Origin of the sequence: Acinetobacter sp. Root1280 (genome assembly GCF_001425285.1) — a bacterium.
GTDB lineage: Bacteria > Pseudomonadota > Gammaproteobacteria > Pseudomonadales > Moraxellaceae > Acinetobacter > Acinetobacter guillouiae.
The window spans coordinates 402,756-460,426 of sequence record NZ_LMED01000001.1; the positions used below are offsets into that span (position 1 = coordinate 402,756).

The 57,671-nt window shown below is 38.5% G+C and carries 50 protein-coding genes and 1 pseudogene (1 of these 51 only partly in view); 14 read left to right on the plus strand and 37 right to left on the minus strand.

What is annotated here, in order from left to right; translation table 11 throughout:
• Positions 1–98: 98 nt before the first annotated feature.
• From adeE to ASC84_RS23110, 3 genes and pseudogenes are all read right to left on the minus strand, one after another.
• Positions 99–3,212, minus strand: coding sequence for a multidrug efflux RND transporter permease subunit AdeE (gene adeE / locus ASC84_RS01970; RefSeq protein WP_056511156.1), 3,114 nt, complete (start codon positions 3,210–3,212; stop codon positions 99–101).
• An 11-nt stretch (positions 3,213–3,223) separates the two neighbouring features.
• Positions 3,224–4,348, minus strand: a complete 1,125-nt coding sequence (locus tag ASC84_RS01975; protein ID WP_056511159.1) for an efflux RND transporter periplasmic adaptor subunit — start codon at positions 4,346–4,348, stop codon at positions 3,224–3,226.
• A gap of 154 nt (positions 4,349–4,502) precedes the next feature.
• Positions 4,503–4,627, minus strand: a pseudogene (locus ASC84_RS23110) (IS982 family transposase); the annotation flags it as partial.
• Positions 4,628–4,717: 90 nt separating this feature from the next.
• Here ASC84_RS23110 and ASC84_RS01980 point away from each other — a divergent pair.
• Positions 4,718–5,356, plus strand: a complete 639-nt coding sequence (locus ASC84_RS01980) for a TetR/AcrR family transcriptional regulator (protein ID WP_056511161.1) — start codon at positions 4,718–4,720, stop codon at positions 5,354–5,356.
• A gap of 113 nt (positions 5,357–5,469) precedes the next feature.
• Here ASC84_RS01980 and ASC84_RS01985 read toward each other — a convergent pair whose 3' ends face one another.
• Positions 5,470–6,174 (minus strand): SDR family oxidoreductase, encoded by a 705-nt coding sequence (locus ASC84_RS01985; RefSeq protein ID WP_056511164.1) that lies wholly within the window; start codon positions 6,172–6,174, stop codon positions 5,470–5,472.
• A 120-nt stretch (positions 6,175–6,294) separates the two neighbouring features.
• Between ASC84_RS01985 and ASC84_RS01990 the strand changes: the two genes are divergently transcribed.
• Complete coding sequence (locus ASC84_RS01990) at positions 6,295–7,209, plus strand: LysR substrate-binding domain-containing protein (protein ID WP_056511166.1); 915 nt, start codon at positions 6,295–6,297, stop codon at positions 7,207–7,209.
• A gap of 248 nt (positions 7,210–7,457) precedes the next feature.
• Here the strand turns inward: ASC84_RS01990 and metC are convergent, their stop codons facing one another.
• The 10 genes from metC to ASC84_RS02040 form a co-directional block, all read right to left on the minus strand.
• A complete protein-coding gene (gene metC, locus ASC84_RS01995) occupies positions 7,458–8,627 on the minus strand; it encodes a cystathionine beta-lyase (RefSeq protein WP_056511883.1) in 1,170 nt (389 codons plus the stop codon).
• A 400-nt stretch (positions 8,628–9,027) separates the two neighbouring features.
• The gene (locus tag ASC84_RS02000; RefSeq protein WP_004720411.1) at positions 9,028–9,498 is read right to left on the minus strand and encodes an Lrp/AsnC family transcriptional regulator; all 471 of its coding nucleotides are present in this window, start codon (positions 9,496–9,498) and stop codon (positions 9,028–9,030) included.
• Between the two features lie 202 nt (positions 9,499–9,700).
• Positions 9,701–10,594 carry a LysR family transcriptional regulator gene (locus ASC84_RS02005; RefSeq protein WP_081409302.1) on the minus strand — a complete coding sequence of 298 codons (894 nt, stop codon included), beginning with the start codon at positions 10,592–10,594 and terminating at the stop codon, positions 9,701–9,703.
• A gap of 48 nt (positions 10,595–10,642) precedes the next feature.
• On the minus strand, positions 10,643–11,995 hold the full coding sequence (locus tag ASC84_RS02010; RefSeq protein ID WP_056511169.1) for an MFS transporter: 1,353 nt from the start codon (positions 11,993–11,995) through the stop codon (positions 10,643–10,645).
• A 45-nt stretch (positions 11,996–12,040) separates the two neighbouring features.
• The gene (salA, locus tag ASC84_RS02015; RefSeq protein ID WP_056511172.1) at positions 12,041–13,327 is read right to left on the minus strand and encodes a salicylate 1-monooxygenase; all 1,287 of its coding nucleotides are present in this window, start codon (positions 13,325–13,327) and stop codon (positions 12,041–12,043) included.
• 485 nt (positions 13,328–13,812) lie between these two features.
• On the minus strand, positions 13,813–14,067 hold the full coding sequence (locus ASC84_RS02020; RefSeq protein WP_056511175.1) for a hypothetical protein: 255 nt from the start codon (positions 14,065–14,067) through the stop codon (positions 13,813–13,815).
• 168 nt (positions 14,068–14,235) lie between these two features.
• Positions 14,236–16,443: a TonB-dependent siderophore receptor gene (locus tag ASC84_RS02025; RefSeq protein WP_056511178.1), complete on the minus strand. Its 2,208-nt coding sequence runs from the start codon at positions 16,441–16,443 to the stop codon at positions 14,236–14,238.
• A gap of 159 nt (positions 16,444–16,602) precedes the next feature.
• Positions 16,603–16,941: a DUF6616 family protein gene (locus tag ASC84_RS02030; protein ID WP_056511181.1), complete on the minus strand. Its 339-nt coding sequence runs from the start codon at positions 16,939–16,941 to the stop codon at positions 16,603–16,605.
• Positions 16,942–17,009: 68 nt separating this feature from the next.
• Positions 17,010–17,501 carry a MarR family winged helix-turn-helix transcriptional regulator gene (locus tag ASC84_RS02035; RefSeq protein WP_056511184.1) on the minus strand — a complete coding sequence of 164 codons (492 nt, stop codon included), beginning with the start codon at positions 17,499–17,501 and terminating at the stop codon, positions 17,010–17,012.
• A gap of 436 nt (positions 17,502–17,937) precedes the next feature.
• Positions 17,938–18,537, minus strand: coding sequence for a TetR/AcrR family transcriptional regulator (locus ASC84_RS02040; RefSeq protein ID WP_056511186.1), 600 nt, complete (start codon positions 18,535–18,537; stop codon positions 17,938–17,940).
• 179 nt (positions 18,538–18,716) lie between these two features.
• Between ASC84_RS02040 and ASC84_RS02045 the strand changes: the two genes are divergently transcribed.
• The 3 genes from ASC84_RS02045 to ASC84_RS02055 are packed head-to-tail and all read left to right on the plus strand — an operon-like array spanning position 18,717 to position 21,576.
• Positions 18,717–19,769, plus strand: a complete 1,053-nt coding sequence (locus ASC84_RS02045; protein WP_056511189.1) for a sugar phosphate isomerase/epimerase — start codon at positions 18,717–18,719, stop codon at positions 19,767–19,769.
• A 21-nt stretch (positions 19,770–19,790) separates the two neighbouring features.
• Entirely contained in the window at positions 19,791–20,663 is an 873-nt protein-coding gene (locus ASC84_RS02050) for an alpha/beta fold hydrolase (RefSeq protein WP_056511193.1), read from the plus strand.
• 1 nt (position 20,664) lies between these two features.
• Positions 20,665–21,576: an alpha/beta hydrolase gene (locus tag ASC84_RS02055; RefSeq protein WP_056511194.1), complete on the plus strand. Its 912-nt coding sequence runs from the start codon at positions 20,665–20,667 to the stop codon at positions 21,574–21,576.
• A gap of 107 nt (positions 21,577–21,683) precedes the next feature.
• Here the strand turns inward: ASC84_RS02055 and ASC84_RS02060 are convergent, their stop codons facing one another.
• From ASC84_RS02060 to ASC84_RS02085, 6 genes are all read right to left on the minus strand, one after another.
• A complete protein-coding gene (locus tag ASC84_RS02060; RefSeq protein WP_056511198.1) occupies positions 21,684–22,709 on the minus strand; it encodes an enoyl-CoA hydratase/isomerase family protein in 1,026 nt (341 codons plus the stop codon).
• A gap of 15 nt (positions 22,710–22,724) precedes the next feature.
• Complete coding sequence (locus ASC84_RS02065) at positions 22,725–23,498, minus strand: enoyl-CoA hydratase (RefSeq protein ID WP_056511200.1); 774 nt, start codon at positions 23,496–23,498, stop codon at positions 22,725–22,727.
• A 55-nt stretch (positions 23,499–23,553) separates the two neighbouring features.
• Entirely contained in the window at positions 23,554–24,681 is a 1,128-nt protein-coding gene (locus ASC84_RS02070; protein ID WP_056511889.1) for an acyl-CoA dehydrogenase family protein, read from the minus strand.
• 73 nt (positions 24,682–24,754) lie between these two features.
• Entirely contained in the window at positions 24,755–26,407 is a 1,653-nt protein-coding gene (locus ASC84_RS02075) for an AMP-binding protein (RefSeq protein ID WP_056511203.1), read from the minus strand.
• A gap of 103 nt (positions 26,408–26,510) precedes the next feature.
• Complete coding sequence (gene mmsB, locus ASC84_RS02080; RefSeq protein WP_056511205.1) at positions 26,511–27,401, minus strand: 3-hydroxyisobutyrate dehydrogenase; 891 nt, start codon at positions 27,399–27,401, stop codon at positions 26,511–26,513.
• 15 nt (positions 27,402–27,416) lie between these two features.
• Complete coding sequence (locus ASC84_RS02085; RefSeq protein ID WP_056511207.1) at positions 27,417–28,934, minus strand: CoA-acylating methylmalonate-semialdehyde dehydrogenase; 1,518 nt, start codon at positions 28,932–28,934, stop codon at positions 27,417–27,419.
• Between the two features lie 165 nt (positions 28,935–29,099).
• On the opposite strand from ASC84_RS02085, the gene ASC84_RS02090 reads away from it, so the two are divergent.
• On the plus strand, positions 29,100–29,981 hold the full coding sequence (locus ASC84_RS02090) for a LysR family transcriptional regulator (protein ID WP_004720374.1): 882 nt from the start codon (positions 29,100–29,102) through the stop codon (positions 29,979–29,981).
• Positions 29,982–30,143: 162 nt separating this feature from the next.
• Here the strand turns inward: ASC84_RS02090 and ASC84_RS02095 are convergent, their stop codons facing one another.
• The 8 genes from ASC84_RS02095 to ASC84_RS02130 all read right to left on the minus strand — a co-directional run bounded on the left by ASC84_RS02095 (position 30,144) and on the right by ASC84_RS02130 (position 38,911).
• Positions 30,144–32,348 (minus strand): OsmC domain/YcaO domain-containing protein, encoded by a 2,205-nt coding sequence (locus ASC84_RS02095; protein WP_056511211.1) that lies wholly within the window; start codon positions 32,346–32,348, stop codon positions 30,144–30,146.
• Positions 32,349–32,596: 248 nt separating this feature from the next.
• Positions 32,597–33,187 carry a TerD family protein gene (locus tag ASC84_RS02100; protein WP_004720371.1) on the minus strand — a complete coding sequence of 197 codons (591 nt, stop codon included), beginning with the start codon at positions 33,185–33,187 and terminating at the stop codon, positions 32,597–32,599.
• Between the two features lie 17 nt (positions 33,188–33,204).
• On the minus strand, positions 33,205–33,921 hold the full coding sequence (locus ASC84_RS02105; protein ID WP_004720370.1) for a TIGR00266 family protein: 717 nt from the start codon (positions 33,919–33,921) through the stop codon (positions 33,205–33,207).
• A gap of 14 nt (positions 33,922–33,935) precedes the next feature.
• On the minus strand, positions 33,936–35,243 hold the full coding sequence (locus ASC84_RS02110) for a VWA domain-containing protein (RefSeq protein ID WP_004720369.1): 1,308 nt from the start codon (positions 35,241–35,243) through the stop codon (positions 33,936–33,938).
• A gap of 116 nt (positions 35,244–35,359) precedes the next feature.
• Complete coding sequence (locus ASC84_RS02115; RefSeq protein WP_004720368.1) at positions 35,360–35,938, minus strand: TerD family protein; 579 nt, start codon at positions 35,936–35,938, stop codon at positions 35,360–35,362.
• A 2-nt stretch (positions 35,939–35,940) separates the two neighbouring features.
• Positions 35,941–37,047, minus strand: coding sequence for a DUF475 domain-containing protein (locus ASC84_RS02120; RefSeq protein WP_004720367.1), 1,107 nt, complete (start codon positions 37,045–37,047; stop codon positions 35,941–35,943).
• Between the two features lie 16 nt (positions 37,048–37,063).
• Positions 37,064–37,639, minus strand: a complete 576-nt coding sequence (locus ASC84_RS02125; protein ID WP_056511216.1) for a TerD family protein — start codon at positions 37,637–37,639, stop codon at positions 37,064–37,066.
• Between the two features lie 57 nt (positions 37,640–37,696).
• Positions 37,697–38,911 carry a TerD family protein gene (locus ASC84_RS02130; protein WP_056511218.1) on the minus strand — a complete coding sequence of 405 codons (1,215 nt, stop codon included), beginning with the start codon at positions 38,909–38,911 and terminating at the stop codon, positions 37,697–37,699.
• A gap of 362 nt (positions 38,912–39,273) precedes the next feature.
• Here ASC84_RS02130 and ASC84_RS02135 point away from each other — a divergent pair, with 362 nt between their 5' ends.
• From ASC84_RS02135 to ASC84_RS02155, 5 genes are read left to right on the plus strand one after another with little or no spacing between them, the layout of a single operon-like run.
• Positions 39,274–40,230, plus strand: coding sequence for an ATP-grasp domain-containing protein (locus ASC84_RS02135; protein ID WP_227515076.1), 957 nt, complete (start codon positions 39,274–39,276; stop codon positions 40,228–40,230).
• Between the two features lie 5 nt (positions 40,231–40,235).
• The gene (locus ASC84_RS02140) at positions 40,236–41,357 is read left to right on the plus strand and encodes a phosphoribosyltransferase domain-containing protein (RefSeq protein WP_056511222.1); all 1,122 of its coding nucleotides are present in this window, start codon (positions 40,236–40,238) and stop codon (positions 41,355–41,357) included.
• Entirely contained in the window at positions 41,347–42,126 is a 780-nt protein-coding gene (locus tag ASC84_RS02145) for an HAD family hydrolase (protein WP_056511226.1), read from the plus strand. Before ASC84_RS02140 ends, ASC84_RS02145 begins: the two co-directional genes overlap by 11 nt.
• The gene (locus ASC84_RS02150; protein WP_056511229.1) at positions 42,119–43,285 is read left to right on the plus strand and encodes a cysteine protease StiP family protein; all 1,167 of its coding nucleotides are present in this window, start codon (positions 42,119–42,121) and stop codon (positions 43,283–43,285) included. Before ASC84_RS02145 ends, ASC84_RS02150 begins: the two co-directional genes overlap by 8 nt.
• Entirely contained in the window at positions 43,282–44,208 is a 927-nt protein-coding gene (locus tag ASC84_RS02155; RefSeq protein WP_056511232.1) for an HpcH/HpaI aldolase/citrate lyase family protein, read from the plus strand. The genes ASC84_RS02150 and ASC84_RS02155 overlap by 4 nt, the downstream gene beginning before the upstream one ends.
• Before the next feature lie 27 nt (positions 44,209–44,235).
• Here ASC84_RS02155 and ASC84_RS02160 read toward each other — a convergent pair whose 3' ends face one another.
• The 6 genes from ASC84_RS02160 to ASC84_RS02185 all read right to left on the minus strand — a co-directional run bounded on the left by ASC84_RS02160 (position 44,236) and on the right by ASC84_RS02185 (position 50,935).
• Positions 44,236–45,765, minus strand: coding sequence for a helix-hairpin-helix domain-containing protein (locus ASC84_RS02160; RefSeq protein ID WP_004720359.1), 1,530 nt, complete (start codon positions 45,763–45,765; stop codon positions 44,236–44,238).
• A 43-nt stretch (positions 45,766–45,808) separates the two neighbouring features.
• A complete protein-coding gene (locus ASC84_RS02165) occupies positions 45,809–47,686 on the minus strand; it encodes a PP2C family serine/threonine-protein phosphatase (RefSeq protein WP_056511233.1) in 1,878 nt (625 codons plus the stop codon).
• 142 nt (positions 47,687–47,828) lie between these two features.
• Positions 47,829–48,881 carry a TerY-C metal binding domain-containing protein gene (locus tag ASC84_RS02170; protein WP_056511236.1) on the minus strand — a complete coding sequence of 351 codons (1,053 nt, stop codon included), beginning with the start codon at positions 48,879–48,881 and terminating at the stop codon, positions 47,829–47,831.
• 103 nt (positions 48,882–48,984) lie between these two features.
• Positions 48,985–49,620 (minus strand): VWA domain-containing protein, encoded by a 636-nt coding sequence (locus ASC84_RS02175; RefSeq protein WP_004821620.1) that lies wholly within the window; start codon positions 49,618–49,620, stop codon positions 48,985–48,987.
• A gap of 14 nt (positions 49,621–49,634) precedes the next feature.
• Positions 49,635–50,279, minus strand: a complete 645-nt coding sequence (locus ASC84_RS02180) for a TerD family protein (RefSeq protein ID WP_004720351.1) — start codon at positions 50,277–50,279, stop codon at positions 49,635–49,637.
• A gap of 17 nt (positions 50,280–50,296) precedes the next feature.
• Positions 50,297–50,935, minus strand: coding sequence for a VWA domain-containing protein (locus ASC84_RS02185; protein ID WP_034613146.1), 639 nt, complete (start codon positions 50,933–50,935; stop codon positions 50,297–50,299).
• A gap of 276 nt (positions 50,936–51,211) precedes the next feature.
• Between ASC84_RS02185 and yddG the strand changes: the two genes are divergently transcribed.
• The gene (gene yddG / locus ASC84_RS02190; protein WP_056511239.1) at positions 51,212–52,138 is read left to right on the plus strand and encodes an aromatic amino acid DMT transporter YddG; all 927 of its coding nucleotides are present in this window, start codon (positions 51,212–51,214) and stop codon (positions 52,136–52,138) included.
• Positions 52,139–52,313: 175 nt separating this feature from the next.
• Here yddG and ASC84_RS02195 read toward each other — a convergent pair whose 3' ends face one another.
• From ASC84_RS02195 to ASC84_RS02205, 3 genes are read right to left on the minus strand one after another with little or no spacing between them, the layout of a single operon-like run.
• The gene (locus tag ASC84_RS02195; RefSeq protein ID WP_034613153.1) at positions 52,314–53,714 is read right to left on the minus strand and encodes an aminotransferase; all 1,401 of its coding nucleotides are present in this window, start codon (positions 53,712–53,714) and stop codon (positions 52,314–52,316) included.
• Positions 53,715–53,742: 28 nt separating this feature from the next.
• Positions 53,743–55,170, minus strand: a complete 1,428-nt coding sequence (locus ASC84_RS02200; RefSeq protein ID WP_056511243.1) for an APC family permease — start codon at positions 55,168–55,170, stop codon at positions 53,743–53,745.
• 51 nt (positions 55,171–55,221) lie between these two features.
• Complete coding sequence (locus tag ASC84_RS02205; protein ID WP_056511246.1) at positions 55,222–56,511, minus strand: NAD(P)/FAD-dependent oxidoreductase; 1,290 nt, start codon at positions 56,509–56,511, stop codon at positions 55,222–55,224.
• Between the two features lie 405 nt (positions 56,512–56,916).
• On the opposite strand from ASC84_RS02205, the gene ASC84_RS02210 reads away from it, so the two are divergent.
• Positions 56,917–57,330 carry a RidA family protein gene (locus tag ASC84_RS02210; protein WP_056511249.1) on the plus strand — a complete coding sequence of 138 codons (414 nt, stop codon included), beginning with the start codon at positions 56,917–56,919 and terminating at the stop codon, positions 57,328–57,330.
• Between the two features lie 24 nt (positions 57,331–57,354).
• A protein-coding gene (locus ASC84_RS02215) for a DUF1028 domain-containing protein (protein ID WP_056511252.1) crosses the window boundary here: on the plus strand, positions 57,355–57,671 show its 5' portion. The gene runs 355 nt beyond the window's last position; only the first 317 of its 672 coding nucleotides appear in the window; its start codon is at positions 57,355–57,357; the stop codon falls past the right edge of the window.

A 57,671-nucleotide genomic window follows, 5' to 3' on the forward strand; every position in this document is an offset into this window, starting at 1 on the left:
AACACTATTGTTGCCACAGCTCAGTAACGTGATGATCCAAGATTATACATCACGTTACTGAGTATCCTAATGCACATAATATAAGTAAGGACCTTACATCATTTATTAGGAGAAACTTTCAATCTTATAGATACCTTACGTACCAAAAAGAAAAATAATGGAACAAAGAAAATTGAAAGCAATGTGCCGGATATCATCCCTCCTGTCACAGCTATACCAATTTCTCTTCTACTGGCTGCACCAGCTCCTGTTGAAACTGCCAGTGGTAAAACACCAGCAACAAATGCCAATGAGGTCATGATAATGGGTCTTAATCTTTGACCTGCACCCTCAATAACAGCCTCTATTAATGACTGACCCTCTGCTAGTTTCGCTGCTGCGAACTCTACAATAAGAATCGCATTTTTAGCTGAAAGACCAATGGTTGTCAGCATCGCGACCTGAAAATAAATGTCATTAACATATCCTGCAATACTAGCTGCAATAACAGCACCAATTAATCCAAGAGGGATAACAAGCAAAACGGAGAATGGAATTGACCAACTCTCATATAATGCAGCTAAGCATAAAAAAATAAATATGATAGATGCCAAATATAACCAAATCGTCTGACCACTCGCTAACTTTTCTTGATAAGACAAGCCACTCCATTGAAGACTAAAGCCTTGTTGTTGATCAATTAACTGTTGCATTTTATTCATTGCAGCCCCTGAACTTTCACCAGTTGCGGCAGAACCTTGAAGCTGAACAGATGAAAGACCATTAAAACGTTGCAACATCTGCGGTCCCATTTGCCAATTAACAGATGAGAAACTAGCAAATGGTGTCATCTCTCCTGTCGTTCCTCTTACATACCACTGACCAATGTCTTGTGGTAATGACCTATATGCCGCATCACCTTGTAAATAAACGCGTTTGACACGACCTCTATCAATGAAGTCATTAATATATGAACCACCCCATGCAGTTGATAAAGTACTACTAATATCAGTCTGTGCTAAACCGAATGCACTTGCCTTACGTTGATCAATATTGACTTGTAATTGAGATTTATCTTCGAGTCCATTTAATCGAACCGCGGCAAGTCCAGAATCTGCACTTGCCTCTTTTAGAACCGTACTTTGCGCAGCTAACAAAGCATCTCGCCCTTTACCCTCCGCATCTTGCATCCATAATTCAAAACCACTGGATTGACCTAATCCACGTACCGCTGATGGAGAAAGTACTTGAACCCGCGCTTGTTTCATTGAGCTAAAATGTGCATTTGCACGAGAAATAATTGCCTCGGCAGTATTATCTTCTCCCTTACGATCATCCCAATGTTTTAGACTGGCAAATGCCATACCTACATTCTGACCGCTACCAGCATTATTTCGTCCCATAACCATAAAAATAACGTTCAAGTTATCTTTCTCATTCGTCATGAAATACTCTGAAATTTGGTTACCTATTTCTTGGGTTTCAGCTAAGGTCGAGCCCACAGGCGTACTAAATTGGACCATGACAGAACCCTGATCTTCTTGTGGGAGGAAGCCCGTATTCATTCGTGTGTATTGCCACCCTAATAAAGCAGTGATCACAACAAATAAAACCATAAATATTTTAGGTTTACTGATGATCTTAACGAGTAAATTACGGTATTTGGACTGACTTAGCTCTACTTTTTGATTGAACCAAGTAAAGAAACGTCTCTTTTTACGCTGATGATTGTTAGGTCTAAGTAAAGTAGCACATAAGGCTGGAGATAAAGTTAGGGCAACCACAGCAGAAAGCACCATCGCTGAGACTAATGTCACAGAAAACTGCCGATAAATCATCCCTACGGAGCCACCAAAAAAAGCCATCGGTAGAAATACAGCAGACAAGACCATTGCGATACCAACTAACGCACCTGAAATTTCTTTCATAGAAATAAGCGTAGCTTCTCTTGGATCAAGACCTTGCTCATGCATTACACGCTCAACATTTTCTACAACAACAATGGCATCATCAACCAAGAGTCCAATCGCCAATACCATCGCGAACAATGTCAATGTGTTAATGGTATAACCCAATACACTCAGAATTCCAAAGGTACCTAACAAAACCACTGGAACAGCAATTGCAGGAATTAATGTGGCGCGCCAACTTTGCAAAAACACGAACATCACAATAATGACAAGGAAGATTGCCTCAGCTAGGGTCTTAATCACGCCTTGAACAGATGCTTCTACAAATGGAGTACTATCACGTGGATAAGCCACCTTTAAACCTGCTGGCATGGATGCTGTTAATCTTGAAACCTCTGCTTTAACACGTTCAGCTGTTTCAAGGGCATTTGCACCTGACGCTAACTGAATTGACATACCTGAAGCATATTTACCATTCAATCTCGTGGTAGTCTGATAACTTTCTGCGCCTCGTTCGACACGAGCAACATCTTTTAGCAATACTACACTGCCATTTGGCTCAGTCCGCAAAATAATATTTTCAAATTGACTTACCGTTTGTAAACGAGACAATGCAGTAACAGTTGCATTTAAAGCTTGGTTTTCTTTAGTCGGTAAAGCTCCAAGCTCACCTGCTGTGATTTGAGTATTTTGAGCTTCAATAGCAACTCTAACATCGGATGGCATCAAGCTATAACTATTTAGCTTATGCGGATCAAGCCATATTCGCATCGCATATTGCGCACCAAATACTGTGATCTCACCAACCCCATCTACCCGACTTAGGGGGTCTTGAAGTGTACTTACCATGTAATCAGATATATCAACATCTGATCTTGCACCACTTTCATCATAAAGAGCAAAAACTAACAGACTGTCTCCTTGAGACTTTGTAACGGTTATGCCCTGTTGTTGAACTTCTTGTGGTAAACGACTCAATGCCTGATTTACTGCGTTCTGTACCTGAACTTGAGCTGTATCTGGATTCGTATTTTGATCAAAACTCAAACTAATACGAGTCTGACCAGCTGAACTACTTGTAGATGAAAAATAAAGTAAACCATCAATTCCCTTAATTTGTTGCTCTAATATTTGAGTAACACTATCTTCAACTGTACTGGCTGATGCACCAGGATAGTTTGCTGTTACATTTACACCAGGAGGTGCAATATCAGGATATTGCTCAACAGATAAAGTGAAAATGGAAATTGCACCCATCGCCATAATGCATATGGACAGTACCCAAGCGAATATCGGACGAGCGATAAAGAAACTAGACAGCATACGAAAATTCCTCAGCGAATGGGTGTAGGTTCAACGGCCATACCTGCACTTAATCCTTGCAGACCTTCGACAACAACTTTATCTCCAGAACGCAAACCAGATAATACTAACCATCGATTGTCTATGGCTTCGCCTAAAGTAAGCGCTCTTTGTTCAATTTTATTCCCTTGTCCAATAACCCATACAAATACCTCACCATCAGCATTTCTAATTTCAATCCCTTGGGGAATTAATAAACTTTTTGGACGTGGTCCTGTACCAAGTTGTGCCCGCACATACATTCCTGGCAATAAAGATTGATTCGGATTTGCAAATGAAGCTCTTAATGTGACACTCCCGGTTGCTTCATCTACGGTGATATCGCTAAACTTAAAAATTCCCTTTTCTTGATAGTTCATTCCATTATTCAACTCCAAACTTACAGTTAACTCCTCGGGCTCTATCCCATCTTCTGTAAGTTGTTTCCGAAGCGCCATATATTCATCACTGGATTGAGTTAAATCTACATACATTGGATCTAAATTCTGAATAGTTACTAGAGCATCTACTTGACTAGATGTTACAAGGGCTCCACGTGTAATCGCAGATCGACCGATTCTTCCCGAAATTGGAGCTGTGATTTGAGTATAGTTAAGATTGGTTTGTGCAGTTTTTAACAATGCTTTATTAACGTTCACTGCAGCCTTTGCTTGCGCATAAGCTGCTCTCGCATCATCAAGCTCCTGACGACTAACACCATTGACACTAATTAATTGCTCATAACGTTCAGCTTGAAGGCGAGTTGAATTTACAGTTGCCTGAGCCAATTCAAAATTACCTAATGCCTCTGCAAGACTATCTCGATAAAGCGTTGAATCAATTTTATAAAGCGGCTGCCCCTTTTTAACATATGAACCCTCTTGGAAAAGCTGTGCAACAACTACACCATTTACTTGAGGTCTAACTTGTGAGACTTCAGATGCAACTGTCCGGCCAGCTAATACCCGGTCAGTTTCTATAGTTTCAGGAGTTATGGTTATCACACTCACCTGCTGTGTTGCTTTTTTTACAGGTTGGTCTGAATCACACCCATTTATAAAAGGGAGTAAAACAACGGAAAAAAAAATTTTATAACAAGTAAATCTCAAATCAGGCATATCTAGAACCATAGACTTATAGATAATTTATTTACTTTACTGTAAAGTAAATAATATTGATAGGTTGAAAATTGTAATTAACCAGAATCTTGCTTTTGATCAGATGAATCATATGTTGATAACAAGGTAGGCTTCTAAACAAATGGGACGAGTTAATACTGAGCATTGAGTGAGGAATCCTTAAGCATCTATGGTTTTGCTTTAAGAATTCCAATAAATTGCTTCAAATTCTAGAAAGAAATCATCAATTAGACAGAATAATTGGGTACTATCTAACATAAGGACTGGGTTGTGAGTTTTGTGTGGTAACTCAACTGATGGCTCTATCCTCTTTTTTAGTCAATTTCTTATCCGCGATTCAGGTTAATTATGTTAAAGAAAAGTCGAGGACGTCCTTCTAAAGCTCGTCCAAATATTATTTTGGCAGCACGTGAGCAATTTCTTGAACATGGTTTAGATGTAAGTTTAGATAAAATTGCGATAAAAGCAGGAACTACGAGACAGACACTTTATAATCACTTCCCAACAAAAACAGCTCTACTCATTGAAATTTTCGAGAACTTCAAAGCAGAAATGGAAACACCATTTGATGAGAAGAATAATTTAAATGAAATAATGATGTTAGAGCAGCTATTAATACAAATTGGCCAAACTGTTCAAAATCATTTCTACAATACCAACGTAATTCGTCTTCAAAGGTTAATCATTATAGCATTAGTAGAAATGCCAGAAATACTTGAGCAGGTTCAACAACGTACGTATGGAAGTATCAAAAAATCGATGATCAATATTCTCGAAACAGCTAACAATGCGGGAATTATCAAAATTTCAAATTCTGAAGCAGCAGCTAAAGCGTTCCTTGGCGCTGTTATGGGCTATGCGTATCCTGCAACTTTATTAGGTGGTGCAGTTCCCACTTCTGAAGAGTTACAACAGTTGAATGAAGAAGCCTGCCGTACTTTTCTAAGCGCGTGGCAATTTAAAGTTGAAATGGATAGCTCGAAATAATTAGATTAAGCAAACATAAATTCAATAAAATTAATCGTGTATCTAATCATTAGATTATTCTATTCAGCCTTATAAACTCATTGATAAGGCTGAACTAAGGTCATCATCATGAATTAAACTGAACGAGTGATACCGCCATCTACACGAATATTTTGCCCTGTGATATAACCTGCGCCTTGTGAAGCAAGAAAACTGATAGTTGCAGCAATTTCTTCACTGGTACCATAGCGTTGCAACGGCACAGATTGGCGACGTTGTTCGGTTTCAGGCAAACTATCAATCCATCCTGGTAAGATATTATTCACACGAATATTTTTTGCCGCATATTGATCCGCTAAAATCTTAGTAAACGAAGCCAGTCCTGCACGAAAAATAGCTGAGGTCGGAAACAGGTCACTGGGTTCAAATGTCCACGCACTCGAAATATTGATAATCACCCCTGCATTCTGCTTTTCCATGATCGGAATGACTAAGCGAGTAGCACGAATAATATTCATTAAATAAGTATCTAAACCTAAATGCCATTGTTCATCAGTGATTTCCAAAATAGGTGCACGTGGACCGTGTCCTGAACTATTGACTAAAACATCAATCCTCCCCCATTTTTGATATGTTTGCTCAATCAGCTTGTTGATATCAGCTGTAGATTGATTGGTACCTGTCACGGCAATGCCATCGAGTTGTTTAGCAAGCTCTTCTCCTCTACCTGAAGAAGAAAGAATACCCACATGGTAGCCATCTTGATGTAATTTTCGCGCGGCGGCTGCCCCCATACCACTTCCACCAGCCATGATTAATGCTACTTTTTCTACAGTCATTTGTGCTATCCTCTAAATGTTTTATGATCGAATATATATGAATACTGTAACTAGAATAGCATTAAGCTCCGTTGATCTGGTTTGACCTTTTCTCTTAATTGAATGTAGAAAAACTATAGTATGACGCTACTCAATCGCTTACCACCTTTGAACGCATTAAAGGCCTTTGAGGCCGCCAGTCGGCATTTAAATTTTAAATTCGCTGCCGAAGAGTTACATGTCACTCAAAGTGCAATTGCACAGCATGTCCGTCATTTAGAAGAAGAATTGGGAATAAAGTTATTTGAGAGACATTCGAAAGGCGTAAACTTAACAGCGAATGGTCGAAAATATGCCGCGAGCATTACTCAGGCTTTTAGTTTAATTTTTGAGGCAACTCAATCGTTTCACCATTCAAATCAGCAGATTACATTGAGTGTTACACCAACTTTTGCAGCGAAATGGTTAATTCCTCGATTAAATCAATTTAGACAATCTCATCCTGATATTGACTTGCAGATTTTGGCTACAGAACGAGTTTCCCATTTTCAAAATGATGCTGTTGATTTGGCAATTCGTTATGGTAAACCACCATTTGGTACAGGTTTAAATACTGAATTACTGTTGCAAGACACCTTTATTGCGGTGGCAAGTCCTGAGTTAATCAAGTCACTTAAGCTATCAAATCAGGAATCTTTAGAGATCAGCACCTTAGACCAGTTCACCTTATTACATGATGCACATAATCTTTGGCCGCATTTTATTGAGAAATTAAAATTCAAGAATACGCAAAATCTATTTAAAAATATCCGCTTTAATCAGACTGCACTTGCGATTGATGCTGCTATTGCTGCTCAAGGAGTTACTTTAACCCATCCAATATTTGTACATTCAGAGTTAGCGTCTGGAATACTGGTTAAAGTTTTTCCACAGGAGTTAGCCATGGAAACAGGATTTTATGTCGTTTATCCACGTCATACCGTTGGTGCTGAAGCCTTATCGAAAGTTCATCATTGGCTATTTACTCAATTTGATCAGCCAAAAGCATCTGATTAAACTCGTGTTGAAGATGAGGCTTAGTATTAAGCTTCAGCTGAACGTTGACAATATTTTTGACAAGAAATACTACGAATGTATTGGTGCAAACTTTATGAATTGGGGTACACCAAGAGATGCCACATTAAGTGTCCGTTATAATTTTTAATCCATTTTAAATTAAACCCTCTATTTTATTAGAGGGTTTCTTCTATAGTCTTGCTATATTGGATATTTAAGGTCTCATTTTACGATAAAGTATAATGAAATTAAGCTATCGCACGCTGCGCAATAGCCAAAGCCTCATCCAAATCCGCTTTTAAATCGTCTACATGTTCAAGTCCTGCATGTAGGCGCACCAAATATCCACGACTAGGCAAATGACTTTGAGTGCGATAAGGTGTTCCAACTGGCAAAATCAGACTTTCAAATCCACCCCATGACAAGCCGATGTGGAAAAGCTTTAAAGAATCAAAGAAAGCCTCTACAAAGCGCGGATTGTTTTGTTTTAAATAAAAAGAAAATAAGCCTGTAGAACCAGAGAAGCTCTGTTGCCATAGTTTATGATATGGATTCATTGCTAAAGCTGGATGATTTACCACATCAATTGCAGGATGTTCATTTAGATAATGAGCGAGTATTACGCCATTCTCTTCATGCTGTTTTAAGCGAACGGCTAAACTACGCAACCCACGTGATGCTAGATAAATATCATCTGGACTTGTCGTTTCACCAAAAAAATGTACAACTTTATTTAATTGCTCTATGGATGCTGCATTTGCTGTTGCAGTTCCCATGAGAATGTCAGAATGCCCACCAATATATTTTGTGACAGCCTGAATTGAGACATCTGCTCCATGTTTTAAAGGTTGAAAAAACAATGGCGTTGCCCAAGAGTTATCTACTAAAACCTTGGCATTCATTCGATGGCTTATTTCTGAGATTGCGGCAATATCGCTAATTTCAAAAGTAATTGAACCTGGTGACTCTACAAAGACCACACTGGTTTTTTGATTAATTTTGTTGTTTAACTCATCTAAATTACATGAGTTAAAGTATTCAACATGGATTCCCAGTTTGGGCAACATACTGTCTGCAAAACTTCGTGTTGGCCCGTAAATATTATCAGCAATCAGAACATGATCACCTGCTGCAACAAATGCCATTAATGCATGAGTACAAGCCGATAGTCCAGATGGGAAAACCATGCATCCTGCACCACCTTCTAATGCATTAATTGCACTTTCAAAAGACTTTGCTGTAGCAGCACCAAAACGGCCATAATGTTTATAAACACCACCATTTTGCTTATGATCTTCCCATTCTTTAAAACTATCGACGACGATAGTTGAGCCTCGATAAACAGGTGTGTTCACCAAACCATCAAAACGCTGAGGGGTTCTTCCCAAATTTATGACTTGTGTACAAAAGTGATTCATAGCAGCACCAGCATGATTTCTAACAAATATTTCTACAACCAATGATAGATAAAATGCATAGAATTTTTATTTTAAATAAATCACTATTTTTTTAAAAATATAGAATATAAATCCGTATTTGAATATTTAATAGGAATTTTATTCCCATAATGACATGATAAGGTAAATATTCATAATGTGGCTGATTGATATGTTCAATGCGTTATTGAGTAGTTTTTTAAAGTCATTTACTTAGAAAATATGCCTAGCAAATTTACTTTGTTAAATGTTGATTTAATTTTATATTGTCATAAAGGGAGATAGTACGATTCTTTCTTAGTAAAATGCGGAACAAATCAACCCTAAAATAAATACATCTTATTGAGACCTAGCTTTGATTTTTATGAAAAAACATCAATGATCAAAGAAAATTTAAAGGTAATTCAGTTGTATACTTAATTTGCTCCATCGCAAAACTGGAGCTCACGTCAGTAAGGCCAGAAATTTGAATTATTTTTTTATACACTTTGTCATACTCAAGCACATCGGGTACAGCGACTTTTAACAAATAATCAGTCTCTCCAGCCATCCGATACACTTCTATAACTTCATCGATTGTGTGGATATGATTGTGAAATTTTTCAATCCATTCTGCATTATGTTGTGCTGTTTTAATAAAAACCATGACAATCACATTGATATTTAGTTTTTTACGATCTAATAAAGCAACTTTGGCGCGAATGATGCCTTCTTCTTCCATTTTATGAATGCGTCGCCAACATGCCGTATTACTTAACCCAATACGATCTGCGATATCGCCAATCGCCCAGGTACAATCTTTTTGTAATAATTCTAAAATTCCACGATCATATTTATCTAGCTGTAATTTCATGCAGTTCACTTTATATAAGAAATTAAAAAAATGAGTCACTTATTTATCTATAATAAGAATAATATTCTATTTTAGATAAGAAAAATAGATTATTAATTCTTAATGCTGATTACTTGAAATTCTCATTCAAATAAAGAGCAGTTTAGATAAGTTATGGCTCTATTCACTGTTTTTTTAATACAATGCAAATAAGAATACGGCGTTATAGCGATTGGAAAAGTTCTTGTAGCGTTTGGATAAACCATGTTCGGGCTTCTATGTCATCTCGATGGTTATACCAATTGGCACTCACATTAAAGGGTTTAACTGAAAATGGTAATTCAAAAATATTGACATCACCATTACGCGCATATACTTTTGCTGCCCGTGAAGGCAAAGTCACTAATAATTCAGAACTGGTCACAACATCTTGTAAAACACTAAAATGAGGAAGCTCAAGCATGATTTTTCTTTTTAAGCCCAATTCTTTCAGCCTTTGATCAATTTCAATATGACCCGTTGAAGATTTAATAGCCGCATGATTTTCTTGAAAATATTGTTCTAAACTCAGTGTATCTCTTATACGTGGATGGTACTTATGCGCAATGCACATATAGCGTTCTTCAAATAAATTACGTGATTCAATTTTAGGCATAACGGTATAACTACTATTGAACACAGCAACATCTAAAAAACCTTCAGTCAGCCATTCTTCTACTTTATGCGATTGAATTTCTTCGATTTCCACCTTAATAAATGGTGCTTCTTTAGAAAGATATTGAATTAACGAAGGTAACAGACATATTTCACCTAAATCAGATAAGCCTAAACGAAATATCCGAGTTGAGGTTTTTGGGTCAAAGTATTTAGACGCTGTAATTGCCATTTCAATATCGGTAATTGCTTGCCTAAAGCTTGGGTATAAACTTTGTGCCAACTTGGTCGGTTTGACTCCAAATTTGTCTCGTTCAAATAAAGGATCATTTAAAAATTTACGTAGGCGATTTAGATTATAGGTGACAGAAGGTTGGCTTAAATTGAGGCGTTCGGCCGCGTGACTAATATTTTTAGTTTCAAAAACGATAATAAAAACTTTAATAAGACTTAGATCAATCAATTGTCATATCTCTATTGAATGAGGGAGGTAGACCTCCCTACTCTACTTTTAGATTTGTAGCGCTTTCACCGCCAATTTTGTTTTTTTCAAGCGTAAGTGAATCATTGAAACACTCATTACTGCAATAATACAGGGGATTGATAATGCAATAAAATTATAATTAATTGGCAAACTTAAGCTTAATAGCCAACCACATAAGATTGGCCCTAAAATTGCGCCTAAGCGCCCCACACCTAAAGCCATTCCTAAGCCTGTTGCACGAATATTGGACGAATAAAATTGGGACATATACGCCAATAATAAGATTTGCCCACCAATTGATGCAGCACCTGCAACAGCAATACAAAAATAAAGAATGATCGTTGGTAAATTATAACTCAGTAAAATTAATGCGATCGCACCACTTAAAAACAGTGAGCATAATACCTTTGCAAGATTAAAACGATCCGCTAAGTAGCCACCACAAATTGCGCCAAGCATTCCCCCAATATTTAAGGCCAATAGAAAAACCAGACTGGTCGATAAATCATAGCCTGCTTCTACCATTAATTTAGGTAACCAATTGCCTAAAGCATAGACCAGTACAAGCGCCATAAATACGCTGCCCCAAAATAAGAGTGTCACCATCCCACGATTTTCTGCAAATAAATCCTTTATTGGGGTTTTAGAGGTGGCTTGATTGTCTTGATGAAGACCAATTTGAGTCTGAGGCGTATAGGTAATATTGCCATCAATTTGTTTAAGGATCTCAATGGCTTTGTCGGTTTTATCACGGCGCACCAAATAATCAATCGATTCGGGTAACAGCTTCCAGATTATGGGAATGAGTAAAAGTGGTGTGCCTCCTAGAATAAACATGATTTTCCAACCAAATTGCGGGACTAACCACATTCCTAATAAAGCTGAACACATCCCACCGACTGCATAGCCACTAAACATTAAGGAAACCAAGGTTGAACGTAGTTTTTTAGGTGCATATTCAGTCATCAAGGCGATTACATTTGGCATGACCCCGCCTAAACCCAATCCAGCTAAAAACCGAAAGATTGCAAAACTTTGTGGATTATTGGCATAACCACAAAGTAAAGTAAAACCACTGAATAAACAGATACATAAAATAATTAATTTTTTGCGGCTAAATCCATAACTTTCTAATTTATCACTCAGGCTACCGAAAATAATCGCACCAAACATCATCCCAAATAAGGCGATACTGCCCAGAAATCCAGCCGTAATACTGTCAATTTTCCATTCTGCCATCAACTTGGGTAAAGCAACACCGTAAATCACTAGATCATAACCATCAAAGATAATAATCAATGCACTGAGTAGAATCACTCGCCAATGAATGGCTTTTAATTTAGCATGATCAATAATTTCATTTGCATTTATGATTTGCATAATAGACCTCCCTGGTCATATTGTCCTGTTTGTAATCTTTGTTGTTTAAGTCGTCATTTCAGTGTGCTGTAGTTGTTTTGCTAATGCTGCTTTAGCTGTCTGAATATCATCTTCAAGCGAATGCTGCCACAACCAGTCAAAACGCTGTGCCAAATGTTGGCCTATTGATTCAAAATCAGGATATTTCGATGAATATAGCTCATAGATTTCACCTGATTCACGCGAGGTATTTTGAACTTTTACGGCGCGCGCTAATCGAACTTGCTCATAGATTTCTGATACAGCTTTGATAGATTCAGATGTCAGCTCAGGGTTTTCTAATAATTTAGCTAAAATCAAAGCATCCTCTAGACCTTGTCCGGCACCAGCACCTTGATGCGGTAACATGGCATGAGCAGCATCGCCAATCAAAATCACATTATTGCTTTTGTTTTTATAAGTTTCTAAAGGTTGAATTTCATGTAAAGCCCAAATTGTTGGTGAGTCGATCAGATCCAATAATGCCTTGCAACTCTCGCTCCAGTCTGCAAAATCAGCCAGCATCGTTTGTTTTGAAACAGGCGATGTCCATGGTGTATTCTCTGCTAATACGGTTTGAGTGCGATCTGACTTAAATGCGACAATGTTAATTTCTTCACCCTGACGGATTGGGAAAGTTAAGATATGTTTATCTTTCCCTAAAAGCATTTGCGGTACATCGGCAATTTCGGCATCATTTCCCAGTTTTGCAATGGCTTGCTTAAAATCTTGAAATTTAATAATTCCACGATATGCCCACGTCCCTGAAAACTGAGGTTCAACACGCGCTAATTGATTAGAGTCAAGCACATGATTTCGAACAACTGACCGAATTCCATCACAACCAATCACATAATCAAATGTAATATGATGACCATCTATAAAGTGAATTGTCGCTTGTTCTTCATCTGCCTCAATTTCTTGTACACGTTTATTAAAATGTACATTTGTTAAAGGCACCAACGGAATTAAACGATCGAGAAAATCTGCACGATGTACCGAAGACTGCCCGACTTGTGGCGCAATAGATGCAGATAGATACTCATCGGTATAACCATTACGCCATTGAAACCAAATATCGGTGTATGGTGTCTTTACCAGATCTGCAATAGATTCATACTCTTGGCTTAGACCTAATAATTGAATGGCTTTAACTGCATTGGCACCAAACGAAATCCCTGCACCAATTTCAGAAAACTGTGATGCAGACTCAAAGAGATGTACATCTAAATGTTTATTTTTGATCAATTGAGTGGTGAGTGCTAATCCTGCAATACCGCCACCAATCACAGCAACTCTAATTTTTTTGTCCATTTTTAGCATTCCTTACTAAATTGCTTAGAATTCTATGATTGGTTATTTTTTAGAATAAATCCAATTTATATTTTTAAGTTTATACTATCTATTTTTTTGATATTTATTTAAATAAATCTCTTTCATAAATGAAAAAGTGATCATGTAGCGTGAATCATATTTCGATTGAAAATCCCTTCTCCCTTTGGGAGAAGGCTAGGATGAGGGGAATTTTATGTTGATTTATAGTTTTAAAAAAGGACTTTTTGAAAAATTCTAAGGTGTTGATATAACTAAATTATTGTTCTATTTTTTGAAGAGTGTTTTAAATATCACGCTTAGTTTCATAAATTTATTTGAGACTTAAATAAAATATTTAAGAACCTTGTCTATACAACACTATTTTTCTTATTGAAATCACTTTTTAGGTTTTGGTTTTTAAAATACAATTTTTATCTTTTCTGAAATTGCGTAAATAACCATTTGTCTCAAAATCATTAAAGGGATCAAACATGTTGAGTTTCATCAAAATAACGGCCAAGCAAAATCAACATTTGTGAACCATCGATCACATTTGCTCGACGTAAAGCAATTACTAATTTTTCAGTTTCGTCTGGTTTAACATCATCATCAGCTAAACGTGTAATCGTTTGAGCCAATAGACTACTTCCAGTATTGATATAACTTATATGGTTTTGACGTGGGAGTTTCGCTATATATCTTTTCAACCCTTTATGTGGAATTTCATTCACATTCAGCATCACAAAGTTCCTTAATAAAACTGCCCCTCTATTATAACAACATGGGTAACTTCTACGCTAATAAAAAATGAGATGCTATTGACGGTTCGTTAATTAAATTATCTAACCGTCAAATATTAACTTAGTCTACATCTCAATTTAAATTACCAATAGGCTCAGCAAGTTACTTTAAAAACCCAAAGTCCACGAGAGTTGTGCAGTACGTGGTGCGCCAAGAAATAAATAGTCATCGCCTAAGAAACTCCCCGCATCTCGCCAGTATTTTTTATTAAACACGTTATCAACATTAAATCGAAGTGTATTGTCATAACCATAAGCACGGAAGTTATAAGCTGTACCTACATCAAACACGCTATAGCCTGATACTTTTACTGTACCCGTTTTATTGGCATATTTACTGCTACTGTATTGTATGCCAGCCAATAAACGTAAGCCATCTACTTGTGGTACTCGATAAGACAGATGACTGGCAAAACGGACACTCGGTACATTTTGAGTTTGATGACCTTGATAATCAGCCACTTTTATTTCTTTTAAACGTGAACGAGTTAAAGCTAAAGAAGAAGTCATATCTAGATTTTGCCCTAAGCGTCCCTGTAAGCCCAATTCTAAGCCAAGGTTATGTTGCTTACCATCCGTGACAAAGTAATTGTCTGCGTTGGTGTATTGATTGTCTTGGGTTAAATCGAATAATGCCGCGGTAAACAGTAATGTTTGCCATTGCTGCTTAAGACCCAACTCATACTGAGTTGAATTTATCGGTGCTAAAGTTTTAAAAGCATTACCTTCAATACCTTGATCAGGAATACCAGTAGCAAACCAAGGGGCTTGTCCGCCATCACTTAAGCCTTTGGCATAAGAAGCATAGAGGTGGGTATGTTCCCAAGGTTGATACATCAACGCAAACTGCGGCAAGAAACGATTAAAATTGGTCTCTCGGATGTTGTTTGCATCCACATCATAGGCATTTTCATTTAAATGCATCAGTTTACCGCCCAACAAAACTGACCATTCAGTGTTGAAGTCAATCTGGTCCAGTAAGTTCAGTGCAGTTTGTTGACTGTCTAATGATTTATAATGTGTACCTAAAGTTTTATCAGTAGGCGCATACGTTATAGGATCATTATAAATATTTCCTGTACCGACCAATTCATTGATTGCATTATATTGTGTATGCCGTTTCCCTGTATGTGACAGTTCTAAACTTAGCGTATGTTGCCAAGCCCCTGTGCTAAACTTGCCGTTTAAGCCTGCTTTAAATTGATTGGTTAAGAAGCTGTCGTCTGGATTACGGAAATCATAAATATCATAATTACCATTTTGATCAAAAGTATTACCTAAACCTGTCGTTTGGCAAGTACTGCTATAACAACCCCACGGAAATGCTGAATAATCATCAATCACGACACGGCTTTGTGCAGCAGACAGATTTGTTGTCCAGTTGTCATTGACTTGGTAAATATATTTTAAGCTGGCATTTAGGCTTTCATTGGTCACTGGTTTACTCCAGCTTTGATAGCCAAGTAAACGATCCCATTTAACCCCAGTCGGTACAGTTGTACCATCCAGTAATTGATAACCTGCGACTGAGCGCTGACGTTGACGCTGCGATTCAATATCAAATTCTAATTTTGAGCGATCTGAAATCTTCCAATCTAAAGCCAAAGCGCCAAACAAACGCTGCCCATCTGCATGCTCAACATAAGGATGAATTTCTTCTTTGGCCAGATTCAGTCGATAACCAAACTGCTGCTCTTCTCCCAACCAGCCACCCAAGTCAGTTGCAACACGATTGCCACCATGACTATCTACTTCAACGGTAATAGCACGAATGTCTTCTGGACGTTTAGTGACATAATTGATGACACCACCCGGTGTTGACATCCCACTTTGGATTGCACTTATACCCTTTAGAATTTCAACTTGTGCTTTGTTCTCAAGCGCCACATTTTGCTCGCCACGCAGCAAATGACCATTGAGCAAATAACTTGATCCTAAATTTAAGTTAAAGCCACGCATAATAAAGTTTGGATAATAACCAATGGGTGCATAGCCATCACCGATTGCTGCATCATTTTTAACAACATCCGTCAGGGTTTTTGCATGTTGGTCAGCAATACGTTCCGCGGTGACTGTACTGATAGATGCAGGGATCTCAGCAAGATTTTGCTGAGTAAATCCTAATAAATTTACCTTGGGTTGATAATAAGCAGTTGGTGTTGTTTCTTCTGTTTGAACGCTTACTTTAATCGTTTTAAGTTGCTGTGTATCTTTTTCAGTATTAGCATGTGCCAATGCTGAACTTAGCCCTAGACATGAAAATGAACCAACTGCCAGTAGTGCTTTTTGTAAACGAGAAAATGGATACGTTTTCACAGTAATTGCCTAACCCCAAAAGATAATCTTACAGCCTCAATTTATGCGCATGAGTATTCACAATTTTTTCTCATTGAACAAGCATTTCTATAAGATATTTAAGCTTTAAAGAACACTTTGATATGACCTTGAAAATAAATAAGCATTTTTGAAGAGAAATTAAAACTTCGCCAAAGCATCAAGATGTTGCTGGAAATCACCTTCCGTCCCTGCAGCATTTACATGATCGAAGTAGTCATACCAACCACTTGCTTGAATACCTGTTAACAATGCATCCCGTGCCTGTTGATTTGGAAAGCGCCAAATCCCCATAAAGCGATGATGACTACTTTGATCAACGGCAGTATCAATCTCGGTGAGTGTTAAAAGCTCAACACCTAGACTAGACAAGCCTCCCATAGCTTCGCCAACATCAGCCAAATATTGTTGACGCTCTTGTATAGGTAAAGCTTGCCAAACTGCATTGGGTGTATAGAGTTCAATTAGATAGTGATTCATGATTTTTCCTTGATTTAATTCAACGTTTTATATCGATAATTTAAAAAGATTTTTATGTAGATATTTTATCAGCGTTTATCAACAAGATTTTTCGCTACTTTCTCAAGTAAACCTGTTAATTGCTCACGCTCAGCTTGGGTTAAACCAGCAAACAGGCTGGCAATCCAGCGACTATGCTGATCAAACACAGTTTTTGCGACTTGTTTGCCCTTTACCGTCAGTCGAATACATAACGCGCGACGATCTTCTGGATCTGCATGACGTTCTACCAATTGTTCACGTTCTAAGCCATCCAGTAGTCCAGTGACTGTGGCACGGGTAATTCCCGCTTGTTCAGCTAAAGTTTTAGGCGCTACAGCATCATTAGCTGCATCAAGGAGAAATAAAAGCACAAATCTCCCTTCAGATAAGCCATAAGGCGCAAGCTGTGCGGCACAGTCTCGATCGATACTTGAAGCGAGTGAAAGCGTTTGAAAACAGAGGCGTAAATTTTCAATATCTACCATTTTACGGCGTTGCGCTTCATGCAAAAGCGCGGTGTATTTCTGTTCTAGATTCATTTAGTATTTAACCATATAGTATGGTGGCTAACTATATATTGAATATTTTAGCTGTGTCAAGATTGATTCTTTACCAAAAAAAACAGTGCTTAAATTGATCGATTTTAATTGGACTAAAACAGATTTTTTCAGATTAAATTTTTATGTTTACTTTATCTCGTGTTAAATCGATAAAATAATCCTTAACATTATTTTGAATAGGATAGAAGCTAGCTCATAAAGTTTCATAATTTATTGAAATATATCGTTAAAGTTTAATTTATTCGTAAATTAAAATCTATTCAATATTGCCCTTTCAACGTGATGAAACGCCCATTTATTTGCCGTAAAGCAATGTTTTAAAACTCAACAAAATAAGTCGCAATCATACGATGTATCTTCCAAGTCCTATATTCATCACTTATACATTTTTATTGCTGATTTATTTCTAAGCATTTTAAGATGAAACCAGATATTGATCTAAATTTTTAAGGGAAAAATCAATGATTTGCAAAAGCATTTGTTCTGAATAACCATCTCTGGCTTGAACGGATAATCCATGTAGCACTAGTCCGTAATATTGCCCTAATATTTCAGGGTCAGCATGTTCTAATAATTGTCCCTCTACTTTCGCCTGTTTAAAGCGCTTAACCAGACTTTGACCACGTTCAATACGTTGTTGCTTCATCCAGTCTAAAAGACCTTGATTTTCCTGACTTAATACACTTGCAGATGATACAACCATACAGCCATATGAATGATTATTCTGGGTATAAAGTTTGATTGCATCTTGAAATAATTGGCTGATCGCATCCTTAATATTTGCTTGTTGTAAAGCGTGGATCGCAAAGCCGCCTTCATTTTCTTCGTAGTGTATAACAGCTTCTCGAAACAACGCTTCTTTAGAGCCAAAGGCTTTATAAATACGCGCGGAAGCAATACCTAAGACCTCGACTAAATCTGACATCGAAGTCCCTTCATAGCCATGTTGCCAGAAAAAATCACGCGCTTGAATCAATGCTTTTTCCCTATCAAATTCTCTTGGTCTACCAGCCATAACGACGCTTCAATCCGATTTAGTTTTTTTTATTATCATTCGAAAAAATAAATTTCGCAAATAAATCAATAGGATTTGTTGGAGAGGCTGCCCTTTTTTAGCTTCTTTTTTAAAAACTTGTTGTTTTTATTCAAAAGAAAGCCTATTGTTTGTTGATCGACAACTAATTGAGTTTAGCTATGCAAACCATCAAAGGTCCAAGTATTCATCTCGCACAATTCAGTGATGATATTTTCCCATTTAATAATTTAGAGGGCATTGCCGCATGGGTTTCCGATAAAGGCTTTAAGGCTGTACAACTGCCAGCATGGGACAAGCGTTTATTTGATGTTAATTTAGCAGCCACAAGCCAAGATTATTGCGATGAAATACAAGGAATTTTACAAAATAATGGTTTAGAAATTAGTGAGTTGACAACGCATATTTTTGGCCAACTTATGGCTGTGCATCCAGCTTATGATGCTTTATGTGATGGTTTTGCACCTTCACATTTACATGGAAATTCAGTAGCTAGAACTCAATGGGCTGAACAACAAATGTTGGCTTCTGTTCAAGCATCTGCCCGCTTAGGTTTGCAAGATATGGGAACTTTTTCAGGTTCACTGGCATGGCCTTATATCTTTCCTTTTCCTCAACGCCCCGCTGGACTTATTGAAACCGCTTTTGATGAACTTGCACGTCGTTGGATGCCGATCCTCAATGCCTGTGATGAACATAATGTCAATCTGTGCTACGAGATTCATCCTGGCGAAGACTTACATGATGGCATTTCCTTTGAAATGTTCTTAGAACGGACACACCACCATCCACGTTGTCAGATTCTTTTTGACCCGAGTCATTTTATCTTGCAACAACTGAACTATTTGGAATACATCGATATCTATAAAGATTTTATTCGAATGTTTCATGTTAAAGATGCGGAGTTTAACCCGACAGGTCGACAAGGGATGTATGGGGGCTATCAAAATTGGGGAGATCGTGCAGGTCGATTCCGCTCTACTGGAGATGGTCAGGTTGATTTTAAAGCAATTTTCTCAAAATTGGCACATAACGACTATCAGGGCTGGGCAACTTTGGAATGGGAATGTTGTTTAAAAAATAAAGAGAATGGCGCAAGTGAAGGTGCTGAGTTTATTCAACAACATATTATTCATGTTACTGATAAAACCTTTGATGATTTTGCCGCAGCGCCTGTCAATCAATTGCAAATAAATCAACTTTTGGGTATCTAAGGCAGAGATTGAGCATTTACTATGACAACACATGAAAATTTAGTTGATCAATTTCAGCATCATTACATCCATATAGACAGTAAAAAGCTTCATTATGTCTCTACAGGTCGTGGTCCTATCGTATTACTTATCCCCGGTTGGCCACAAACATGGTACGCATGGCGAAATGTAATGAGCGTATTGGCGGACAATGGTTATCAGGCAATTGCTGTGGATCCACCGGGAACAGGATATTCTGTCCCGCTGAATGGAAGTTATGATACGGGGCGAATTGCGACAATTTTATCCAGCTTAATGTCAAAACTTGGACATGATACTTATTCAGTGATTGGTCACGATATCGGGATGTGGGTTGCTTATGCACTTGCAGCTGATTTTCCCCAATCTGTTACTTCTCTGGCTGTGACTGAAGCCGTTATTCCCGGATTGGCAACGCCACCGCCTATTTTTGTTTCACCTGATGAAAATATTTTTCTATGGCATTTCATGTTTAATCAAGTGATGGACTTACCTGAAGCTTTGGTCAGTGGACGTGAAGAAACTTATCTTAATTATATTTTTGATAAGTGGTCGTGGCACAGAGATAAAGTCGCCGCTGCAACTTATATTGAGGCTTATAAAGTATCGGGACGTTTAACGGCTGGTTTTAATTACTATCGTTCAATCCCCGAAACCATTCGTCAAAATAAAATCCGCGCAACTAAAAATCTAGAAATGCCTGTATTGGCGATTGGTGCAGAACAGGCAACCAATGATGCACCTTATGAAACCATGAAAAAAGTTGCACCGCATTTAACCAGTGCAATTGTCAAAGATTGTGGTCATTTTATTATGGAGGAACAACCCGAAGCGTTTTGTTCCCTGATTTTAGAATTTCTACAACAGGAGCAATAAGATGTCTTTAGATCATCAAATTGCAGACTGGCTTAACGCTAGACCTGTTACAGCAGTTGCAAATACACTTTGTGGATTAAGAGCGCAGGTAAATCAGGACATCATACAACAGCAAGGTATTGAGCAAGATTCCAGCTATCAAACCAGTTTTTGGATTACAACTTCTGATCAAGCTCAAATCCAAGTTCGGGTATATACGCCCTATGCTTTGGTGCAGCTACAAAGCAACCCAGCTTTAGTATTTGCCCACGGTGGTGGATGGTGTTTGGGGAGTTTAGATGCATGGGATCGTTCATGCCGCTTACTGGCAGAATCAACACAGCATGTTATCTTTTCAGTGGATTATCGCTTAGCGCCAGAATTTAAATTTCCAGTACCGCTGACAGATTTTTTTACAGCACTTCGTTATATTCAAGAACATGCTTTAAGTTTAGGGCTTGATCAAAATCGTATTGCTGTGGGTGGTGATAGTGCGGGAGCTAACCTTGCAGCGGCTGCATGCTTACTCGCTAAAGCGCATCCAGAAATCAAAATTAGTCAACAACTGCTGTTTTATCCAGCCTTAGATGCCACGATGCATGGTAAATCCTATGAAACTTATGCGGATGGTTATGACTTAACCACTGCAACAATGGTGTATTGTTGGGATCAATATTTAAATAGTGATTCTGACAAAACCAATGAGCTGGTGAGTCCTCTACTGGCACAATCATTACAAGGCTTACCTGAGGCAACAATTTTTGTCTGTGAATATGATCCACTGCGTCATGATGGCGAACAATATGCTGAAAGATTGAGAGAGGCTGGAGTCTCGGTGAAATTTCATTTTCTAGCAGGAATGATTCATGGTGCAATCCATATGACTGCAATCACAGAGAAAGCCAACGCTATATACGATAAGATTGATTTATAGGTGATTTTGATCATCGTGAAAAAAGGAAATCGCATGATTTCCTTTTTTGCTATTTTAAAAGTATCTGAATGTTTATAAAAACAGAACTGATATACGCATTAAAAAGACTAACCTAATTCAGCCAATATTTTATCTAAAACAATATTGCTTTTTTGCCACTTTGGCTGTTTATCTTTGTCGACAATTAAAGCACGAACACCTTCAAGAATATCGCCATGTTCAAACCAGATATCCTGTAAATTTCGTTCCAACTGCATACATTGTTGTAATGACAATCCCCGTCCCAAGTATTGCAGTCTTAAACTGGTTTTTTTCGCCACCCAAGAACGTTGTTGCAAAGTGCTTAAGACTTTGCTTGCCCATGCTTGATGCTGTTGATCTTTTTCATTTTCAAGACTTTTTTCAATATCTTGCAAATTTTCAAAGCCAAAATGCTTACGAATGTTCTCGACCGATGCACTGAGTTCACTTTCTACAGGGCGGGTAATAAATTTAGAAATTATCTGTTCAATATTGTCTTTGCTTAAATTGCTTGATTGGCTCAGCGCATCAAGTAAGTCATTAAATTGTTGGCTAGGAACATGATAATCAATCAAATCTAAATATAAGGCATCACTGCTACTGATTTGGTCACCTGTGGTTGCCAGATAGACCCCAATATCATCTAAACGTGACAAGAAATGCGTTGCTGCAACATCAGGAAAAAAACCAATCGCCGTTTCAGGCATGGCAAAACGTGATTTTTCACTACTGACAATAATATGACAGGCCTGTGCCAGACCAAAACCGCCACCTAAGACATAGCCATCTAACAATACCACAACCGGTTTTTTAGACGCGCGAATGCTATTCAACATGTCATATTCAGCAATAAAATAGCTTTTATGTCCATCTGTACCATTTTGATAACAATCGTAAAGATAACGAATATCACCACCTGCACAAAATGCTTTTGGGCTATTAGATTTGATCAGTATCGCTTGAATGCTAGCATCATTTTGCCAAGTTTCAACTTGTATACGGATACCATTGATCATATCCAAAGTCAGTGCATTCAGGCTGGACACTCGATCTAAGCTAATCACACCCAGAGCTGCGTTCTGTTCGATGATTAAATGATTTTCAGTATTCATCCGATCTTCATCCTATTATTGATTTTTAAAGTTGGCTTGGCGTTTATCAACAAAGGCTTGCATGCCTTCTTTTTGATCCAAAGTAGCAAAAATTGAATGAAAGGTTCGTCGTTCAAAACGTAAACCTTCCGCCAAACTCACTTCAAAGGCACGATTAATTGATTCTTTGATCATCATTGTCGCCACCAATGATTTTTCAGCAATTTTTTCTGCAGCACTTAAAGTCTGGGTTAAAATCTCTTCGGGGCTAAACACACGGGCAACTAAACCACTCAGTTCTGCCTCAATAGCCCCCATTTGTCGAGCGGTTAAACACATTTCCATCGCTTTGGCTTTACCTATGGCAAGGGTTAAACGCTGCGTACCCCCAATGCCTGGAATCACGCCTAAAGTGACTTCAGGTAAGCCAAATTTGGCATTATCCGCACAGTAAATAAAATCACACATCAGTGCCAACTCACAACCACCACCCAAGGCATAACCACTGACAGCTGCGATTAAAGGTTTACGGCGTTGCGCAATTCGATCGGCAAGATTAAAAAAATCATCAAAATAAATATTGGGAAAGTTCAATCCCGCCATTTCTTTAATATCAGCACCAGCGGCAAAGGCTTTTTCTGAACCAGTCAGCACCATACAGCCAATATCCTGATCCTTTTCTAAGTCATCTAAAGCTAAATTTACTTCTTGGATTAATTTTGAATTTAATGCGTTTAAAGCCTTTGGGCGATTGAGTGTAATTAAACCTACACCTTTATGTTTTTCCAGTAAAATCGTTTCAAATTGCATATTCATTTCCTTATCTGTTTTATCCCATCATCTGATACACAGCGATTAACTCTATTTATAAACTTCGCGCAATCACTAAACGCTGGATGTCACTGGTGCCTTCATAGATTTGACAAATACGTGCATCACGATAAATCCGTTCAATTGGAAAATCTTTTAAATAACCATAACCACCAAAGATTTGTAGTGCAGCAGAACAGACACGCTCTGCCATCTCTGAGGAAAATAATTTTGCCATTGAGGCTTCATTGAGACAGGGCTTGCCTGCTTCTTTCAATCGTGCGGCATGATGGACCAATTGACGAGCTGCTTCGATTTCTGTTGCCATATTGGCCAAACGAAAAGCGATTGCCTGATGTTCAAAAATCGGTTTTCCAAAAGTAATCCGTTCTTTGGCATATTTGCTGGCTTCTTCTAAGGCAGCACGTGCCAAACCCACCGCTTGCGCAGCAATACCAATACGACCGCCTTCCAGATTAGATAGTGCTATTTTAAGCCCTTCACCTTCTTGACCTAACATTAAGCTTTTGTGTACACGCACATCAGTCAATGCAATTTGACAGGTATCTGAAGCATGCAATCCCAGTTTTTCTTCAGTCCGAATCACTTCATAGCCCGCAGTTTCCCGTGGCACAATAAAGGCACTGATACCTTTTTTACCAGCACTTGGATCGGTCACTGCAAATACAATAATTACACCAGCATTATTTCCTGAAGTAATAAATTGTTTTGCACCGTTAATAATCCAATCCTCACCATCTTTGACAGCTCGGGTTTTCAGTGCTGCTGCATCAGAACCAGTATGCGGTTCGGTCAATGCGAAAGCACCGATCATTTCACCTTGTGCCAAAGGCATTAAATATTTTTGTTTTTGTTCTTCATTACCAAATTTAGCAATCGGAACACAACCGACTGAATTATGCACACTCATAATGGTAGAGGTTGCGCCATCGGCCGCCGCAATTTCTTCAAGTGCAAGGACATAGGCTAAGTTTCCAGTATCTGAACCACCCCATTGCTCTGAAATCAGCATCCCCATAAATCCCAATTGCCCCATTTGTGACAAGGTCTCTTTGGGGAAAATGCTGTGTTTATCCCATTCCGCTGCATTTGGTTTAATTTGTTCTTGGGCGAAACTTTTCGCCATGTCCTGAATCAATAATTGTTCTTCAGTAAATTGCATTTCATATTCCTTAGCATCATTTAACATCCTACATTCGGCAAGTTTAGCTTGTGTAGGATGATCCTTACTCGCTTTATACACTTAATTGTTGTTTAGCAATTTCTTGATTTCGTAGTAAAAAGCGTTGAATCTTGCCACTTGGGGTCTTGGGTAGTTCAGTAACAAATTCAACTTGTCTTGGATAAGCATGGGCAGACAGACGTTTTTTGACAAATTGCCCAAGTTGTTCAGCCAATTCCTCAGATGGTGTTTTATTTTCTGCCAAAATCACAAAAGCTTTAACGATTTCTGTTCGCTCTGGATCGGGGACTCCAACAACAGCAGCTTCAATCACTGCCTCATGTTCAAGTAATGCACTTTCTACATCAAAAGGTCCAATACGATATCCAGAGGTGGTAATCACATCATCACTACGTCCAACAAAGCTCATACTCCCATCTGTATGTAATTCAGCAGTATCACCGGTTAAATAATAATTTTTGATAAATGGTGATTTACGACTTTCTTTATAACCACCAAACCACATCATCGGTGATTGACTGATATCTACCGCTAAAATTCCAGCGGTATCGGCAGGCAACTCATTGCCTTGATCATCGACCACAGCAACACGATAACCTGGGCTGGCAAAACCAGCAGCGCCTGCACGGACCTCGTGGCTTAAACCATGATGATTGCAAACCACCATGCCCACCTCTGTCTGTCCATAATGATCAAAAATAGGCGCATCAAGCACTTGTTTAAACCAACGAAAAACTTCTGGATTTAAAGGTTCGCCTGCACTGCTCACAACCCGGAATTTACCCTTTAGTTGTGCCATTTGAGTGGGATCCGCGGCCATCATCATCCGATATGCCGTAGGTGCACCTGCCAAATTGGTAATTTTATAATCATCAATAATTTGACATAAACTGTCTATGCTAAAACCACCTTCATAAAACAAAGTGGCATGGCCTAACAATAATGGTCCTGTGATACCGTAATATAAGCCATACGCCCAACCTGGGTCAGCAATATTCCAAAATGCATCATCTGCGCGTAAGCCGATCGCATCTTTCATATAGTTGCCAAAAGCAATTAAGGCTTTGAGTGGAACTTCTAAAGGTTTTGCAGGCCCCGTGGTGCCCGAGGTAAACATCAGTAAAAATGGATCTTGAATGCTTTGCATGACCAGATCACATTGCTCAGCATGTTGATTGAGTTCTTTCCAAAAATCTAAATCGTCTTGTTGTACAGCATGACCCTGTTGATCAGAGACGGTCATAATTTGTGGACACTGTGCAACTTCATCCAGTTTGCTACGATTGCCGATATCGGTCACAACCAATTTGCTTTTTGCCAGCTGAACTCGATGTTCAATCGCCTTTGGGCCAAATGCAGTAAATAGCGGTTGATAAACTGCACCAATTCGCCAAGCAGCAAGAATCACCACCAATAATTCGGGAGTTCTTGGTAATAAACCCGAAATACGATCACCAGCTTGAATACCCTGTGACTTTAAAAAATTGGCAAACTGACTCGACCATTTTTTCAGTTGAGCAAAGGTATATTGCTCTTTACGGCCATCTTTACCTTGCCAATATAGGGCAACTTTTTCGCGATCTGCTTCCGCATGTCGGTCACAGCATTCATAACAGGCATTCAGTTGATCGACTGAACCTGAGAGCATTTCTTTAACCGCACCATCTAAATTAAATGTTTTAGCAACATCCTGATAATTCAACATATTATATACTCCGGCCTGGATTTATTGTTATTCATGACACGAGTGAATCTATTGGTTTTTCACCACCCATTGGTGGTGAAATTGACTATGCTTCGATTGATGATTAAGTTTCTTTAGGCAAATATTGCTGAATGATGCTGGAAAAATCGAGTTGAGCATGACCTTGCATACACAGTTGCTGATAAAGCTGTTGTACCAAACCACCTAAAAGCAAAGGTTGTTTGACTTGGCCTGCGGCTTCAACAGCCAAACCCAAATCTTTAAGCATCAGTTGAGAGGCAAAGCCATCACTATAACCACGTCCAGCAGGTGCATTTGCAGAAATACCCGGCCATGGGTTACACACTTCCGAGCTCCAGCAACGACCACTTGAACTATTGATTACGCCTGCTAATGCTTGTGCATCGATACCGAGTTTTGCCCCTAGCGCCATGCCTTCAGCCACTGCGGCCATTGAAATGCCTAAAATGAGATTATTGCAAATTTTAGCAATTTGTCCTGCACCCACTTCACCACAGTGCACGATGTTCTTACCCATTGGTGCAAGCACAGATTTGACTTGTTCAAAAGCTTTATCATCAGTTCCTACCATAAAGGTTAGCGTACCTGCTTGAGCCCCGATCGTGCCACCTGAAACAGGTGCATCACAAATTTGAATTCCTTGCTCTGCACCAATTGCAGCAATGTCTTTAATAGTTTGTGGATCAATGGTACTGCTGTCGATACATAAGCTGCCTTGTTTAAGCACAGCAAGTACCCCATTTTCACCCAAATAGACCTCTTTAACATGCTTTGCGGCTGGCAGCATGGTAATTACCACATCTGCATTTTCTGCTGCTTTCTGTGGACTATTACAGGCAATTCCGCCTGCTTCGGTGAAATGTGCGATTGCAACATCACTTAAATCAAAGCCATAAACCGTCAAGCCTGCTTTGAGTAAATTATGGGCCATTTTACCGCCCATATTGCCTAAACCAATAAATGCAATATTCATCCTTGAACTCCTATATTAACGCAGACTGATGGTGGTATTCACTTCACCTTTTTCTTGTGTGTCTTCGAACCAACGACTGGTAATGGTTTTAGTTTGAGTATAGAACTGTACTGCTTGTTTACCATAAGGCCCTAAGTCCCCTAATTTTGAACCTCTTGATCCGGTAAAGCTAAAGAATGGAACTGGCACAGGAATTGGAATATTAATCCCAACTTGACCGATATCAATGGTGCTTTGGAAAGTACGCGCTGTTGCACCACTTTGAGTAAATAAGCCCACACCATTTCCGAACGGATTGGCATTGACCAATTGAATGGCTTGTTCTAGCGTATCAACATGAATAATGGCTAATACAGGGCCAAAAATTTCTTCAGTATAGATACGCATATCGGTGCTGACTTGATTGAATATGGTTGCACCAACAAAATTGCCATTTTCGTAGCCTTGGACTTGTACGTCTCGACCATCGAGTAAGAGTTGCGCACCTTGTGCAATACCGCTATTAATCAAATCTATAACGCGAGCTTTGGCACGTGGTGAGATCACAGGACCAATATCTGTTTGCGGTTCATGCCCAGCATTGACTTTCAGTGTTTTGGCTTTTTCAACCAATTCATCCACCCAGTTTTTAGTTTCACCGACCATTACAGCAACAGACAATGCCATACAACGTTGTCCAGCCGCACCAAATGTAGCACCAACTAAAGCATTTAAGGTTTGTTCTTTGTTGGCATCTGGCATGACCACGACATGGTTTTTTGCTCCCATCATCGATTGCACACGTTTACCATGTTGACCCGCTAAGTTATAGACATGCGTCCCTACCGCTGTTGAACCTACAAATGAAATGGCTTTAATGTCTGGATGCGTACATAGACGATCTACCACTTGTTTGCCACCATGTACCACATTGAGTACACCAGCAGGTACACCCGCTTGTAATGCCAATTCAACCAGCATCATGGTCGATAATGGATCTTGCTCAGACGGTTTAAGTACAAAGGTATTGCCGCAAACAATCGCCATTGGAAACATCCATAGTGGAATCATGGCAGGAAAGTTAAACGGGGTAATTCCAGCACATACCCCCAATGGTTGCTGCAAGGTATAAGTATCTACACCACGGGCTACACCTTCAGTATATTCACCCATTTGTAAGGTGCCAATTGAGCAAGCATGTTCGACCACTTCTAAGCCACGTTGGATATCACCTTCTGCATCAGCCAAGGTTTTACCTTGTTCTGCGGTCAAAACACGGGCAATATCTTTCATATTGTCACGAATCAAATCTTGCAGTTTCAGCATGATACGCATACGGGCTTGAATCGGTGTAAAACGCCAAGTTTTAAATGCTTCTTGTGCAGCAGCAATTGCAGCATCAACTTCGTCTAGAGTTGCCATTGGGACACGACCAAGCACCTCTTGGGTCGCTGGATTTAGAATGTCTTGCCATTCAGTAGTATTTGATTCGGTAAATTTTCCATTAATTAATAATTTAGCCGTCGTCGAATGAATATTTGACATTGTGTTCATAACCTCTCCATAGGCAATATTTTTTGTTGTTACATTCTTAGAAAATAGCCAAAAGCAGTATTTTCATCAGTGCTGTTTCAAATCAAACTAACAAAGAAAATATAGATGACCAATAGAAATTAACGCACAATGAATGTGCAAATATGCACAAGGATGTCATACACAATGAAAGTCGATTGGGATCACCTACAGTTTTTTTTAGTTTTAGCGCGTGCCAAGACGTTAACCAATGCAGCTCGTATTATTGGGGTCGAACACAGTACCGTGTCTAGACGGATACAGGCGCTAGAATTAGCTTTAGGAACGCCGTTGTTTAGACGCGAAGCCACAGGCTATGAACTGACTATGGAAGGCTTGGCACTGGTGCCCCGTGTTGAGCAAATGGAACAAGCATTCTTGCAAATTGAAAAGCCCAACTTACCGTTACAAGGACATGTGCGAATTGGCACACCTGAGGGTTTTGGAACAGCATTTTTAGCCCAGCTATTGGCAGAACTGTCTAAACAATACCCTTTACTGACGATTGATCTTATCCCAGTTCCAAAAATGATTAAGCTGTCGCATCGTGAAGCTGATATTGTGATTTCCATTGATCGTCCTAAGTCAGGACCTTATATTATTACCCGTTTAACCGATTATTGTCTTAAAATTTATGGCAGTAAAAGCTATTTAGAAAGTACCCAAGCGATTAAAAAACTTGAAGATTTAAAAAACCATCAGTTTGTAAACTATATTGACGATTTAATTTATAGCCCTGAACTGTATTGTTTAGAACGTCTGCCCTTACAGCTCAATGCAAATTTTAGAAGTAGCAGTATTTTGGCCCAACAAGTTGCTGTGAGTGCAGGTGCTGGATTGGCAATTTTGCCGAAGTTTTTGGCAGAAAATAAGCCAGAACTTAAACAGGTGTTACAAGACGAAGTTCGTTTTATTCATACCTTCTGGATGCTAACTTTAGTCGATTTACAGCATGAACCACGTATTAAATTGGTTTGGGATTTTTTAAGAACACAAGCTGATAAATATCAAAATTTATTGATGGATTAGTCATTCACTTATTCATAAGAGATATTAGGGATAGCCCATTTCATCATCAGTATAAACTTAATCCTTTGATTGAGTGATTTTTTAAATATTGTATTATTTTTAAAAATAAAAAACCCAAGACGAATCTTGGGTATTTCACTTATGTTCTAAAGTAAAATGCGTTTAACTTGCTAAGCCAACAGCTTTAGCACGTGCCTTATGTAACTTCTTATAGCTGTCAATAAGTCTTAAATGACGATCAAGCCCTTCAAGCTGCATACTGGTTTCAGTCAAACCATAAAAACGTATACTGCCGTCTAGAGAACCAATAACTGCATCCATTCGTTCATCACCAAACATACGACGGAAATTCGCTTCATAGTCATCTAAATCCATGTCGTCATCTAGTTCAACTTCAAGCATTACATTCATACACTGGTAGAACAAGCCGCGTTCTACAGTATTGGTATTGTATTGCAGGAATTGTTCAACTAAATCTTTGGCTTCTTCAAACTGTTGTAAAGCAAGATAAATCAACAGCTTTAACTCAAGGATGGTCAGTTGTCCCCACACAGTATTATCATCAAACTCAATCCCAATTAAAGTTACGATATCGGTGTAATCATCCACTTCAACTTCTTCTAGACGTTCAACTAAAGCTTCAAGTTGTTCATCATCTAAACGATGAAGATTTAAGATATCTTCACGGAATAACAATGCTTTGTTAGTATTGTCCCAAATTAAATCTTCAACCAAATAAATTTCAGAATAATCAGGCACAATGATACGGCAAGCTGTCGCGCCTAAGTGTTCATAGACTGCCATATAGACTTCTTTGCCCATTTCTTCAAGAATGTTTAGCATGGTCTTTACTTCTTCAGCATTGGCATTTTCACCTGCACTGCTAAAATCCCACTCAACAAAGTCATGGTCTGATTTTGCACTAAAGAAACGCCAAGACACCACACCACTTGAATCGATAAAATGTTCAACAAAATTATTCGGTTCAGTCACCGCATTACTGCTAAAGGTTGGTTTAGGTAAATCATTTAAACCTTCAAAACTACGACCTTGTAACAACTCAGTTAAGCTACGCTCTAAAGCAACTTCAAGCTTAGGATGTGCACCAAACGATGCAAATACGCCGCCTGTACGTGGGTTCATCAACGTGACACACATCACTGGAAATTCACCACCCAACGATGCATCTTTAACCAAGACTGGAAAGCCCTGTTCTTCTAGGCCTTTAATGCCCTCAACAATACGCGGGTATTTTGCTAAAACGTCTTCAGGCACATCTGGAAGTGCAATTTCTCCCTCTAAAATTTCACGTTTAACCGCACGTTCAAAAATTTCAGATAAACACTGTACTTGAGCTTCGGCTAAGGTGTTTCCTGCACTCATACCATTGCTTAAGTATAGGTTTTCAATCAAATTTGATGGGAAATATACAACTTCTCGATCTGATTGGCGCACAAATGGTAATGAACAAATTCCACGCTCAGTATTACCTGAGTTGGTGTCATATAAATGCGTACCTAACAATTCATTGTCTGGGTTATATACTTCTAATGTATATTCATCCAATATTTCTTTAGGTAGCGCTCCATTTGGCCCTGGTTTAAACCATTTCTCATCTGGATAATGTACAAACTCAGCATTGGCAATGTCTTGACCCCAAAACTGGTCGTTATAGAAGAAATTACAATTTAAACGCTCAATGAACTCTCCCAATGCGGAAGCCAAAGCACTTTCTTTGGTTGAACCTTTACCATTGGTAAAACACATTGGTGATTGCGCATCACGAATATGTAATGACCATACATTTGGAACAATATTTCGCCATGAGGCAATTTCAATTTTCATTCCCAAACCTGCCAGAATCTCTGACATATTGGCAATAGTTTGCTCTAAAGGTAGATCTTTACCTTCAATATAAGTTGAGCTTTCTTGTGCTAAGTTTGGCATGAGCAATGCTTGTGCATCTGCATCAATACTTTCAACTTCTTCAATAACAAATTCAGGACCTGTTTGGATGACTTTTTTAACGGTACAACGGTCGATCGAACGCAAAATACCTTGACGATCTTTATCCGAAATATCCGCAGGTAGTTCAACCTGAATTTTAAAAATTTGTTTATAGCGGTTTTCAGGATCGACAATATTGTTTTGAGATAAACGAATATTATCTGTCGGGATATCACGAGCTGCACAATATACTTTGACAAAGTAAGCAGCACACAAAGCAGATGATGCAAGAAAATAATCGAAAGGACCCGGCGCAGAGCCATCACCTTTGTAGCGAATGGGTTGATCAGCAATTACTGTAAAGTCATCGAACTTGGCTTCTTGTCGAAGATTGTCGAGGTAATTGACTTTGATTTCCATGTGGGCACCTAAATATTCTTATGTGTTGGCATGGACACATAAAATTTAAATATTGAAAAATAAGCCGAATCACGGAGAAGAAATTGACTTAAAAACGAACCAACCTCAACTGAGATCAGTAATAATGGACGCTATTATAGAATTATTTTACACAATTGATAACTTTAGAATGGAAAGATTGAAAATACTTTAAACAAAAAGCCATTTCTAGAAATGGCTTTGTTAATTAAAAATTTTTACAGCCGCTCTTAAAGCACCGGAATGATCGAAGGAAGCATGTCATGAATGGTCTTACCATTACAGGTATCGCCAATCGCAGACATTTTCCATGCGCCATTGTGGCGATAAACTTTAGCGATAATCAAGGCAGTATAATTGCCTTTTGCTGAAAGGTTATATTTTGCGATTTCAGTATTGGTATTTGAGTCAACTAAACGACAAAAAGCATTTTCAACTTTTTCAAAAGTTTGACCGCGGAAACTACTAATTGTAAAAACCAGTGCTTTGACTTGCGGTGGGATTTTGGTTAGATCAACATGGATCACTTCATCATCGCCATCACCAGCACCTGTACGATTATCCCCTGAATGCCAAATACTGCCATCCTTACTTTTTAATTGACCGAACCATACTGCATCAAGCGGTTGGTTGTTTTCATCAAAAATAATGACTGAAGCATCAAGGTCGATTGAATCACCACCACCGCCACCAAAAAGACCACCTAAAAATCCGCCACTCTTCGCCACATCCCAGCCTGCACCAAGATAAATTTTGGTCAAAGATGAACCATCACCTTTTTCTAAAGAGATTTTTTGACCTTTTACTAAACTAATACTCATGTGTTTCCCTCATAGATTTAATTGTTTCTATTTAAATTTAAAGCTGAAGATAACCAGGTGAGGTAGCTCTTGCGATTTCGGGAACAAATAATGACTTTGCCATTGCCCCTAAACTTAAGCACCATACCTTCACCACTGGTAAAACTGTTTAAAAGATTTCCAACAATTCCGCGGTTTTGTGAACTTGGCATACCAATGTTGTAACTTAAAGACGAATCCCATGCCACAACATGACCATTATCAATGGTGGTTTCTCCGTTCTGGGTACTGACATCGACTTCCATCAAGGTACCACAGCCTGAAATACACAGTTGTCCTTGTCCAGATGATTCCATCACCACAAAACCACCTGTATCACCAAAGAATCCACCACCTAAATTTGCTTGAATCTTGGCTTTGACATTGACATGTTCTGTTGCTGCAACAAAAGCCCCATCAGATAAAGTGTATTGTTGAGGTCCTATGTTAAGAATTTGCATATCACCATCTATGTTTGGAGAAAGTAAACACTGCCCATGACCAAATGATGCTTTGATTTCTTGCTGAAACAGTGATTCGCCTGTGGTAAATCTACGCATAAATGATTGAAATAATCCGCCGCGTAAATTTCCTGCCAATTCTAAATTTTGCTCAATCATGACCATTGCATCAGATTCACAAAATATTTTTTCTCCCTGTACCAAATCGACCAATAGAAATGGTTCTGGACTGCCTACAAGTTCAAATTTAGCCATCGATTGCCCTCACTTTATCGAATAATGTTTTTATTTTTCGCTTCTTTTAACCACAGTGGAAATTCCTGAAGCAGTGCATCATACAGTTGTGCTTCAGGCATACTTTGAATATTGCTCATTTCAAAAAAATTGCAATTATCTACTACTCGCCCATCCATCGTATCGAGTTGTTCCAACACACCATAGTTACGGCCGCCGATACCCACGAACTGCCAAAAAATAGGAAAACTGGATGCATTTTTAAGAATATTTTTAATCTTTTTACTTTCACTGACCCCACCATCTGAAACAAATACCACGTATACCGGTAAATGAGATGGATTTTCTTGGGTAAAATATTGGATCACGGCTTCAAGTACAGCGGGTTCATTATTGTAACGTGCACCAGCTTTCCACTTTGGATGACCGCCTTGATCTGTATTGACAAAATTTTCTAAGTTGTTCAAGGTTACATCGCTTAATCGCAATGATTTTTCTGCAAATGCCCAGCACTCAAAACTGCCATCATCATCAAAATTGACTGCCAAGGGCATAATTCGGTCAAGTACTTTTTGCACATCACCTTTTATATACTGTTGGTGCATTGAACCTGAATAATCTAGCACTAAAGCGACACGAGCTTTTACATCGAGTAAATTGTTTTTTTCTAAACTGATTAAAGACTTTTTAGTAATATCTACCAAATGTGGAGCTGCATTTTGGATTTTATCCAGTACCACTTTCTTTTTCAGATCGATTGTTGATGGTGTATTGCTTGTCGATGGGTTTACTGTTGATGGAGCAGCTGCTGTACTTTCTTCAACTTCTCCCCCAAAGTGCTCAACCAAAGCCTTTAAGCCACCATTAAAACCTTGACCAATTGCAGCGATACGCCAAGCATCACTTTTAAAGTAAATCTCAGTCAGCATCACAGCTTTTTCTTGGCTAAAATTAGAACCATTTAAAAGATAACTCGCAAGCACCTGCCCTTGTTGATTACATAACTCGACCAGAATCGATTGTATATTTTGGATTTGAGACTGCTCATTGGATAAAGTGGCACAGATCACAAAACGTGATGTTCGCGCTGTATCTATCTTGTTTAAATCAAAGGCAAAACTATGCATGTTGCCTTGAAGCTGATATTGAACTTCGCCTTTCGGAGTCTGTGGCTGATTATAGAAAGTCATATAATCATCATGGAAAAGTTTATCGTTTGGCGCAATACCAAAACTAGAAATATCGATTTCAAAAGGTGCTTGAACCTGTACACGTAGTTTAAACTGTGTCTCTGTCTGCAACAATTGGTGAAGTGCCAGTTTTTGTCCAGTGATGAATTGCATTGTTGTTCTCTATTTAGTACTTGAAAATAATTTTTACTGTGTTCATAAATGAACCGATTTAAACCGAATCACTTTCAAGTACTAAAAGATAAATCTTTTAGTACAGATTTTAAAAATTAAACTGCAACACCATAACTTGCAGCCAAAGCACCTAAGCCGCCGTTAAAGCCTTGGCCGACTGCTTTAAATTTCCACTCACCGCTATGACGGTATAACTCACCAAAAATCATGGCAACTTCTGTACTACCGTCTTCAGATAAGTCAAAACGTGCAAGTTCTTCTGCATTGTTATCCTGATTGATTACACGGATATAAGCTTTGTCCACCATACCGAAGTTTTGACCATTTTGTTGGCCTTCATGAATGGTTACAGCAAAAACAATTTTTGCGACATCAGCAGGTACTTTAGCTAGATCAACTGAAATTGTTTCGTCATCACCATCACCGTCACCTGTACGGTTATCACCGTTATGATTAACAGAACCACAAGGAGAAGTTTTTTGGTTAAAGAAGATGAAGTCGCCATCTAAACGAACTTTGCCATTTTCACCAGTCAGAAAAGCAACCGCATCCAAGTCAAATGCTTTACCATCTGTCACACGAGGATTCCAGCCTAAACCTAAGTCTACTTTATTCATTGTAGGCGCTGTTTTAGACAGGTTGATGTTACCGCCTTTTGATAAATTAATAGCCATTTTTAATTTCCTTTTTCAGTTGTTTCAAGAGATTGTTTTTTACTATATGAAATTGATGAGATTACTGCCCAAACAATAAATGCGACACCAATCAAGCCTGTTACGACTTCAGGTATATGTAAGCCTGTTCCACTTGCAAGCATGATGAATGCAAGTGCACCAATCGCATAATGCGCGCCATGTTCTAAGTAAACATAAGCATCAAGCGTACCTTTTTCTACAAGGTAAACCGTCATAGAACGCACGAAGATTGCACCGATTGCCAAGCCCAGCATAATAATTACCACATCACTGGTAATTGCAAAAGCACCGATTACACCATCGAAACTAAAAGACGCATCAAGTACTTCAAGATACAAGAAGCCGCCGATACCACCTTTGATGATTGTACCTGTGACTGGTGCACCATTATTTGAAGTTGTTTGTTCAGTTGCTTCTTGTTCATCATCATGTGAACCGCCTTCAAGCAAGTGTCCGATCACCTGAACACCGACATAAACCACAATTCCCCAGATCCCTGCCATAGTTACAACAAGACGAGACGTTTCAGGTACAAAATTAGCCATAACCAATAATGCACATAATGAAATAAACACTGAAATCGCTTGAATATTGCCTAGATCAGCGAGTTTTGACTCCAACCAATGGAACCAATGCTCATCTTTTTCATCATCAAATAAAAAGTTAAGAAAAACTAAGAGCAAGAACATACCACCGAACGCTGCAATTTCAGCATGGTGTGCCATGAGCTTTTCAGAGTAGGTTTTTGGATCGTTCAGCGCAAGTTTTGCAACCTCTATCATGCCCATGTCTGCAGTGACGCCAACAATGAGTAATGGAAAGATTAAACGCATACCAAATACAGCGATAACAATACCGACTGTTAAAAATAAGGTTCGCCAGAAATGATTCCAGTGTTTAAGTACCGAAGCATTTACTACAGCATTATCAAACGATAAAGAAACTTCCATCACTGCAAGAATTGCAGTAATTGCCAATGCCTTGAACATGGTCATTAGGCCGGCTTGGGGACCATGTGTAAAACCCCAATACGCAGAAATTGCTAGACAAATGATGGTAAAAAGAATCGAAAAGCGAAAATGTTTCATCCATTGAACTCTTATATTAGATGCTTATACCGAACTGTTGGCACATTGCGCTTAAACCGCCAGCATAACCTTGTCCTACAGCTCTAAACTTCCACTCACCATTGTGGCGATATAATTCACCAAAAATCATGGCAGTTTCTGTTGAATAATCTTCATTCAAATCGAAACGAACAATTTCAGTATTGCTTTGATCATTTACCACGCGAATAAACGCATTTTGAACTTGACCAAAATTTTGACCGCGACTTTCACCTTCATGAATGGTGACTGTAATTGCAATTTTTTGAACATCTGCAGGTACTTGTGCGAGATTAATGCGAACTGCTTCATCATCACCATCACCCGCACCTGTACGGTTATCACCTGTATGTTCAACAGAACCTTCAGGTGAACGTGTTTGGTTATAGAAAATGAAATCGTGTTCACCACGAACTTTACCGCTTTCGCTCAATAAAAATGCCGAAGCATCTAAGTCAAAATCTGTTCCGTCGGTTGCACGCGCATCCCAACCTAAGCCGACCAAAACTTGGTTTAAACTTGGGTCAGTTTTGCTTAAAGATAAGTTGCCACCTTTGTTTAATGAAATTGCCATTTATATTTCCTCTACTTTATTGCAGTGTGCATTCATTGTTTAAATACATGCAGTCAATTAATTTTTAGAACCCTGTGTCCATCGGAACCCAAAACCATAATGTTCATCTAAATATTTTTGATCTTTAAAATAACGAACTTCTCGGTTGGCTTGTATAGTGCCATTGTTATTCTTTAATTCTACAATAGAACATGTTGTCAATTGATTACCATCCGTCAAATGAACTTCAATTTCAGGTTGGTCTGGGATCTTAATGGTGACCACACCATCTGTTGCAGCCCATTGCGCAGCACCCTGATAAATATAAGCATAAATCACAATGCGTTCAATTTGATCCCATTGATTACCATTGATATGTAGATTTTCACCTTGTACAGATGAACCTGTACGATCATCGCCATCAAGCTGAATAAAAGGTTTGACCTCAAAACGGCCAAAACGATTACCCAGCGGTTGTACTAAATCAATTTCACCATTTTTAAGTTGCACCATCGCGCCAAGGTCTAGATCTATTGCACTTGAACCCGATAGTTTCTGAAAAAATGATTGGGATTTGGGCTGGCTTTTATTCCAGTTTAAATTGACTGAAATTTTTCCAAAACCATTGCCTTTCTTGGTTAAATTGATGGTTGAATTGTTTTTATCCAGTCGAATTTTAGAAAGATTAATATTTGAATTTGAATTTGAATTTGTAGGTGTAGGTATAGGTGTAGGTGTAGGTGTAGGTGTAGGTGTAGTATTTTTCACTTCATCGGCAATCACAACACCAAAGTTTTCAGCCAATGGCTTTAACCCACCATTAAATCCTTGACCAACAAAGCGAAATTTCCATTGGCTGTTATGTAAATAAATCTCTGCAAGGATTAAGGCTTTTTCAGTTCTATTCCGAGTATCCAAATGTGCAGTCGCAATACGCTGTTGCGCTGCATAAAGCTCAATATCAATCGGAACAATATTTCCAATGGTGTTTGGTTCATTGATCGTGACACAAATAGCGATTTTTTGAATTTGTGCATCTAAAAGTGCAGTATTGATTTTTAATTTGGTGAGATTTGGGTTCTTAGATGATGATTCTAGCAAAACAACACTTTGATTGGGGGTTTGACGTTGTCCATAAAAAATCATGTCCTGATCACCACGCACTTTAAGCGTGCCTTGGGCCAGTAAATATGCTGTAACATCTAATTCAATGTCAGATGAAAAACCTGTTTTTATACAAATTTCAATATCCTGAGCAGGTATTTGAATATTTCCACCAGCAACCAGCTGCATAAATCCTCCACTTTATAGGTATATTATCGCTTTTTGATAAAATGAATTTAAAATCATGCGTTGTTCAAATGAAGTTTTTAAATTAACTTTCTTTATAAAAAACAAATAAAAATAGATATGCTATGTTTTACCATAAAAATTCCTAATCTCAAGTGTTTCAGTGTTTTTTTCTTGGTATTTGATTACTTTTACAAAATATTAAAATTAAATATTGTATCACTATGGGGAATTGTTATATTTTCCAGCGCATCAGATAGTCGCTTTAAAAACTTCGTTATTCTTTATAAAAATTTGAGATTAAATTACCCGTGCTACAGCAATATAAAATTTGGATCGCCGAGTGTTATTCCTGTCAAAATGATATGATTCAATTACTGAAAAGTTCGAGTATATCAAAACAACTGACTATATTTTGTTCTCACAGCCGTAACCGTCCCGAACTTGCCTTAAGTGCTGATGTTTATCTTCAGCAACCTGCTATTTCAAAGAGCGCTGAATGGTTATTAGAACAATGTATTGAACATAATATTCAACTGCTCTTCTGTGGAAAACACAGCCAACATATTGAGCCGTTTAGAGCTCAATTTGAACAACATGCTATTCAGTTGATTACTGGTACACTCAGCTCAGAACAGCATGAGTTGATGAACAATAAATACCAATTTACCTTACATTGTGAAGCGCAAAATTTATCTGTCATTCCAGCGTTATTAGCCAATTCCACAGAAACGCTGAAAACATCCATTGAAACATTACAGCTACAACATAGTGAGATCTGCGCTAAGCCTGTTTATGGGGTTTATGGTGCCGGCTTTGTCCGCTTACAGAATCATGTATCGTACTTTAAAAACTTTAGCTCACCGACCAAATGTAATACTCAGCAATTTATAGAGGCATATAGTCAGCAGGAAGAGCCTGTTGAATATCTGATTATGCCTTATTTGGCTGGGCAAGAATGTTCAGTTGATATTGCTTGTAGTCAAGGAAAGATCATTGCTCAAGTAACCAGAATCAAACATGTTTATTTTCAAGAGTGTTTTTTGCAACATCCTTGTCATCAAATTTGTATAGATTTAGTCGATTATTTTCAATGTGATGGACTAATTAATATCCAATTTAAACAAGATGAAAGCTTGCAATGGCATATTCTTGAGATCAATCCACGCCCTGCTGGTGGTTTTGCTTATACACAACATACGGGAGTCAATTTGATTGCTGAACTGATTGCTGAAAAATTAAATTTGAATTTAGTTCGAGCACCACACCAATCGCCTGTAAAAGCTTTACCGATTGCCCATAGTATAAAATTGGATTTGTAATATAGATGAAGCATATAGATTTAAGTCGTGGGCGAATCAGTGTTCAAGTTAACCAACAACATAGCCACTGGGCTTTAGATGATTTATTAGATTTTGCAGAAAGAATTAATCCTAAAAGAGCATTTTTATTTGTTTCCAAAGTATTGGGGAAACATATCCCTGTCGCACCCTCTGTCATGCAGCGCAGTTATAGCGATTTAGCCAGTTTAGTACCTACAGATTTGGCTGGGCCAATCTGTGTCATTGGTATGGCCGAAACAGCAGTCGGTTTAGGTGCTGGGGTTTATCGTGAATTAAAAAAACAACATGGCAAAAATGCGATTTTCTTAACGACAACACGACACCCTGTATCGACTTTACCCACGTTGGGGCTTTTTCTAGAAGAACATAGCCATGCTCAGGATCAGTTTATTCTAAGCAGCCATGATTTAGCCAAACATCAGCAAGTGATTAATTCAAAAACTTTGATTTTAGTTGATGATGAAATTTCGACTGGAAAAACCTTTAAAAACCTGATCAACAGCTTAACCAATTCTGGTTTGCAGCAAGTTGAACGCGTGATCTTGGTCACGTTGGTGAACTGGGCTGAGCACAGTCTTGCAACGGATGAACTTGATATCCCTGTGGAAGTGGTTTCATTATTGCAAGGGAATTGGCAGTGGCAAGCGAATCAGCACAATATTCAGATTAATATGCCCAATGTCAGCTCCACTGAGCAACAGGCACAGAAAATTATTGCACCAAATAATTGGGGACGTGAGCCAGGTTATTTAGAATGTACGCCATGGGAACATATTCACATTAATCATCCAGGCGAAAAAATACTTGTACTGGGTTCAGGTGAGTTTAGTTGGATTCCTTTTCTTATTGCAGAACAGTTGGAACAACAAGGTGCTGAAACTTACTTTAGTTCAACAACACGTTCACCGATCATGCAAGGACATGCGATAAAAAGTATTTGCCAGTTTCATGATAATTATGGGTTAAATATCCAAAACTTTGCTTATAACGTAAAACATCAAGAATTTGATCGGGTGCTTTTGGTGATTGAAACACACCAAGATAGCGTAGACCCAAGCTTGTTTGAACAAATTAAAAATTTGGAAGTGATCAGTTATGAACCCTAAACCTTTAGTCTTTGTCGACTTGGATGACACTTTATTTCAAACTTATCGAAAACAGCAACCGACTCCACAACATCAAATGGTGACTACAGATGTTTCAGGACAACCGCTTTCATATATGAGTCCAAAACAGCAGTCTTTTTTGAATTGGTTGCTTGAATCTGCTGAGGTTGTGCCTGTAACTGCTCGCTCAGTTGAAGGCTTTAAACGTGTACAAATCCCTTTTAAATATGGTGCGATTTGTTCCCATGGTGGCACGATTCTGGATCAAAATTTAGCTGTGGATACTGACTGGTTTGATCTTCAAAAACAACATGAAATTCAACTCAATGGCATACTGACTGACTTGCCAGAAGCTTTGCATGACTATGCCAAAGATTTGGGTGCAGTAAGAACTTGGACTTTAGTTGAAAATGAACTGAGTATTTATTCTGTTGCGAAGCAAAAACAAGCTGGTGCGTTATTTTTAGATCGGCTTGTTGAGAAATTACCTCAACCGCTACTGGAACAGTGCTATATCCATATCAATGGCAATAATCTGGCGATTATTCCACATCATGTCAGCAAACAAAGCGCGGTTGAGTTTTATATTCAGAAACATGATCCGCAACGGGAACGTATTATTTTAGGTTGGGGCGATAGTCTATCAGATGCTGGATTCCTCAGCTGTTGCGACTGGTTTGGAATGCCGAAAAGCAGTCAGTTGGATAAGTTTCTCAATACGCATTTAAGCCATGATTTTGACACTAAAGGATATTTAGGTCATGTCTAATTCATTGATCACACCACTCAATCCAATATTGAACGAACTTGGCTTTCACGGTTCATATCGTCCCGAAGATGTCACTTTTTTGATGCAGATTGATGATATTCAACCCACTGCAGTTGAAGAAAAAGAATATCTGATCCAGTCAGGAAAAATGCACTATTCACAAATGATCAGTGCTGAACATGCGCCAACGGATGAACAAATGCAACATTATCAGCATGCCTTTGAACAAGGTGCACAGCGCCTTGCCGAAGAAGTTCAAAAAATTGGCAACAGTTTGATGCAACGTTTTCCCAAACAAGAGATTGTTTTGGTGAGCTTGGTTCGCGCTGGTGTTCCTTTAGGTGTCTTACTCAAGCATTACCTTGAAAAGCATCAGCCTTGTTATCACTATGGTATTAGTATTATTCGTGATCGAGGTGTCGACTTTGCTGCACTGCAAGCGATTATTGAACAACATGGTGCTGAGAATATCGTTTTTGTAGATGGCTGGACAGGTAAAGGTGCGATATGCAAAGAACTCACAAAAAATCTACAAGACATTCCTGAGCTCTTTGATGAAAATTGGCAGATCCCGCGTTTAGTTACCCTATCTGATTTGGGTGGTTATTCTTGGTTAAGTGCCAGTACAGATGATTGGTTGATTCCATTTGGTATATTGGGTTCAGTGATTTCTGGATTGACTTCTCGGACGATTCTAAAAGAAACGATTGAACAGCAAGATGCCCGTAAAAATTGCTATCAGACACAAAAATGGCACAGTTGTTTAATCTATGATCAGCTAAAACCTTATGACCTTTCTGTCAATTTTGTTGAGCAAATACAACTGTTGATTGAACAAAATCCAACGGATAAACAGGTGAGCTGGAACAATCAAATTCGTTTAGCACAACAGCAGCAATGTGCAGAAACGATTGAATGGATTGCAGCACAATATGCGATTCAAAATATTAACCATATAAAACCCAGTATTGCTGAAGCAACCCGTGCAGTTTTAAGACGCGTACCTGAACGAATCTTATTGAAAGATGAATCTAACCCTCATGTACAATTATTATTGCACTTTGCACGTGAGCGAAATATTCCAGTCGATATTCTGGGAACAAAATTAGGTCCTTATCACGCAGCAACATTGATAAAAAAAGTAGAGAAGAAAAAATGAAGCCACTTTTACACGCCATTGAACTTGGCGCGACCATGTATATTCCTGCAACACATGAACAATTGTGGGAAGTTACCCAAGGAATTAAGTTTCCTCAGATTAAATCAATTGCGGTATGCCTTGAAGATGCTGTACTTGAATCAGATGTTCAAACAGCGATGGTGAATTTAAAACTTTTATTGCAAAGACGACTGGATGAACCCAGTTTAAAAGCCCCTGCCATTTTTATCCGTCCAAGAAATATGGAAATGGCGAAGCACATTGTCGACTGGGATCTAAATCAAACATTTAATGGTATGATTTTGCCTAAGTTTAATGTATTTAATTTAAAAAATTGGATGAATGTATTACCTGCCAATTTGCAATATATGCCGACACTTGAAACCAAAGAAATCTTTGATGTGGCACACAATATTGAACTTTACCAAGCCCTTAAATATGACTTTCATAAAACTTTATGTTTAAGAATTGGTGGCAATGACCTCTTGTCCTGTTTAAATCTGCGTAGACCCAAAAATACTACGATTTATCAAACACCTGTGGGCATTCTGATTTCACAATTGGCGGGATTATTTATTCCCAATGGCTTTCAGCTAAGTTCACCCGTGTGTGAACATTTTGAAAATACACAGCTATTGATGCAAGAGCTGGAACAAGACATGAATAATGGAATTTATACCAAAACAGCAATTCATCCTGCTCAAATTGGTCATATCCATCATGCCTTACAAGTTCAGCCTGAAGATTTCCATGAAGCTCAATTAATCTTAGCACACGATGCTAAAAGTGTATTCAAAAGTCATGGTTCAATGATCGAACCTGCCACCCATAAAAATTGGGCTGAAATGATTTTACTCAGATATAAAACTTTTGGTTTGGTCAAATCCTCTTGTTCAACACACGACAAAATATTGGTGGTATAGGCCTTGTTTAGAGGTTGAAGCATCGCATTATGCTTCAACCATTTGTACCACAGCTAAACGACCGCCATCTTGTTTAGAAAATAAAATTTGAACACCATCTTTTAACTCAATTTTACCACCAATCGGGATCTGCGTTTTATTGGCAACATCGGTAAGATCAGGCATATCTTCATTGACCAACCACCACACATCATTATGTAAAACAAAATACCCTTTTCGCTTGGTCTGTTCTGCGGTTAAGCGTTCATTCGGTGCAATCATATTATTGGTATGCCATGCGTAAATAGATTGGCCTGTCCACACCATTAAACGATGATTATCGGGTCTAAAATTACCTTGCTGCCGTGCTGAGTATAAATTGAGAATAGGTAATTTACCTTTAAACGGCGTATGACAAAATGGACACTCAGGTTTAGTGGAATTATCAAAGACATACCACTTTTGACCACAACGGTGATTATGACAAGGCTGAATCAAATCCACTGTTTTAACCAAAGCTGTTTCCCAATCATTGGCTGAGGGACGCTTGGCAGGATCATGTAACCCCTCGACAAAGCTTTTCATAAATAACTCAGACAAATACGGTCCAGTCACTGTAAATGGTACTTTTGCAGGATCACCCCACGGCTGCTGACTGACTTTAAGTTGAGTCGGTTTTACCTGATTACTATGATCTGTTGGGTGTTCAATAAACAGCGCTTTTTCACCCATTCCCAGCGTTTCATCCTTTTGCGGATCATTCATATCATGAATTTTTCCACCACGTAACGGATGTCGATAGAGCAAATACATATAAATCAATACCGCCAAAGCATGTTTATCTGTCGCAATACTGGGTAAATAACGATCAGGATTGTCTTTGGATAAATGACTAGTGCGTACCACTTCTGGCGCAATAAAATCAGGAGTACCGACAACGTCCGGTGGGTATTTTCCAGGTACTACCAAACCATCAACGTCGATAACACTGGCACTCCCAGAAACAGGATCGACCAAAATATTTTTATAAGATAAATCTGAATGGGCCAAACCCGCAGCATGCATACGGCGTACTGCGCGGGAAATTAGAATTCCTATTTTAAGGTAATTTAGCCAAGTACCTTTTTCTTTGTCGTCGAGAAATCTGTTTTGGTTGTTTGCACTTGCAAACCATTTCCCTTCTTTTTCTTTGCCTTTGATTTGCAGAAAATCATTATTTTTTGAACCATATTCAAAGAAAAATTGTTTTCTATAGGTTGGGGCGGTAATCCCAAGCAAATTATTATATTCAACTAAACCATCTGGCCAGCAGAAAATATTCTTCCAATAATCTCCACCAATCCCATTAAAAATACTTTGCCATTTATTGCCTACAATTTCTTTTAAACGATCTTTTTGCTGCTCAAAGGTGGCTTTAGATTCATAAAACTTATTCTTTTCTTTACTGAAAAAGCACACCACATAACTACGATCAGGTGAAAAATATACATCTTTCATTGCACCTGAACCGATAATTTCATCTACAAATTCTATTTCACGTCCATCAACGGTGGTACATTTAATAATTTTTGCTGACATACTTGCCACCTTACACTATATTCTTCAAATACTTAGATATTATTTATACAGATATTGTTGAATGCTTATTCCATAATACAGCCATGGTACGATCATCATGATGCCCAGCTGTAAAGAAATGCATCCATTCCAACAATGCAGTATCAGCTGCCTCATTCTGTAGCAACGGATCCAGTTCACGGTATAAATTTTGCCATTTATCAAAATTGGATAAGCCAGAATCTGTTTCAAATTTTGGATCTGAAATACCATCTGTCATCAACATAATCGCATGGGTATCTTTAAAGCAGCCTATTTTTAAACGGTTTGGAAATTCTGTTGCAATACTCAGATCTAGAAACTTGGTCTGTCCTGCATATTCACCACCATCTGGAACATTCATCAGACGGACATTGTCCTCGCTATATACTGCGATTGCACCGTCTCCCACTGAGAATGTACTGATAAAGGTTTTGTCAGCTAATTTACATACGACCGCAACCAGCAATGTGGTTGAAAAATCTTTAGTATTTGCCCCAATCTGCTCTGCTTGTAATTTGATTTGGTTAATAATTGACTTATAAATTTCATAATATACATGATGAAACTGCTCATTTAACTTTTTGGCAACTGCAACAGTTTCAGCATCCTGACTGCCCACTTGCCACTTTTCTAAATCAGCAATCAGGCTTTTAACCGTGTGTGGGGTCAAATAGTTTTTAAACTCATTTTCAACAATCTCTACCGCAATTCGAGAGCCTTCTCTGGAGTATTGCGCACTGCCTGCACCATCTGCCACAGTCAAGACCGACCAAGGTGTATTGTCGATTAAAGTAATGGAAAAATCGTCATCTCTAAATAAGCCTGCATGCTCATGTGAACGGCCACGACGACTTGCAGCGATAATTTTATAGTCCACCGCATCAATCAAAGCTTGATCCAAATGTGGCTTGCTAAATTTTTGCCCAGACTCAGGTTCAATGACTTTCCATAAACTGCGTGGGTCTGCAATGACATTCAACCGACACTGGGCGGAGCGTGTTTCTCCATCAGCAATAAACTGAAAAGAAAATTCGATTGAATCTGCTTGTTGTGGTTCACCATGAATACGTTGTGTGGCTTCATCGAAATAAAAACTTGTATCTGGAAATTTAAAGCTTTCAGATTTGAATGTTAATTGATTGACATCATGTTGAGAAATCACTGAAATTTGAGATTGATAGTGTTGTCCAACTCGGGCATTTTCAACCTGAAATTTAATGTCTTCATATTTACTTCGTCTAAACACAGATTCGATCTCTAATCTATTCTTCTCAGTTTCAGAAGATATTATTTCAGGGGTTGAGTTTATATTTTCAGAATCAATTGTCGGCTTGTTTTCTAAATTGGGTTCAATTGTAGGGGCTGATGCTTGCTCGACTTGATCTGCAACAACTTGCTGTTCAACTTGTAGGATCGGTGCCAGTTGCAATGTTGTGTGAAGATCTAAAGTGACATTTTGCGTTTCGGAAATTGCTCCAACTAAGTTGGTGTTTTCAGATGATGTATGGAGTTGATCCACATTGACTAAAGGATCATCACAATTTTGTTGAATATTTTCATCTAGTTTGACTTGGTCATCAACTCTAGCGTGTTGATTGGTTTCTGTTTGCTGATTAAGACCGACTGGCTCTTGAACATTCTTTTGTACAGTAGCTTGGGTTGTATCCGAGCTTATAGTTTCATGCTGAGACTGTGCAGCAGATGCGTTATCCAATAAATCAGCTTCATCGATATTATTCAAACGCGGTGCAGCTATCTTCACTTTTTCCAATTCATTGATGAGTTTTGAAAGTTGTTTGAGATTTTGCGGATCACTTAATAGAAATTGTGAAAATGTCTCACTGAAATCAGCGGAATTATGTTCCAAAATCTGCTTTAATTTGCATACATCACTGTCCATTTTACCCTCTACCCATTTTTCTATTCTATTCGCTTGGTCACTCACCAATCACGATGCATTTAAGCGTTAAGCGATATAGATTTTTAATATTGTTCAATGCAGCAATGCTTTAATAATGTATCAACACATCAACCGATAAAGCCTAACCTTGCCCACGGGTTAAATCAAAATCTCCATCACCAGACGAGAAACTGATTTGTCGACGACACCACGGGCAAACCACAGATTCCCGATAGCCGTCATAACACATCAAATTACCGCATCCACATACCGCAAAAGCAGTCTCAGAAAAACAATGTGGACATTCAGGGAAACCATCGAGCTCGGCTGTATTGATCTGCTTATTTGATGCATTATGATCTGACCAAGTAAAATACTCCTCAGATATCTCACTACAGGTATCTAACTTAAAATTATAGATATTGATATTTAAATCAGCTGGACCTTTGTACTGTAAGTTACGTATATATTTGATGATATAAGGTTTATTCATCTTTTGGCAGCGACCCACAAATATCGCACAATGATCATCGGCTTTATTTTTTTGTAGGGACAATGCATCTTTTGCCAAGCGCATATAACGCTCATCAATCGGCAACAAGTCATCTTTTTGTTGATGGCTACCAATACTGATACTTTGTGAGACCACAGAGGCTGTGATCCACTTACACAAACCTTTGACATATTCTTGATTGATCTGATCAATTGAAATGGTATTTTCAGTGATCTTACTCAGCACAGAAAAATCAACATCTGCACCTAGACCGATGGCGACGACTGTTGCTTTATGCGCATATTTGGCATTCCAGCGTTGAATTGCCTGATCATATTCATCGGTTGGGCGACCATCGGTAAATATATAGACCATTGGCTTCCAGTCGCCTTTGACTTCACTGGTGGTTTTCATCACATAACGATCAATTTCCTGCCCCAAATGATCTAAAGCTTTGCCCAAATGTGTCCCACCACCCAAAGGCAAATTAAAATGATTAAAGGCAAATAACTCAGTTAAAGGAACCAATGTTCTGACAATCCCTGCATATGCAATCACTGAAACATATACAGTTTCAAGTGCATAAGGATCTTTTCTTAAACTGCTTAAAATAAATTCCACACCCTCTTGAACTGATTCGAGCGGTTGCCCGACCATTGATTCAGAACAATCAAGAACAAAAAATACCGGTAAACGGCGCATAACTTCACCTACATTATTTTTATCATATTATTCAAATACCTAAATCAAAAAGATAAGCGCTGATCTGTTTGATTTAGCATTTTTATCGTCACGTAATATTCAGTTATAAAACCAGCTGAATTTCGGCGGGTGGTGGTGGTAAAGAAATTGAATCAGATACTCCTGCACTACTGCTACCAGCAACCACACTTGCAGAAACCCACTTAAAGAAGCTGGCAAAACTATTTGAGTCCATGGTGTCTAACACAACCACTTGATCCGTCAGTTGTAGCAAGGATTCAGTTTTCGCTTTTGGCCCCGCAGCACAAGCGACAATCGTGGCAAAATTAAGCTGTTTAATTGTGGGAACTATTTGCTGATAAGCATAGACATCTGAGGGTGAACCATCTGTCATCAAGAACAATAACGGGCGCCAATCACCTTTAACATCATTGCTACTTTTCTGTACATTCTGTTGTACTTCCTGTGCCAGTAATTCCAATGCTGCACCCATAAATGTTGCTCCCACATTGGGTACATCTAGATCTGGAATTTGAACTTGATCTAAAGGGGTAAGCGGTAAATAAACTTTTGCTTCAATATCAAAAGTGATCACACTTAAATACACGCTTTCAAGCGCATAAGGATCTTGCCTTAATGCACTGAGCATCGACTGCAAGCCAACATTCACCGAGTGAATTGGCTCTCCACGCATAGAGCCAGATGTATCTAACAAAATATATACAGGTAAACGGCGCATTATATTCTCATTTTTTAACTATATTTTTTTAACCATTCCACGAAATTATCCGCGGGTGATGCATTACCGACCGCATTAAATTTCCAACCACTATTTTCTCTGACCAGTTCAGCAAATAACAATGAACGTTGTTGATCATATTGACCGATACCTGATAAATCAAAACGCACCATTTCTTTGCCAGTACCATCGACAGCACGAATAAAGGCATTTTTCACCTGACCAAAATGCTGATTGTTTTTTGCACCATTGTAAATTTGCACAATAAAGACAATCTTGTGATATTCAGCTGACAAGCTATTTAATTTGACAATAATTTGTTCATCATCGCCGTCACCAGCACCAGTACGGTTATCTCCAGTCAGCCAGATTTGCCCTGAACGATGTTTTAAATTATTAAAAAAGATAACATCACTGTTTTCGAGTGTGGCTTGACCTGCGGCATTCCAGCCCAGATCTTTTACTTTTCCACTAGCATCACATAAAAATGCCACCACATCTAGATCGTGTTCTTCACTCTTTGCGCCTGAAAATAATCCGCCTAAAAAGCCTTTCTTTTGCTCAGTGATATCCCAACCAAGTCCAATCGTCACTCGTTCTAAATCATGTTTAGATTTTTCAAGGCTGAGTCCTTGACCTTTCGCCAATGTAATTGCCATGCTATTTTCCTTTATTTTTATAGAACCACATTCACTTCAGGTGGTGGTGGTGGAAGATCATTTAAGCCTGTGACTTCTTTTTGACCTGCATCTACTTTTTGGCTTCCTGTAGAAATACTTGCAGAAACCCATTTAAAGAAGGCTTTAATGGTATTTGAATCTGCAGTTGCAAGTTCTACCACAACTTCTGTAATTTGTTTGAGAATACTGCTATCTGCATTATGTCCCGCTGCACAAGCAATAATCATCCCTGTCTTGGCTTGTTTTAGTTTTGCAAAACCTTTGGTCCAGTCATCCGTTGGTGCACCATCTGTCATAATAAAAACTAAGGGTTTCCAGTCACCACGGGTATCAGGTGTGGTTTTTTGCACTTCCTGATCAATTTTATCTGCCAGTAACCCAAGCGCTTCGCCCAACTGTGTAGTCCCCGTTGCCTGTAATTGAGGGGGTTGAAACATCGCAATTTCAGTTAAGGGAATCAACTGTTTGGCTTGAGTATCAAAAGTAATAATAGACAAATAGGCTGTTTCAAGCGCATAAGGATCTTGTCTGAGTGAAGAAACCAGTATTTCAACACCATTTTTAACGGCTTCAATCGGTTCACCATGCATCGAACCTGAGGTATCTAATAATAAATATACGGGTAATCTTCTCATTTGTTTATCTCTGTTGAATGTCTCGTTAATTTTTAATCTTTATGCATATGTTTATATAAAAAATTGAACTAAAAACAAAGCTTTTTTATCATTTTTAATACCTAATTTTTTATCCAAATATCAAATTTTGCTTAAATCCGCTGTTTTTTAATTGAGCTTATCCTGACATATTATTTGTTTTATGCTGGGTGATATTTTAAAAATAATCGCAAAATTCTAAGCTATAATTGTTTCATTACTTACCTTAATCTGAATCCTCAGATTTTAAAGTCCAATATGTCAAAAAATCTCGCAACCCTGATTGGTTTAAGTGCCATTTTACAATGGTCTTCCATTGTCGGTTTATTGAAAAAAATTAGTTTTAGTTTGGGCGCTGAGTTGGCTGTGCTGCTGATGTATACACTGAGCACATGTATTTTATTAATATTTTTTAAAATCCCAAATTTAAAATTAATTTCAAAAAAATATCTGATATTTTCTACCTTATTGTTTGTTATTTATGAATTATGTTTTTCTTATGCCATTGCACTAGCACAAACCGCCCAACAAGCCATAGAAGTTAGCCTGGTCAATTACCTCTGGCCGGGCTTAACTGTTGCGATGCTGATCCTCTTTAAAGAAATTAAATTTAATGTCTTTGTTATTGTCGGTTTAGCCATCAGCTTAAGTGGAATTATTTTGATTCAAACCGGACAAGGTGCTTTAACATGGTCTAATATTTTATCCAATATTCTCGAAAATCCAATCAGTTATATTTTGGCATTTGTTGGGGCAACGCTGTGGTCCTTATATTGTGTCATTACCAAAAAATATAGTGATGGGCATAATCCAATTTCATTTTTCTTTGTGGCAATCAGTATAGTGCTGTGGAGTAAATACCTGTGGTCAAATGGATTGAGTTTAAATGCAATTCCAGAAGTTGAACTTACAACAATAGGATTATTAGGCATTGTTTCAGTGGTGATGGCCTTGGGCTATGCCGCTTGGAATATTGGCATTATCAAAGGCAATATTACGATTTTGGTGACTTTATCTTATTTTAGTCCAGTCATCTCAACTTTGATTTCAATGTTTATCTTACAAACCAATCTACCAACAGAGTTTTGGTATGGCGTGATCTTGGTGACTTCAGGCTCTTTGGTGTGTTGGATTTCGACAAATTGGCAACAATTAAAAGACAAACTATTCAGTGCTTTAAATTAAATGCTTGCTGATCAGCATGCATTTTAAATAAATACCATCCAAGCAATCATTCAACAGCTTAAGTTGCATTTAATCCATATTGAATGATCAACTTAGTAAATGGCCCCACTACTTTAGATTCAATTTAGGGGGGCCATGAATCGCTTAAATTGTTTGCTTAGATTTATCTGCAAGTTTAACCAGACAAATAACCTTCACGTTTAAGATCCGCTGTCGTACTCAGAATCGCTTTACGTAATGTTGTCACGATAAAGTCTACATGTTGTTTATTTAAAATTAAGGGTGGCGACATAATATTCATATGACCAACTGGACGAATGATTAACCCATCTTTCTGGCAATAATCTGCAATTCGAGAACCTACATTGACTGAACTCGGGAAAAGTTCCTTAGTTTTCTTATTGGCTAAGTTTTCAATACACATCATAAATTTCTTACCACGAACCTCCCCGACAATGTCTAAGTCAACCAATGTGTGTAATTGATCTTCAAAATATTGACCTACATCATTGACATGTTGCAGTAAATTTTCACGCTCGATAATTTCAATATTTTTTAGTGCCGCTGCACAAGAAACAGGATGACCTGAATAGGTAAATCCATGGGTAAATAACGCACCATCTGCCTGAGGCTTACCAATCACTTTTGCGATATCATCAGATATAATCGTTGCACCTAAGGGTAAGTAACCTGAAGATAAGCCTTTGGCACAAGTAATAATATCTGGAACGATATCAAACTCTGATTCTGAAGCAAAAAAGTGCCCTAAGCGCCCAAACGCAGTCACAACTTCATCAGACACATATAAAACCCCATATTTATGACATACTTCAAGGGCTTTTTTATGATATCCCGGCGGAGGTACGATAACACCGCCAGCACCCATGATCGGTTCTGCAAAAAACGCAGCGACATTTTCTGGACCCAATTCCAAAATTTTATTTTCTAACTCTTGTACCTTTTCATTGCAGAACGCTTCTAAGCTTTGACCTTCCGCTCTACGATATGGATTTGGACATGAAATCTGGTGGACCAATTCGCGATCAATATCAAAACCGATATGGTCAAACTCAACACCAGTTAATGACATACTGATATAGGTACTGCCATGGTAACCATCTTTGCGCGAGATTAATTTTTTCTTGCTTGGTTGACCAAGTTGATTGAAATAAAAGTGAATGAGTCGTACAGCAGTATCATTGGCAACTGAACCTCCGCAACCAAACAGTACATGATTCAAATTTCCAGGCGCTAATTCAGCCAGTTTTGCAGATAATTTTGCAGCGGGGATCGAAGTATGGTGACCAAATGCAGAATAATAAGGAATTTGCATAATCTGTTCTGAAATGGCATCGGCAATTTCTTGACGCCCATAACCCACATTGACGCACCATAAACCACCAATACCATCCAGATATTTATTGCCTTCAGCATCAAAAACATAACACCCTTCACCGTGTGCAAGAATCATGGCACCTTCATCTTTAAAAGTTGCAAAGTCAGTCCATGGATGAATATGGTGATCTTTATCTTTTTTCCAAACTTCTGTAATTTCTGTTGTTGATAACTGCTTCATAAGATAACTCCTTGTTAAAATTCTGCTTTTATTTGGTCAAACTTTCGATGGATTCTGGTTGAAAGAGTTGTCTTTTCATCACCAATTTGATCCAAAGAATACTGATGATTGTGGTAAAACCAATCACAATTCCGACCCAGGTAAATATTTTGACTCTCAAATCTGGGGTAGGCACAGCATAGAAAATCGTAAGTACCATCCCGATAATGCCAATGATTTGCAGGAATGGATAAAATGGTGCTTTATAAGGTCTTGCCATCTGTGGGTAGCGTTTACGCAACACAATCACATTGATATGTGCAATCACATAAGCGATCAACCAAGAGATACATGCTGCTGTTAACAGAACTTTAATCACATCGGTTTCACTCTGTGAAAACAACATCGGTATCATGATGATGACGGCAACAAATACAACGCCCACCCAAGGCACATTATTTTTCTGATTGACTCGGGCAAAAATTGATAACACTTGTTTATTGCTCGCCATGCCCTGTAACATACGTGGTAAGGCAGCTAAAGTCGCATTTAAGGTACTTAAGGTGGCAAATAAAGCGCCAATCGCAATAAACAGTAAGCCAGTCGGGCCAAATACCGCCGTTGCATATTCAATATGTGGGGTCAAAGAATTGACCAGATGCTCTTGGGGTAAGAAATACAGTGCACCAACGCCATATAAAGAAATGGTGATAAAAATCGTAGTTAAACCGATATACATCGATCTTGGAATATTTTTACTGGGATTTTTGGATTCTTCGATCATCGGAACAACAAACTCGACGCCAACAAATCCCCAAAAAGCCAAAGCAACCAGAGCAACCAGAGCCACAGTATTTGTATCAAAAGTAATTGTATAATCAACTACTTGAGTATGCGGATAAACCCAACCGCTGATCGCAAATATACCGAGTAAAAGTAATAACACCACCATGACAAAAGCCACGGTATTTTGAACTTTGGAGAAGATATCAATTTTCAGCAGATTTAAACCCACTGAAATAAATAAAATCAAAAAGCCAATGCCAAAATAGGGAACATCCAGCTTAAATATTTTTTTGATCACATCATCGATTAAAATCAGTTCTGCTGAAACAGCAAACATTGCCACCAAAATATAACCGCAAAATACCGAAAGCATCGCGGGTAAATGCCCTGTTGCGACTAGACTATAATCACTGATACTGCCACTTTTAGGAATTAATAATGCCAACTCTGCAAAAGAGGTCGCATAGCTCAGCGCTAAAAAGAATCCGATAATCAGCGGAATAAAGAAACTTATTCCGCTTAAGCCAAATCCTTGCAAAATAATCACCATCACACCTTGTGATAGCACTAAACCTACTGCAATGGCGATCAAGTTAAACAAAGTTAACTTTTTTGCATTCACCTGTTTTGCATTCACCTGTTTTGCCTGATCGATTAAACGACTTCCTTGCTTATTGTTTTTTCCTGTCATGTGCTCCTCCCTCCTAGAGTGGGCATTAAACCTTGAAATTTAAAACTTATTTCATGCCGTTTTTTCTTCTTTATTGATTAAATTTCTTTGAGTTTTATCTTGATACTTTAAATACTGACGTTGAATATCAATGTGGCCTGCCACGCGTTTTGCATCATGCCAAACGCCCCAAATAAAGCTTGAACCACGCCCAGATAAATAAGGTAGACCAATAAAATAAATACCGGGTTCTGTTGAGACACCAAGCTTATGGTTGGGCCGCCCATTTGCATCAAAAGCATTGACTTCTAACCAACTATGATCAAAACCAAAGCCAGAGGCCCAAATAATTGAAGTGATCCCTGCTTGTGCTAAATTAAGCTCTAAAATAGGCTGTTGAATGCATTCAGCATCATCTAAAATAATCCGAGCTTCTGGCTCCTCAGGTAAATCTATACCGGTACGCTGAACATAGGCATCCGCAGCATCTAAAAACTCAAAATACGCTTTATCACCATCGGCTAATGACTGTTGCAAATCATTTTGAAAACGAACCCGCTCAGCTTCAAATTGCATCGTCATGCCCAGTAAAGTGATGCCTTGTTGTGCGAGACGTCTAAAATCAATGGAATGCCCACCATGTGCACCGCTCACAGCCAAACCTTTCAACGGTCCTGTATCGGTTTTAACACTATCCCATCCACCCAACACCCCGAGCCACCAAACATTATCGCGTTGACGATAAACACGTGGTGGACGTTCATGCGCTCCCACAGACAAATAGACTTTTTTACCAGCACGATTTAACTCATCTGCGATTTGAATTCCAGAAGAACCAGCACCCACTACTAAAACAGCACCCTCAGGGATTTGTTGTGGATTTTTATATTGGTCTGAATGGATTTGGTATAAACCCGTTTGCTGAGGCGCAATCGAAGGAATAATGGCTTTTTGAAAAGGCCCTGTTGCTACAACGACACGTTGTGCTATTAAAGTGCCTTTAGAGGTTTCAACAACAAAACCCGCAGCTTGCGCATTTGCTTGGACCTTTTTAACTTCAACATTGCTATAAATCGGTGCATTAAAGCGCTTGGCATATTTTTCAAAGTATTCAGCAACTTGGTCATGATGTACAAAACTATCTGGATCAAGATCAAATTCCATATTGGGAAAGCGATCGTGCCAACAAGGTCCATTCGCTACCAAAGAATCCCAACGGCGTGTACGCCAAGCTTCTGCAATACGGTTTTTTTCTAATACCACATGTGGAATTTTGAGTTCTGTAAGGTGCTCACTCATCGCAACTCCAGCTTGGCCAGCACCAACCACAACGGTATCTATTTCTAATTTATTTAAACTCATCTTTTTTTCCTTATCAGATCGAGTAACTTGCTTCCAACAACAACTCTTTTGTTGAATAGACATTTACCAACTACTGCCAATCACACTTGTTTGGCTGTATATGTTTGCTGCAGATTTCATGTTCAAAAAATGAAATATCAAAGCTGCACAAAACATGATTTAAGAAAAATATAGGGAGCCGAGCAGCAAAGCGAAAATAGAATATCCAAAACAAATGCATCAAAAAATCTGAAGCCATACAATAAGTATATGAAATTAATAAAAAATATATGCCAGACTATCATTCTTTTTTAATTTTTTTTATTACTACGGAAAAAGTAAATTACTAGAAAGGAAAACACAAATTGTGAGCGCTCACGAAGTAAGCATACTAGAGAAACATGATAATTAACTGAGGATTGAGCTGTGAAACATACCCGCATTCGAACATTTAATACCAAAAAAACTTATCCAGAGCAGAATTTAGATAATGACCTATGCCAAGCTGTGGTTGCACGTGGACGAACTGTTTTTCTTCGCGGTCAAATTGGACAAAATCTGGATACATCGGAAAGTGTTGCTATAGGTGATGTCAAGGGTCAGACCGAACAGGCGATGTACAACATTGACATGCTACTCAAAGAAGCTGGGGGAGAATTGGCTGATATTTGTAAAATTACCATATATATCGTTGATCCACGCTTCCGTGAAGATGTCTATGGTGTTGTCGGTAAATGGCTCAAAGGGGTTTACCCTGTCTCAACGGGTATCGTTGTCTCCGCTTTGGCACGTCCAGAATGGCTTGTCGAAGTTGATGCAATTGCCGTTATTCCAGACTAAAAACCATCAAGATGTGAGGGAAATATGACATTTTCAATTATTGCGAGATGTAGTGAAACAGGACAATTCGGTGCAGCGATTAGTTCATCCTCTCCAGCCGTTGCATCAAGATGTATACGTGCCAAAGCTGGGATTGGTGTTGCAGCAAGCCAGAATATAACCGATCCTCAATTGGCCAGCATTTTACTTGAAATGACCAAATATAATATATCGCCTAAAAATGCGATTACAGAATTAACTAAAAATACCGATTTTATTGAATACCGCCAATTAACTTTACTTGACGCAGTGAATGAGCCTTTTGCCTTTAGTGGAGAAAATAGCTTAGGAATTTATACACA

What these genes read in the sequence shown, in the direction of transcription:
- ASC84_RS02170 (WP_056511236.1), bottom strand. Translation starts at nt 48,881, where the DNA reads ATGCGCCGTTTACCGGTATTTTTTGTTCTTGATTGTTCTGAATCAATG.
- ASC84_RS02050 (WP_056511193.1), top strand. Translation starts at nt 19,791, where the DNA reads ATGACAACACATGAAAATTTAGTTGATCAATTTCAGCATCATTACATC.
- ASC84_RS02160 (WP_004720359.1), bottom strand. Translation starts at nt 45,765, where the DNA reads ATGTCAGCAAAAATTATTAAATGTACCACCGTTGATGGACGTGAAATA.
- ASC84_RS01990 (WP_056511166.1), top strand. Translation starts at nt 6,295, where the DNA reads ATGACGCTACTCAATCGCTTACCACCTTTGAACGCATTAAAGGCCTTT.
- mmsB (WP_056511205.1), bottom strand. Translation starts at nt 27,401, where the DNA reads ATGAATATTGCATTTATTGGTTTAGGCAATATGGGCGGTAAAATGGCC.
- ASC84_RS01975 (WP_056511159.1), bottom strand. Translation starts at nt 4,348, where the DNA reads ATGCCTGATTTGAGATTTACTTGTTATAAAATTTTTTTTTCCGTTGTT.
- ASC84_RS02120 (WP_004720367.1), bottom strand. Translation starts at nt 37,047, where the DNA reads ATGAAACATTTTCGCTTTTCGATTCTTTTTACCATCATTTGTCTAGCA.
- ASC84_RS02065 (WP_056511200.1), bottom strand. Translation starts at nt 23,498, where the DNA reads ATGCAATTTGAAACGATTTTACTGGAAAAACATAAAGGTGTAGGTTTA.
- ASC84_RS02060 (WP_056511198.1), bottom strand. Translation starts at nt 22,709, where the DNA reads ATGAATACTGAAAATCATTTAATCATCGAACAGAACGCAGCTCTGGGT.
- ASC84_RS02030 (WP_056511181.1), bottom strand. Translation starts at nt 16,941, where the DNA reads ATGAATCACTATCTAATTGAACTCTATACACCCAATGCAGTTTGGCAA.
- ASC84_RS02105 (WP_004720370.1), bottom strand. Translation starts at nt 33,921, where the DNA reads ATGGCTAAATTTGAACTTGTAGGCAGTCCAGAACCATTTCTATTGGTC.
- ASC84_RS02205 (WP_056511246.1), bottom strand. Translation starts at nt 56,511, where the DNA reads ATGAGTTTAAATAAATTAGAAATAGATACCGTTGTGGTTGGTGCTGGC.
- ASC84_RS02150 (WP_056511229.1), top strand. Translation starts at nt 42,119, where the DNA reads ATGTCTAATTCATTGATCACACCACTCAATCCAATATTGAACGAACTT.
- ASC84_RS02155 (WP_056511232.1), top strand. Translation starts at nt 43,282, where the DNA reads ATGAAGCCACTTTTACACGCCATTGAACTTGGCGCGACCATGTATATT.
- ASC84_RS02165 (WP_056511233.1), bottom strand. Translation starts at nt 47,686, where the DNA reads ATGGACAGTGATGTATGCAAATTAAAGCAGATTTTGGAACATAATTCC.
- ASC84_RS01980 (WP_056511161.1), top strand. Translation starts at nt 4,718, where the DNA reads ATGTTAAAGAAAAGTCGAGGACGTCCTTCTAAAGCTCGTCCAAATATT.
- ASC84_RS02175 (WP_004821620.1), bottom strand. Translation starts at nt 49,620, where the DNA reads ATGCGCCGTTTACCTGTATATATTTTGTTAGATACATCTGGCTCTATG.
- ASC84_RS02070 (WP_056511889.1), bottom strand. Translation starts at nt 24,681, where the DNA reads ATGCAATTTACTGAAGAACAATTATTGATTCAGGACATGGCGAAAAGT.
- ASC84_RS02200 (WP_056511243.1), bottom strand. Translation starts at nt 55,170, where the DNA reads ATGACAGGAAAAAACAATAAGCAAGGAAGTCGTTTAATCGATCAGGCA.
- ASC84_RS02145 (WP_056511226.1), top strand. Translation starts at nt 41,347, where the DNA reads ATGAACCCTAAACCTTTAGTCTTTGTCGACTTGGATGACACTTTATTT.
- ASC84_RS02125 (WP_056511216.1), bottom strand. Translation starts at nt 37,639, where the DNA reads ATGGCAATTTCATTAAACAAAGGTGGCAACTTATCTTTAAGCAAAACT.
- adeE (WP_056511156.1), bottom strand. Translation starts at nt 3,212, where the DNA reads ATGCTGTCTAGTTTCTTTATCGCTCGTCCGATATTCGCTTGGGTACTG.
- ASC84_RS02140 (WP_056511222.1), top strand. Translation starts at nt 40,236, where the DNA reads ATGAAGCATATAGATTTAAGTCGTGGGCGAATCAGTGTTCAAGTTAAC.
- ASC84_RS02045 (WP_056511189.1), top strand. Translation starts at nt 18,717, where the DNA reads ATGCAAACCATCAAAGGTCCAAGTATTCATCTCGCACAATTCAGTGAT.
- salA (WP_056511172.1), bottom strand. Translation starts at nt 13,327, where the DNA reads ATGGACAAAAAAATTAGAGTTGCTGTGATTGGTGGCGGTATTGCAGGA.
- ASC84_RS02195 (WP_034613153.1), bottom strand. Translation starts at nt 53,714, where the DNA reads ATGAAGCAGTTATCAACAACAGAAATTACAGAAGTTTGGAAAAAAGAT.
- ASC84_RS02055 (WP_056511194.1), top strand. Translation starts at nt 20,665, where the DNA reads ATGTCTTTAGATCATCAAATTGCAGACTGGCTTAACGCTAGACCTGTT.
- ASC84_RS02130 (WP_056511218.1), bottom strand. Translation starts at nt 38,911, where the DNA reads ATGCAGCTGGTTGCTGGTGGAAATATTCAAATACCTGCTCAGGATATT.
- ASC84_RS02085 (WP_056511207.1), bottom strand. Translation starts at nt 28,934, where the DNA reads ATGAACACAATGTCAAATATTCATTCGACGACGGCTAAATTATTAATT.
- ASC84_RS02115 (WP_004720368.1), bottom strand. Translation starts at nt 35,938, where the DNA reads ATGGCTATTAATTTATCAAAAGGCGGTAACATCAACCTGTCTAAAACA.
- ASC84_RS02090 (WP_004720374.1), top strand. Translation starts at nt 29,100, where the DNA reads ATGAAAGTCGATTGGGATCACCTACAGTTTTTTTTAGTTTTAGCGCGT.
- ASC84_RS02020 (WP_056511175.1), bottom strand. Translation starts at nt 14,067, where the DNA reads ATGCTGAATGTGAATGAAATTCCACATAAAGGGTTGAAAAGATATATA.
- ASC84_RS02110 (WP_004720369.1), bottom strand. Translation starts at nt 35,243, where the DNA reads ATGCAATTCATCACTGGACAAAAACTGGCACTTCACCAATTGTTGCAG.
- ASC84_RS02185 (WP_034613146.1), bottom strand. Translation starts at nt 50,935, where the DNA reads ATGAGAAGATTACCCGTATATTTATTATTAGATACCTCAGGTTCGATG.
- metC (WP_056511883.1), bottom strand. Translation starts at nt 8,627, where the DNA reads ATGAATCACTTTTGTACACAAGTCATAAATTTGGGAAGAACCCCTCAG.
- ASC84_RS02180 (WP_004720351.1), bottom strand. Translation starts at nt 50,279, where the DNA reads ATGGCAATTACATTGGCGAAAGGTCAAGGACTCAGCCTTGAAAAATCT.
- ASC84_RS02135 (WP_227515076.1), top strand. Translation starts at nt 39,274, where the DNA reads ATGATTCAATTACTGAAAAGTTCGAGTATATCAAAACAACTGACTATA.
- ASC84_RS02095 (WP_056511211.1), bottom strand. Translation starts at nt 32,348, where the DNA reads ATGGAAATCAAAGTCAATTACCTCGACAATCTTCGACAAGAAGCCAAG.
- ASC84_RS02000 (WP_004720411.1), bottom strand. Translation starts at nt 9,498, where the DNA reads ATGAAATTACAGCTAGATAAATATGATCGTGGAATTTTAGAATTATTA.
- ASC84_RS02010 (WP_056511169.1), bottom strand. Translation starts at nt 11,995, where the DNA reads ATGCAAATCATAAATGCAAATGAAATTATTGATCATGCTAAATTAAAA.
- ASC84_RS02100 (WP_004720371.1), bottom strand. Translation starts at nt 33,187, where the DNA reads ATGAGTATTAGTTTAGTAAAAGGTCAAAAAATCTCTTTAGAAAAAGGT.
- ASC84_RS02040 (WP_056511186.1), bottom strand. Translation starts at nt 18,537, where the DNA reads ATGGCTGGTAGACCAAGAGAATTTGATAGGGAAAAAGCATTGATTCAA.
- ASC84_RS02075 (WP_056511203.1), bottom strand. Translation starts at nt 26,407, where the DNA reads ATGTTGAATTATCAGGATGTTGCTAAAACATTTAATTTAGATGGTGCG.
- ASC84_RS01985 (WP_056511164.1), bottom strand. Translation starts at nt 6,174, where the DNA reads ATGACTGTAGAAAAAGTAGCATTAATCATGGCTGGTGGAAGTGGTATG.
- ASC84_RS02035 (WP_056511184.1), bottom strand. Translation starts at nt 17,501, where the DNA reads ATGAATCTAGAACAGAAATACACCGCGCTTTTGCATGAAGCGCAACGC.
- yddG (WP_056511239.1), top strand. Translation starts at nt 51,212, where the DNA reads ATGTCAAAAAATCTCGCAACCCTGATTGGTTTAAGTGCCATTTTACAA.